The sequence below is a fragment of the Citrobacter tructae genome, from assembly GCF_004684345.1.
GTDB lineage: Bacteria > Pseudomonadota > Gammaproteobacteria > Enterobacterales > Enterobacteriaceae > Citrobacter > Citrobacter tructae.
Genome location: NZ_CP038469.1, coordinates 2,927,900 through 2,985,570 on the forward strand (window position 1 = coordinate 2,927,900; position 57,671 = coordinate 2,985,570).

43 protein-coding genes, 1 tRNA gene, 3 rRNA genes and 2 pseudogenes (2 of these 49 running past the window's edge) are annotated in these 57,671 nt (G+C 50.7%); 31 read left to right on the plus strand and 18 right to left on the minus strand.

The window, feature by feature from the left end; genetic code table 11:
• Positions 1-2,541 carry the 3' portion of a miniconductance mechanosensitive channel MscM gene (gene mscM, locus E4Z61_RS14755; RefSeq protein ID WP_135323428.1) on the plus strand. It extends 774 nt beyond the left edge of the window, so only the last 2,541 of its 3,315 coding nucleotides appear in the window; the start codon falls outside the window, past its left edge; it ends in the stop codon at positions 2,539-2,541.
• Positions 2,542-2,590: 49 nt separating this feature from the next.
• Here the strand turns inward: mscM and yjeM are convergent, their stop codons facing one another.
• Positions 2,591-4,093, minus strand: coding sequence for a glutamate/gamma-aminobutyrate family transporter YjeM (gene yjeM / locus E4Z61_RS14760; protein WP_135323429.1), 1,503 nt, complete (start codon positions 4,091-4,093; stop codon positions 2,591-2,593).
• 212 nt (positions 4,094-4,305) lie between these two features.
• Positions 4,306-5,283: an elongation factor P--(R)-beta-lysine ligase gene (epmA, locus tag E4Z61_RS14765; RefSeq protein WP_135323430.1), complete on the minus strand. Its 978-nt coding sequence runs from the start codon at positions 5,281-5,283 to the stop codon at positions 4,306-4,308.
• A gap of 324 nt (positions 5,284-5,607) precedes the next feature.
• Here epmA and frdA point away from each other — a divergent pair, with 324 nt between their 5' ends.
• The 4 genes from frdA to frdD are packed head-to-tail and all read left to right on the plus strand — an operon-like array spanning position 5,608 to position 8,898.
• Complete coding sequence (gene frdA, locus E4Z61_RS14770; RefSeq protein WP_135323431.1) at positions 5,608-7,398, plus strand: fumarate reductase (quinol) flavoprotein subunit; 1,791 nt, start codon at positions 5,608-5,610, stop codon at positions 7,396-7,398.
• Positions 7,391-8,125 (plus strand): fumarate reductase iron-sulfur protein, encoded by a 735-nt coding sequence (frdB, locus tag E4Z61_RS14775; RefSeq protein ID WP_135323432.1) that lies wholly within the window; start codon positions 7,391-7,393, stop codon positions 8,123-8,125. Before frdA ends, frdB begins: the two co-directional genes overlap by 8 nt.
• A gap of 10 nt (positions 8,126-8,135) precedes the next feature.
• Positions 8,136-8,531: a fumarate reductase subunit FrdC gene (frdC, locus tag E4Z61_RS14780; RefSeq protein ID WP_016151401.1), complete on the plus strand. Its 396-nt coding sequence runs from the start codon at positions 8,136-8,138 to the stop codon at positions 8,529-8,531.
• Positions 8,532-8,541: 10 nt separating this feature from the next.
• Positions 8,542-8,898, plus strand: coding sequence for a fumarate reductase subunit FrdD (gene frdD, locus E4Z61_RS14785; protein WP_135323433.1), 357 nt, complete (start codon positions 8,542-8,544; stop codon positions 8,896-8,898).
• 41 nt (positions 8,899-8,939) lie between these two features.
• On the opposite strand, the gene ampR is transcribed toward frdD, so the two are convergent.
• Positions 8,940-9,815: a LysR family transcriptional regulator AmpR gene (ampR, locus tag E4Z61_RS14790; protein ID WP_135323434.1), complete on the minus strand. Its 876-nt coding sequence runs from the start codon at positions 9,813-9,815 to the stop codon at positions 8,940-8,942.
• A gap of 131 nt (positions 9,816-9,946) precedes the next feature.
• Here ampR and blaCMY point away from each other — a divergent pair, with 131 nt between their 5' ends.
• Complete coding sequence (blaCMY, locus tag E4Z61_RS14795) at positions 9,947-11,092, plus strand: CMY-2 family class C beta-lactamase (protein WP_135323435.1); 1,146 nt, start codon at positions 9,947-9,949, stop codon at positions 11,090-11,092.
• A 92-nt stretch (positions 11,093-11,184) separates the two neighbouring features.
• Complete coding sequence (locus E4Z61_RS14800) at positions 11,185-11,718, plus strand: lipocalin family protein (RefSeq protein WP_135323436.1); 534 nt, start codon at positions 11,185-11,187, stop codon at positions 11,716-11,718.
• On the opposite strand, the gene sugE is transcribed toward E4Z61_RS14800, so the two are convergent.
• Positions 11,715-12,032, minus strand: a complete 318-nt coding sequence (sugE, locus tag E4Z61_RS14805) for a quaternary ammonium compound efflux SMR transporter SugE (RefSeq protein ID WP_135323437.1) — start codon at positions 12,030-12,032, stop codon at positions 11,715-11,717. The genes E4Z61_RS14800 and sugE overlap by 4 nt on opposite strands.
• Positions 12,033-12,291: 259 nt before the next feature.
• Between sugE and E4Z61_RS14810 the strand changes: the two genes are divergently transcribed.
• The gene (locus E4Z61_RS14810; RefSeq protein WP_135323438.1) at positions 12,292-12,891 is read left to right on the plus strand and encodes a LuxR C-terminal-related transcriptional regulator; all 600 of its coding nucleotides are present in this window, start codon (positions 12,292-12,294) and stop codon (positions 12,889-12,891) included.
• Positions 12,892-12,921: 30 nt separating this feature from the next.
• On the opposite strand, the gene ecnB is transcribed toward E4Z61_RS14810, so the two are convergent.
• The 3 genes from ecnB to efp all read right to left on the minus strand — a co-directional run bounded on the left by ecnB (position 12,922) and on the right by efp (position 13,933).
• Complete coding sequence (gene ecnB, locus E4Z61_RS14815) at positions 12,922-13,068, minus strand: lipoprotein toxin entericidin B (RefSeq protein ID WP_003025482.1); 147 nt, start codon at positions 13,066-13,068, stop codon at positions 12,922-12,924.
• A gap of 107 nt (positions 13,069-13,175) precedes the next feature.
• Positions 13,176-13,310, minus strand: coding sequence for a lipoprotein antitoxin entericidin A (gene ecnA, locus E4Z61_RS14820; RefSeq protein ID WP_045438864.1), 135 nt, complete (start codon positions 13,308-13,310; stop codon positions 13,176-13,178).
• Between the two features lie 56 nt (positions 13,311-13,366).
• Positions 13,367-13,933, minus strand: coding sequence for an elongation factor P (efp, locus tag E4Z61_RS14825; RefSeq protein ID WP_135323439.1), 567 nt, complete (start codon positions 13,931-13,933; stop codon positions 13,367-13,369).
• 40 nt (positions 13,934-13,973) lie between these two features.
• Between efp and epmB the strand changes: the two genes are divergently transcribed.
• Together epmB and yjeJ are read left to right on the plus strand one after the other, a co-directional pair.
• Positions 13,974-15,002, plus strand: a complete 1,029-nt coding sequence (gene epmB, locus E4Z61_RS14830) for an EF-P beta-lysylation protein EpmB (RefSeq protein ID WP_135323440.1) — start codon at positions 13,974-13,976, stop codon at positions 15,000-15,002.
• Between the two features lie 181 nt (positions 15,003-15,183).
• A complete protein-coding gene (yjeJ, locus tag E4Z61_RS14835; protein ID WP_135323441.1) occupies positions 15,184-16,047 on the plus strand; it encodes a YjeJ family protein in 864 nt (287 codons plus the stop codon).
• Positions 16,048-16,226: 179 nt separating this feature from the next.
• Here the strand turns inward: yjeJ and E4Z61_RS14840 are convergent, their stop codons facing one another.
• The 3 genes from E4Z61_RS14840 to E4Z61_RS14855 form a co-directional block, all read right to left on the minus strand.
• Entirely contained in the window at positions 16,227-16,580 is a 354-nt protein-coding gene (locus E4Z61_RS14840; RefSeq protein ID WP_135323442.1) for a DUF4156 domain-containing protein, read from the minus strand.
• A 252-nt stretch (positions 16,581-16,832) separates the two neighbouring features.
• Positions 16,833-18,479, minus strand: coding sequence for a chaperonin GroEL (gene groL, locus E4Z61_RS14850; protein ID WP_121585364.1), 1,647 nt, complete (start codon positions 18,477-18,479; stop codon positions 16,833-16,835).
• A gap of 43 nt (positions 18,480-18,522) precedes the next feature.
• Positions 18,523-18,816 (minus strand): co-chaperone GroES, encoded by a 294-nt coding sequence (locus tag E4Z61_RS14855; RefSeq protein ID WP_000027827.1) that lies wholly within the window; start codon positions 18,814-18,816, stop codon positions 18,523-18,525.
• 275 nt (positions 18,817-19,091) lie between these two features.
• On the opposite strand from E4Z61_RS14855, the gene yjeH reads away from it, so the two are divergent.
• Entirely contained in the window at positions 19,092-20,342 is a 1,251-nt protein-coding gene (yjeH, locus tag E4Z61_RS14860; RefSeq protein ID WP_135323443.1) for an L-methionine/branched-chain amino acid transporter, read from the plus strand.
• Between the two features lie 51 nt (positions 20,343-20,393).
• On the opposite strand, the gene E4Z61_RS14865 is transcribed toward yjeH, so the two are convergent.
• Complete coding sequence (locus E4Z61_RS14865; RefSeq protein WP_135323444.1) at positions 20,394-20,873, minus strand: FxsA family protein; 480 nt, start codon at positions 20,871-20,873, stop codon at positions 20,394-20,396.
• Between the two features lie 337 nt (positions 20,874-21,210).
• Here E4Z61_RS14865 and aspA point away from each other — a divergent pair, with 337 nt between their 5' ends.
• The 10 genes and pseudogenes from aspA to E4Z61_RS24295 all read left to right on the plus strand — a co-directional run.
• Positions 21,211-22,647 (plus strand): aspartate ammonia-lyase, encoded by a 1,437-nt coding sequence (gene aspA / locus E4Z61_RS14870; protein ID WP_135323445.1) that lies wholly within the window; start codon positions 21,211-21,213, stop codon positions 22,645-22,647.
• A 114-nt stretch (positions 22,648-22,761) separates the two neighbouring features.
• Positions 22,762-24,063, plus strand: a complete 1,302-nt coding sequence (gene dcuA, locus E4Z61_RS14875) for an anaerobic C4-dicarboxylate transporter DcuA (RefSeq protein ID WP_135323446.1) — start codon at positions 22,762-22,764, stop codon at positions 24,061-24,063.
• A 129-nt stretch (positions 24,064-24,192) separates the two neighbouring features.
• On the plus strand, positions 24,193-24,540 hold the full coding sequence (gene cutA / locus E4Z61_RS14880; protein ID WP_135323447.1) for a divalent cation tolerance protein CutA: 348 nt from the start codon (positions 24,193-24,195) through the stop codon (positions 24,538-24,540).
• Positions 24,516-26,225, plus strand: coding sequence for a protein-disulfide reductase DsbD (locus E4Z61_RS14885; RefSeq protein ID WP_135323448.1), 1,710 nt, complete (start codon positions 24,516-24,518; stop codon positions 26,223-26,225). The genes cutA and E4Z61_RS14885 overlap by 25 nt, the downstream gene beginning before the upstream one ends.
• 35 nt (positions 26,226-26,260) lie before the next feature.
• Positions 26,261-26,836, plus strand: a complete 576-nt coding sequence (locus E4Z61_RS14890; protein WP_135323449.1) for a transcriptional regulator — start codon at positions 26,261-26,263, stop codon at positions 26,834-26,836.
• Positions 26,837-27,070: 234 nt separating this feature from the next.
• Positions 27,071-27,146: transfer RNA gene (locus E4Z61_RS14895), tRNA-Phe, on the plus strand.
• Between the two features lie 424 nt (positions 27,147-27,570).
• Positions 27,571-29,862: a type VI secretion system Vgr family protein gene (locus tag E4Z61_RS14900; RefSeq protein WP_135323450.1), complete on the plus strand. Its 2,292-nt coding sequence runs from the start codon at positions 27,571-27,573 to the stop codon at positions 29,860-29,862.
• A gap of 15 nt (positions 29,863-29,877) precedes the next feature.
• Positions 29,878-31,878, plus strand: a complete 2,001-nt coding sequence (locus E4Z61_RS14905) for a DUF3289 family protein (protein ID WP_135323451.1) — start codon at positions 29,878-29,880, stop codon at positions 31,876-31,878.
• 4 nt (positions 31,879-31,882) lie between these two features.
• Positions 31,883-32,362: a hypothetical protein gene (locus E4Z61_RS14910; protein WP_135323452.1), complete on the plus strand. Its 480-nt coding sequence runs from the start codon at positions 31,883-31,885 to the stop codon at positions 32,360-32,362.
• Between the two features lie 1,295 nt (positions 32,363-33,657).
• Positions 33,658-34,467 (plus strand): annotated as a pseudogene (locus tag E4Z61_RS24295) (tyrosine-type recombinase/integrase); the annotation flags it as partial.
• A gap of 144 nt (positions 34,468-34,611) precedes the next feature.
• Here the strand turns inward: E4Z61_RS24295 and E4Z61_RS14920 are convergent.
• Positions 34,612-34,764, minus strand: a pseudogene (locus tag E4Z61_RS14920) (transposase); the annotation flags it as partial.
• 120 nt (positions 34,765-34,884) lie between these two features.
• Positions 34,885-35,808: a LysR family transcriptional regulator gene (locus E4Z61_RS14925; RefSeq protein ID WP_135323453.1), complete on the minus strand. Its 924-nt coding sequence runs from the start codon at positions 35,806-35,808 to the stop codon at positions 34,885-34,887.
• 126 nt (positions 35,809-35,934) lie between these two features.
• Between E4Z61_RS14925 and E4Z61_RS14930 the strand changes: the two genes are divergently transcribed.
• Complete coding sequence (locus tag E4Z61_RS14930; RefSeq protein ID WP_135323454.1) at positions 35,935-36,786, plus strand: type 1 glutamine amidotransferase domain-containing protein; 852 nt, start codon at positions 35,935-35,937, stop codon at positions 36,784-36,786.
• Positions 36,787-36,946: 160 nt separating this feature from the next.
• Here the strand turns inward: E4Z61_RS14930 and E4Z61_RS14935 are convergent, their stop codons facing one another.
• Positions 36,947-38,512: an MltF family protein gene (locus E4Z61_RS14935; RefSeq protein WP_135323455.1), complete on the minus strand. Its 1,566-nt coding sequence runs from the start codon at positions 38,510-38,512 to the stop codon at positions 36,947-36,949.
• A gap of 323 nt (positions 38,513-38,835) precedes the next feature.
• Between E4Z61_RS14935 and E4Z61_RS14940 the strand changes: the two genes are divergently transcribed.
• The 4 genes from E4Z61_RS14940 to E4Z61_RS14955 all read left to right on the plus strand — a co-directional run bounded on the left by E4Z61_RS14940 (position 38,836) and on the right by E4Z61_RS14955 (position 43,443).
• Positions 38,836-40,323 (plus strand): sugar ABC transporter ATP-binding protein, encoded by a 1,488-nt coding sequence (locus E4Z61_RS14940; protein ID WP_135323456.1) that lies wholly within the window; start codon positions 38,836-38,838, stop codon positions 40,321-40,323.
• Complete coding sequence (locus tag E4Z61_RS14945) at positions 40,304-41,287, plus strand: ABC transporter permease (RefSeq protein ID WP_135323457.1); 984 nt, start codon at positions 40,304-40,306, stop codon at positions 41,285-41,287. The genes E4Z61_RS14940 and E4Z61_RS14945 overlap by 20 nt, the downstream gene beginning before the upstream one ends.
• Before the next feature lie 66 nt (positions 41,288-41,353).
• Positions 41,354-42,307 (plus strand): substrate-binding domain-containing protein, encoded by a 954-nt coding sequence (locus tag E4Z61_RS14950; RefSeq protein WP_135323458.1) that lies wholly within the window; start codon positions 41,354-41,356, stop codon positions 42,305-42,307.
• A gap of 71 nt (positions 42,308-42,378) precedes the next feature.
• A complete protein-coding gene (locus E4Z61_RS14955) occupies positions 42,379-43,443 on the plus strand; it encodes a sugar phosphate isomerase/epimerase family protein (RefSeq protein ID WP_135323459.1) in 1,065 nt (354 codons plus the stop codon).
• A gap of 67 nt (positions 43,444-43,510) precedes the next feature.
• On the opposite strand, the gene E4Z61_RS14960 is transcribed toward E4Z61_RS14955, so the two are convergent.
• The 4 genes from E4Z61_RS14960 to E4Z61_RS14975 form a co-directional block, all read right to left on the minus strand.
• A complete protein-coding gene (locus E4Z61_RS14960) occupies positions 43,511-45,217 on the minus strand; it encodes a SulP family inorganic anion transporter (protein ID WP_135323460.1) in 1,707 nt (568 codons plus the stop codon).
• Between the two features lie 195 nt (positions 45,218-45,412).
• Positions 45,413-45,528, minus strand: a 5S ribosomal RNA gene (gene rrf, locus E4Z61_RS14965).
• Positions 45,529-45,620: 92 nt separating this feature from the next.
• Positions 45,621-48,530, minus strand: a 23S ribosomal RNA gene (locus E4Z61_RS14970).
• Between the two features lie 232 nt (positions 48,531-48,762).
• Positions 48,763-50,302: ribosomal RNA gene (locus E4Z61_RS14975) — 16S ribosomal RNA — on the minus strand.
• Together the 16S, 23S and 5S rRNA genes form the textbook arrangement of a ribosomal RNA operon.
• A gap of 613 nt (positions 50,303-50,915) precedes the next feature.
• Here E4Z61_RS14975 and E4Z61_RS14980 point away from each other — a divergent pair.
• The 5 genes from E4Z61_RS14980 to E4Z61_RS15000 form a co-directional block, all read left to right on the plus strand.
• Positions 50,916-52,547 (plus strand): sensor histidine kinase, encoded by a 1,632-nt coding sequence (locus E4Z61_RS14980; protein ID WP_135323461.1) that lies wholly within the window; start codon positions 50,916-50,918, stop codon positions 52,545-52,547.
• Positions 52,544-53,263: a two-component system response regulator DcuR gene (gene dcuR, locus E4Z61_RS14985; RefSeq protein ID WP_135323462.1), complete on the plus strand. Its 720-nt coding sequence runs from the start codon at positions 52,544-52,546 to the stop codon at positions 53,261-53,263. Before E4Z61_RS14980 ends, dcuR begins: the two co-directional genes overlap by 4 nt.
• A gap of 749 nt (positions 53,264-54,012) precedes the next feature.
• Positions 54,013-55,353, plus strand: a complete 1,341-nt coding sequence (dcuB, locus tag E4Z61_RS14990) for an anaerobic C4-dicarboxylate transporter DcuB (RefSeq protein WP_135323463.1) — start codon at positions 54,013-54,015, stop codon at positions 55,351-55,353.
• 95 nt (positions 55,354-55,448) lie between these two features.
• On the plus strand, positions 55,449-57,095 hold the full coding sequence (gene fumA / locus E4Z61_RS14995; RefSeq protein WP_135323464.1) for a class I fumarate hydratase FumA: 1,647 nt from the start codon (positions 55,449-55,451) through the stop codon (positions 57,093-57,095).
• A gap of 161 nt (positions 57,096-57,256) precedes the next feature.
• Positions 57,257-57,671, plus strand: the 5' portion of a protein-coding gene (locus tag E4Z61_RS15000) for a DUF2238 domain-containing protein (RefSeq protein ID WP_135323465.1). Its footprint extends 218 nt past the window's final position; only the first 415 of its 633 coding nucleotides appear in the window; it begins with the start codon at positions 57,257-57,259; its stop codon lies off the right edge, out of view.

The window sequence follows — 57,671 nt, forward strand, 5'->3', positions numbered from 1 at the left end:
AAGGTCAACCGGGAACTGTCACAGGCTTTAAACCAGCAGGCACAGCGTATGGACCTGGTGGCTTCTCAACAGCGTCAGGCCACCAGCCAAACGCTACAGGTACGCCAGGCGCTGAACACTCTGCGGGAGCAGTCACAGTGGCTGGGTGCGTCGAATATGCTGGGCGAAGCCCTGCGTGCGCAGGTTTCACGTCTGCCAGAAATGCCCAAGCCCCAGCAACTCGATACCGAAATGGCACAGCTTCGCGTGCACCGTATGCGCTATGAAGATCTCCTCAACAAACAGCCGCAGTTGCGTCAAATCCATCAGGTGGATGGGCAGCCGCTGACCGCAGAGCAGACCCGCATTCTCAATGCGCAACTGCGTACCCAGCGTGAGCTGCTGAACTCCCTGCTACAGGGCGGAGATACGCTGATACTTGAGTTGACCAAGCTGAAAGTGTCCAATAGTCAGTTGGAAGATGCGCTGAAAGAGGTTAACGAGGCCACTCACCGCTATCTATTCTGGACCTCTGATGTCAGCCCGCTCTCACTCTCCTGGCCGGTCGATTTGGTTCAGGATCTGCGTCGTCTAATCTCATTAGATACGTTTAATCAGCTCGGTAAAGCCAGCGTCATGATGCTCACCAGTAAAGCCACGCTGCTACCGCTGTTCGGCTCGCTGGTACTGGTTGGCTTTAGTCTCTATTCGCGTAAGCATTTCACCCGTTTTCTTGAGCGCTCGTCTGCGCGAGTCGGTAAAGTCACCCAGGACCACTTCTGGCTGACAATACGCACGGTGTTCTGGTCAATCCTTGTCGCCTCACCGCTGCCAGTGCTGTGGGCAACGCTGGGTTACGGCCTGCAGGAGGCTTGGCCCTACCCACTGGCCGTCGCCATTGGCGATGGCGTAACCGCCACAGTGCCCATGCTATGGGCGGTGATGATTTGCGCCACCTTTGCGCGCCCGAACGGCCTGTTCATCGCGCATTTTGGCTGGCCACGCAACCGTGTCGCTAAGGCCATGCACTATTATCTGATGAGCATCGGATTGATTGTTCCGCTGATCATGGCGGTGATCATGTTTGATAATCTCAATGATCGGGAATTCTCCGCCTCATTGGGGCGTCTGTGCTTTATGTTGATCTGTGGCGCGCTGGCCATTGTCACCCTGAGTCTGAAACGCGCCGGAATCCCGCTGTATCTCGACAAAGAGGGCAACGGCGACAACATGGTCAACAGCATGCTGTGGAATATGCTGATGGGTGCCCCACTGGTTGCCATTCTTGCAGCCGCAGTCGGTTATTTGGCCACGGCACAAGCACTGCTGACCCGCCTGGAGACGTCCGTAGCTATCTGGTTCTTGTTGCTGGTGGTTTATCACGTCATCCGCCGCTGGATGCTGATCCAGCGGCGGCGTCTGGCCTTTGACCGTGCCAAACACCGGCGCGCAGAAATGCTGGCGCAGCGCGCGCGTGGTGAAGAAGAGCCGCCACATTCCACCAGTCTTGAAGGCACGATTGATGTTGATGAAAGCGAAGTGGATCTGGATGCCATCAGCGCGCAGTCGCTGCGTCTGGTGCGTTCTATCCTAATGCTTATCGCCCTGCTTTCGGTCATCGTGCTGTGGTCAGAAATTCATTCTGCTTTCGGCTTTCTTGAAAATATCTCGTTATGGGATGTGACCTCTACGGTGCAGGGCGTAGAAAGCTTAGAGCCAATTACGCTGGGCGCGGTGTTAATTGCCATCCTGGTGTTTATCATCACCACCCAGTTGGTACGTAACCTACCTGCGTTACTGGAACTGGCACTATTGCAGCACCTGGATTTAACGCCCGGTACTGGCTACGCCATCACCACTATTACCAAGTACCTGCTAATGCTGATTGGTGGCCTGGTAGGCTTCTCGATGATCGGTATTGAGTGGTCGAAACTGCAGTGGCTGGTTGCTGCTCTCGGTGTCGGTCTGGGCTTTGGCTTGCAGGAGATCTTCGCCAACTTTATCTCCGGCCTGATCATCCTGTTTGAAAAACCGATTCGTATTGGCGACACGGTGACCATTCGCGACCTCACCGGTAGCGTGACGAAAATTAATACTCGCGCCACCACCATCAGCGACTGGGACCGTAAAGAGATCATCGTGCCCAACAAAGCCTTTATCACCGAGCAGTTTATCAACTGGTCGCTGTCTGATTCGGTTACCCGTGTGGTATTGACCATCCCAGCACCGTCAGAGGCCAACAGCGAGGAGGTCACACAAATTCTGCTTACCGCTGCGCAACGCTGTTCGCTGGTTATCGATAACCCAGCACCTGAAGTCTTCCTGGTCGACCTGCAGCAGGGAATTCAAATATTTGAACTGCGTATCTATGCCGCAGAGATGGGACACCGCATGCCGCTGCGCCATGAGATCCACCAACTGATTCTGGCAGGCTTCCGTGAGCACGGTATTGATATGCCATTCCCACCGTTCCAGATGCGTCTGGAGAGTCTGGGCGGCAAGCAAACGGGGAGAACCTTAAGCTCTGCGGGCAGAGGCAGCCGCCCGGCGGGAAGTTTGTAAGCTTAATCGTACCGGATAAGGCGCTAATGCGCCTTATCCGGTCTACAGGTTACTCCACCGCCCATTCAGGCTCATTGGCCATACGACGGCTGTAGTTTTGATAAATCGCCATCGCCAGCAACGAGAAGAATATCGGGCCACCGGTCATCCATAGCGCGCTGTTCCAGTCTCCGGCCTCAATCACTGGCTGGATAATGGTGAATACGTTGGCGAACGTCACCACCAGCACCACTACGCCTGTAGCCAGTAACGTTGCGGCTCGAGTTTTAAATATCACAAACGGTCTTTCCAGGCCGACGCGAGATTTAAAGAATGGGAATGCCAGCGCAAGGAACAAATACGGCAGCGTCATCGAGACGTTCGCCATCAACGTCAGTTTGTTATAAAACGCTGAAGCCGTATCACCACCAAACGACACCAGCAGAATAAACAGGCTCACCAGCAGACACTGCATCCACATTGCCGTCGTCGGCATGCCCACGGCATTCAGTTTCGTCATCGGCGCAGGCCACAGCGCTTTTGGCGTCCCTTGAATAATCGCTTTCAGTGGTGAGTAGCTGAGCGTGAAGAACGCACCGGTATAGGCGAGGAACATGGACAGTCCGGTGATGCGCGCAAACCATACGCCCATCGTCATCGCCGCATCAGGAGAAAGATGCAGTGCATTACCCAATGTCATTCCAAGGCTTTTCATCAGGATATAAGTAATATTACCCAGGTTAACCGAGCCATTACTTAATACCTGCTGCCAGTTGGTGCTAACACCCCATAAAAAGATGGCCAGTGAATAGCCCACTGAAATCACAATCGCGGCAAAAACAATTCCTTTCGCAAAGTTCTTTTCGGGCTTTTCTGTTTTATCAACCAGTCCTCCTACAGCTTCAATTCCGCCATAAGCAAAAATAGCAAACACCACAAATGACAACATGGCCAGACCGGACTGATATCCTGGGTTCGGTGAGGAGACAAAATTAATATCCTGCGCAAAGTGTCCACCGGTTAATAACAAAATAGCCACACTCACTAACAACAGAACTAAATTAAGACACATAACGGCAATTCCACCAACCGCCGTAATACGAGCAATCTTATTAATACCCCGTGACGCCACACCAGTAACCAATACCATCCAGCCGACGGCGAGCAACCCGACGACCTGCGTTGGCTCAAGCCCCGCGATACGCCAGGTCTGCGTCATATCCGCGCCGAACATAAAGGTGGAAAATGGTACCCAAACTTTCGCTGCAGTACTTACCATCCAGATAACATAGGAAGAGAACCACATAAAGGTGCCGATAAAGGCATAGCGAGGTCCAACACTATTATTCATCCATGAATAGATACCACCCTCTTCTTTCCGATAGGCAGAACCCATTTCAGCCATCATTAAGGCGAATGGAATAAAGAATAATAATGCAGAAAATACATACCATGGAATAGCGCTGTATCCCATTAAATAGAAAGCCGATGGGCTATTGGCGAATCCAAAAACTGACGTAAATATCATCAGGATGAGACCTGTCAGGCTCATCTTTTTTATTGTTTGGGTCATTAAACTATCCCTTACTCTGGAGAGTGTTTATTAAACACCACTCGCCGGTTAGTACTGCCCCCTTGCGGAGGTCAGCAATAAGAAAATCAACACAGGATTGATACCCGAATGCTAACAAAATTCTAGATTTAAATTGTGGCTATTAGAGGGGAAATGAAAAAAGATGCTACAAAGTGACGACTACGCGCCACTTTGCATTGTAGAAACATGTGTTACGCACGATCGACGGTAAAAGCGATGACATCGGCCAGACTATCGGCCCCCAGCGCCAGCATGACCAGGCGATCAACGCCTAGCGCCACGCCAGAGCAATCTGGCATCCCGACTTTCAGCGCTTCAAGCAAGTTGTTATCGATAGGCTGCTGCGGTAAGCCGCGGGCGGCGCGTTTGCGGTTATCTTGCTCGAATCGTTGCTGTTGCTCGCGTGCATCGGTCAGCTCATGGAAACCATTCGCCAGCTCAATACCTTTGTAGTAGACCTCAAAACGTTCGGCAACGCGGTGATCTTCGGTACTGATTTGTGCCAGTGATGCCTGGCTGGCCGGGAAATGATACACAAATGTCGGTTTATCTTTCCCGATATGCGGCTCAACGCCCATCGCAAACAGCAGTTGCAGCAAGGTATCCCGGTCCTCTTCGGTATCCGCGATATTGCTGAGATCCAGTTTAGCCGCCACTTCACGCAACTGAGTTTTATCCGCGGACAGCGGGTCGATTTCCAGATGACGCTGGAAGGCTTGCTGATAGGAGAGGCTTTCCGCAGGTGAGCAGTCCAGCACTTGCTGGAGCAAATCGTCCACTTCATTCATCAGACGATACATGTCGTAATGGGGACGGTACCACTCGAGCATGGTGAACTCAGGGTTATGATGACGGCCCATTTCTTCGTTACGGAAGCTGCGGCACAGCTGGTATACCGGACCACACCCTGCCACCAGCAGGCGCTTCATATGGTATTCCGGGCTGGTCATTAAATAGAGGTTCATGCCCTGAGAATGGCCAGGGCCAACGAAACGTGTTTCGAACGGGAACAGATGAATATCGGTAACCGTCGCCTGACTCATACAAGGTGTCTCAACCTCAAGCACGCCACGATCGGCAAAAAAGCGGCGGATTTCCGCTATAATTGCTGCACGTTTTAACAGATTGGGGATGGACGCGCTCGGCTGCCAGGTTGCCGTTTCGCTCATGGTTGTTTCTCCGATTTAAGACAAGGGCACGAAGTCTACTCGTAACACGCTAGCGAGACAAATTTCAGGAGGGAATCACAAACACGGGCTGATAGCTAAAAAAAGTAATATTAGGTGGTTTAGTAATTAAATTAATCAAAATCAATGATAATTCACCCCTGTGATACGCTAAAAAAATCGAACACGTCAAATTTCCCACCCCTCCCTGAGACTATACTATTGTACCTATAAAGGAGCAGTGGAAACGCGTTCATAACCCGTTTGACTCAGATGAAGCATCTGATTACGGGCGGGGATGAAATAACAACAATCTGGAGGAATGTCGTGCAAACCTTTCAAGCCGATCTTGCCATTATAGGCGCCGGTGGCGCGGGATTACGTGCTGCAATTGCTGCCGCACAAGCAAATCCCAACGCTAAAATCGCACTGATCTCAAAAGTGTACCCAATGCGCAGCCATACCGTTGCTGCCGAAGGCGGCTCTGCTGCTGTCGCGCAGGATCATGACAGCTTTGACTACCATTTTCACGATACGGTAGCTGGCGGAGACTGGCTGTGTGAGCAGGATGTCGTGGATTATTTTGTCCACCACTGCCCAACTGAAATGACGCAACTGGAACAATGGGGTTGCCCGTGGAGCCGTCGTGAAGACGGTAGCGTCAACGTACGTCGCTTCGGCGGTATGAAAATTGAGCGCACCTGGTTTGCCGCGGATAAGACCGGCTTCCACATGCTGCATACACTGTTCCAAACGTCTTTGCAGTTCCCGCAAATTCAGCGTTTCGACGAACACTTCGTCCTGGACATCTTGGTTGATGACGGTCAGGCTCGCGGCCTGGTCGCTATGAACATGATGGAAGGCACGCTGATGCAAATCCGTGCTAACGCTGTTGTCATGGCAACAGGCGGCGCAGGCCGTGTGTACCGTTACAACACCAACGGCGGCATCGTTACCGGTGACGGTATGGGCATGGCCTTGAGCCACGGCGTTCCGCTGCGTGATATGGAATTCGTTCAGTATCACCCGACTGGTCTGCCCGGCTCCGGTATCCTGATGACCGAAGGCTGCCGTGGTGAAGGTGGTATTCTGGTCAACAAAGATGGCTATCGCTATCTGCAGGACTACGGCATGGGCCCGGAAACTCCGCTGGGCGAGCCGAAGAACAAATACATGGAACTGGGTCCGCGTGACAAAGTTTCTCAGGCGTTCTGGCACGAATGGCGCAAAGGCAACACTATTTCCACTCCGCGTGGCGATGTGGTTTACCTCGACCTGCGTCATCTCGGCGAGAAAAAACTGCTTGAGCGCTTACCGTTCATCTGCGAACTGGCAAAAGCCTACGTGGGTGTCGATCCGGTTAAAGAACCGATCCCGGTACGTCCGACCGCTCACTACACCATGGGCGGTATCGAAACCGATCAGCACTGTGAAACCCGCATTAAGGGTCTGTTCGCCGTCGGCGAATGTTCATCTGTTGGTCTGCATGGCGCTAACCGTCTGGGTTCTAACTCTCTGGCAGAACTGGTGGTCTTCGGCCGCATGGCTGGTGAGAAAGCGATGGAGCGAGCTTCAACTGCAGGAGCAGCAAACGGTGCCGCACTCGACGCGCAGGTTGCTGGCGTTGAAAAACGTCTGAAAGATCTGGTTAACCAGGAAGGCAACGAAAACTGGTCCAAAATCCGCGATGAAATGGGTCTGTCTATGGAAGAAGGTTGCGGTATCTACCGTACGCCGGAACTCATGCAGAAAACCGTTGATAAGCTGGCTGAACTGCAGGAACGCTTCAAGCGCGTACGTATCACCGATACTTCCAGCGTCTTCAACACCGACCTGCTGTACACCATCGAACTTGGCCACGGTCTGAACGTTGCTGAATGTATGGCGCACTCTGCTCTGGCACGTAAAGAATCCCGCGGCGCGCATCAGCGTCTGGATGAAGGCTGCACCGAGCGTGACGACGTCAATTTCCTCAAACACACCCTCGCCTTCCGCGATGCTGACGGCACAACTCGCCTGGAATACAGCGACGTGAAAATCACCACTCTGCCGCCAGCTAAACGTATGTATGGTGGCGAAGCGGAAGCAGCCGATAAGAAGGAGAAGGCGAATGGCTGAGATGAAAAACCTGAAAGTTGAGGTGGTGCGCTATAACCCGGAAACCGATACCGCGCCGCACAGTGCTTTCTATGAAGTTCCTTATGATGAAACAACGTCACTGCTGGATGCGTTGGGCTACATCAAAGATAACCTGGCACCGGATCTGAGCTATCGCTGGTCCTGCCGTATGGCGATCTGCGGCTCCTGCGGCATGATGGTCAATAACGTGCCTAAGTTGGCGTGCAAAACCTTCCTGCGTGAATACACCAACGGCATGAAGGTTGAAGCACTGGGCAACTTCCCGATTGAACGCGATCTGGTCGTCGATATGACGCACTTTATCGAAAGCCTGGAAGCGATCAAGCCGTACATCATTGGTAACCCACGTACTCCGGATCAGGGTCCAAACACCCAGACTCCGGCGCAGATGGCGAAGTATCATCAGTTCTCCGGTTGCATCAACTGTGGTCTGTGCTATGCCGCGTGCCCGCAGTTCGGCTTGAATCCTGAGTTCATTGGTCCGGCTGCAATCACCCTGGCGCATCGTTATAACGAAGATAGCCGCGACCACGGTAAGAAGGAGCGTATGGCGCAGTTGAACAGCCCGAACGGCGTTTGGACCTGTACTTTCGTGGGCTACTGCTCCGAAGTCTGCCCAAAACACGTCGATCCGGCTGCGGCCATTCAGCAGGGTAAAGTAGAAAGTTCAAAAGACTTTCTTATCGCAACCCTGAAACCACGCTAAGGAGTGCACAATGACGACTAAACGCAAACCCTATGTGCGTCCAATGACGTCCACCTGGTGGAAAAAGCTGCCATTTTATCGTTTTTACATGCTGCGCGAAGGCACGGCAGTTCCGGCAGTCTGGTTCAGCATTGAACTGATTATCGGCCTGTTTGCACTCAAGCATGGTGCAGAGTCCTGGATGGGCTTTGTCGCCTTTTTACAAAACCCGGTGGTGGTGATCCTTAACATTATCGCCCTGGCAGCAGCGTTGCTGCATACCAAAACCTGGTTTGAGCTGGCGCCAAAAGCCGCCAACATCATCGTAAAAGACGAAAAAATGGGGCCAGAGCCGATCATCAAAGGTCTCTGGGCAGTTACTGTGGTTGCGACAGTAGTAATACTGTTTGTTGCCCTGTTCTGGTAAGGAGTCCGGAATGATTAATCCAAATCCAAAACGCTCTGACGAACCCGTATTCTGGGGCCTGTTTGGTGCAGGCGGTATGTGGAGCGCAATCATTGCGCCAGTGATGATCCTGCTGGTATGCATTATGCTGCCACTGGGCTTTGTTCCTGACGCCTTCACCTATGAACGCGTACTGGCATTCGCTCAGAGCTTCATCGGACGTGCGTTTCTGTTCCTGATGATCGTTCTGCCGCTGTGGTGCGGTTTACACCGTATGCACCACGCGATGCATGACCTGAAAATCCACGTGCCTGCTGGCAAATGGGTATTCTACGGACTGGCAGCGATCCTGACCGTTGTAACGGCGATTGGTATCCTGACCATCTAACCGCATGCGTTAATTATCAGGCCCGCCAATGGCGGGCCTTTTTATTTGTGCAGCACCCCAGTCAACCAACGGGAAAAATCACGCATCACGGGTGTCTCCGGGCGAGATTGCAAACGCGTTATCCAGTAACTCCCCAGATCAATCTGCGTTAAAAATGGCTGAACGATACGTTCACTACTGAGCAAATGCGTGAACATTCTGACCGGTGCAATTGCCACACCGATCCCCGCCTGCGCGGCTTCCAGCATGGTGACGGACGAGTCAAACACCACCACGTGTTGCATCGGTGACGGAGGCGCTTCTCCGGCAGCCTGCATCCAAAGCGTCCATTCATCACGCCGAAACGATCGTAATAACGGAAATTTCAGGATGTCCGCAGGTGCCTGAATCTGTGAGGCCAATGTCGGCGAACAAAGCGGTGACATCAGCGCGCTACACAAATATTGCGCATCGGTATCGTGCCAAGCTCCGCCACCATAGCGAATGGTATAATCCAGCCCTTCGGCGGCGGGATCCACACGGTTATTGTGAGTGGAAATATGCAAATCAATATGCGGATAACTGCGCTTAAAATCAGCCAACAAAGGAAACAGACAACCAACCGCAAAGGTGCCCACCACACCAATTTTAAGTTTTTCTTGGGTCTGTTTCGTGGCAAAACGATCCAGCATTCCCGCCATGCGATCGAAAGAGTCATTAAGTACAGGTAACAGACTTTCCCCTTCTGTCGTCAGCATTAAGCCACGTGAAACACGAACAAAAAGCTGACAATTGAGCTGCTGCTCCAGCGCTTTTACATGCTGGCTGATAGCAGAATGCGTAACGTTCAACTCAACGGCTGCACGAGTAAAACTGAGATGTCGGGCGGCGGCTTCAAAAGCCCGCAGCGAGTTAAGAGGAATATAGCTACGCGTCATCATATTGCCTGTTAGAAAAACTTATATCTGCTGCTAAATTTAACCGTTTGTCAACACGCTGCAAATCAAACAAACTGAGCGCGTCTGATGGGCCCGGACACCCTTTCGCTTTTTATTACGGAACTGATTTCATGATGAAAAAATCGTTATGCTGCGCGCTGCTGCTGACAGCCACTTTCTCAACGTTTGCCGCCTCAAAAACAGAACAACAAATTGCCGATATCGTTAACCGTACCATCACACCGCTGATGCAAGAGCAGGCTATTCCGGGTATGGCCGTTGCGATTATCTACCAGGGGAAACCTTATTACTTTACCTGGGGTAAAGCCGATATCGCCAATAACCGTCCAGTCACGCAGCAAACGCTGTTTGAACTCGGTTCGGTAAGTAAGACTTTCAACGGCGTGCTGGGCGGCGATGCTATCGCCCGCGGTGAAATCAAGCTCAGCGATCCGGTCACCCAATACTGGCCCGAACTGACAGGCAAGCAGTGGCAGGGTATCAGCTTGTTGCACCTGGCCACTTACACCGCAGGCGGCCTGCCACTTCAGATACCCGACGACGTTACTGATACAGCCGCATTGCTGCGCTTTTATCAAAACTGGCAACCACAATGGGCCCCGGGCGCTAAACGTCTCTATGCTAACTCCAGTATTGGTTTGTTTGGCGCACTGGCGGTGAAACCCTCGGGAATGAGTTATGAAGAGGCGATGACCAAGCGCATCCTGCAGCCATTAAAACTGACACATACCTGGATTACGGTTCCGCAGAGTGAACAAAAAGATTATGCCTGGGGCTATCGCGAAGGTAAGCCCGTACATGTATCTCCGGGTCAACTTGATGCTGAAGCGTATGGTGTGAAATCCAGTGTTATGGATATGACTCGCTGGGTTCAGGTCAATATGGATGCCAGCCATGTTCAGGATAAAACGCTTCGGCAGGGTATCGAACTTGCGCAGTCTCGTTACTGGCGTATTGGCGAGATGTACCAGGGGCTAGGCTGGGAGATGCTGAACTGGCCAGTGAAAGCCGACACGATTATCAACGGCAGCGACAGTAAGATTGCTTTGGCGGCGCTCCCAGCCGTTGAGGTAAACCCACCCGCACCAGCCGTAAAAGCCTCGTGGGTACATAAAACGGGTTCAACTGGCGGCTTCGGTAGCTATGTTGCCTTCATCCCGGAAAAAAATCTTGGCATCGTGATGCTGGCAAATAAAAGTTACCCCAACCCTGCCCGAGTTGACGCCGCCTGGCGCATTCTAGAAAAACTGCAATAACTGCCGCTGAGGCCTGAATCGTCAGGCCTCCTTTCTTACTCTTCTTTTCCTGCTGTCATCTACACTTAACAAAAAACAGCAAGGAAAATCTTATGCGCATTCTGCCCGTCGTTGCTGCAGTCACAGCTGCATTTCTGGTAGTCGCTTGCAGTTCCCCCACTCCACCCAAAGGCGTTACCGTTGTTAATAACTTTGATGCTAAACGCTATCTCGGGACCTGGTACGAAATCGCACGCTTCGATCATCGCTTCGAGCGTGGACTGGATAAGGTCACCGCCACCTACAGCTTACGCGACGACGGCGGTATCAACGTGATCAACAAGGGCTACAACCCAGACAGAAGCATGTGGCAAAAAACGCAGGGTAAAGCGTATTTCACCGGTGAACCCACACGCGCGGCAATGAAGGTGTCGTTCTTCGGCCCGTTCTATGGTGGGTATAACGTGATTGCCCTCGACCGAGAGTATCGCCATGCGCTGGTCTGTGGCCCGGACCGCGACTACCTGTGGATCCTCTCACGGACACCCACTATTTCAGATGAAATGAAACAACAGATGTTGGCTGTCGCGGCCCGGGAAGGGTTTGATGTGAATAAACTGATTTGGGTGAAACAACCTGGCGCTTAGTGAGTGCTAAGCTTCAGACCAATAATACCAGCGACAATCAGGCCCAGGCTCAGCAAACGAGCCGGGTTGGCCGATTCACCGAGCAACAGAATACCGGTAATAGCGGCCCCTACCGCGCCAATGCCGGTCCAGACCGCGTAGGCCGTGCCAACCGGCAGCGTTCGCATCGCCCAGGAAAGCATAGCGATACTGACGATCATGGCCGTAATGGTAATAATGCTCGGCGTCAGGCGGGTAAAACCGTGGGTATATTTCAGGCCAATTGCCCATACAACTTCGAGCAGGCCAGCAACTAACAAAACGATCCAGGACATATCAGGCTCCAGAGAAATAATGGGGCCGTCCCCGGTGAGAGAAGCGTCTGCAGGTCGTCCCGCAACGCTGAAGTATGAAAAGGCATTTTTGCCCGAGAGAAAATGAATTTCAACCTTTTTATCAATTGTCTGCTTAAAGCAAGAATTAAGCACAATTAGCAGCGTAGTTCCCGCATTTGGCTGCCATTGGACTTATCTATGATAAATAGCTTTCTGAAGTCAGGAAGCCGTTTGCCCCACTTCTGAATGCGAAAAGTTTATGCATAAAATTTTAGTGATTGACCGGTGCCACTTTACCCGCACGGGGATCGAGGCCTTGCTTAATCATTCTGGTAGGTTCAATTCTTCGTTTCTGGTATCAGGAATCAATAACCTCTTACTGGCAAAAGAGCATATTTCGCAGTGGAAACCGCATCTGGTGATCGCTGATTTATATGGTTTTCTCAGCGATGTGCACTCCAGCCCACCGATTGCCCCTTTTTTTATGAGCTGTGGCCTGATCCCCCTGATTTTACTGCAATCAGGAGACAGAGAGCCTGTACCCGCCCACAATCCGCACTACTCAGTCCATTCGGTATTATCCAAACGCACCATGCTAACTGAACTGTCTGACAGTATTCAGGACGCGCTACACGTTCGTCCCGCGCTGAAGACAACCCAAAACGCGACACCGTTACTTACGCCGCAGGAAGAGAAAGTACTGTCGATGTGGATGGACGGCGTGAGTAACAACGCAATAGCCTCTGCACTCAGCATTCATGGCAAGACGGTCTACACCTATAAACGTAATATTCGTATCAAGCTGCATTTAGGAAACCGCTTTTCACCGTTTTTGTCACTGCCGGCAAAAATGAATTAACGGTACGACGCAACGTCGTACCGTTCATGATTATTGCTGAGCTTTTGTCGCAGCACCAGAGATGGCACTACCACCTTCAGAAATATCCTGCCCGACTCCTCGTGTCGTATTACACGCGGTTAAAACAGAAGAAAGTACCAACACAGAAAAGATCGCAGCAATTGTCTTCTTAACCATAACGTCTTCCTTTTCTAGCCAATATTGTTTGTGTATAGCTACTTAATGATAGACAAGATCCGGAGGGTTGACGGATAAACGCGCGTTTTTAAGACAATATGAGAGGATCAGCTGGCAGCGTGAGAGATTGAATTACCAAGATGTTTGATGTCTTCACCGAAGCCACGCGCGGTATTACAGCCCGTCAGAAGTGTGCTGGTGAACAGGATAAACATTACAAGACCGAGAAGACGTTTCATCATTCCTGCCCTGGAAAAGTATGGCGCAGCGGCCTGCGCCATAGATCAAATAGGATGTATTACTTAACGCGGGAAACGTATTCGCCTGAACGTGTATCCACTTTGATCACTTCGCCGATCTGTACGAACAGCGGAACTTTAACGACAGCACCGGTGGACAGCGTCGCCGGTTTGCCACCCGTACCTGCGGTGTCACCTTTCAGACCCGGGTCTGTTTCAATGATTTCCAGCTCAACGAAGTTCGGCGGGGTCACGGAGATAGGCTGACCGTTCCACAGGGTTACGATGCACTCGGCCTGATCCAGCAGCCATTTAGCGCTATCGCCTACCGCTTTCTCGTCAGCAGCAAGCTGTTCGAAAGTGGAGTTGTTCATGAAATGCCAGAACTCACCGTCGTTGTACAGGTAAGTCAGGTTCATATCTACAACGTCTGCACCTTCAGCGGAGTCGGTGGATTTGAAGGTTTTTTCTACACGCGTACCGGTCAGCAGACGGCGCAGTTTAACGCGCGCGAAAGCCTGGCCTTTACCCGGCTTAACGAATTCACTGGCTTCAACCGCATAAGGTTCGCCGTCCATCATGATTTTAAGACCGGCACGAAAATCGTTGCTATAGTAAGTCGCCATAAGGCCCTCTGAAATTGTTAACTGGTAGCTAAGCCACAAAATGGCGCATATTGTAACCCTAAACACCCCATCCAGAGAAGATTGGTTAGTGCAACTTGCCGATGTTCTCACCGATCCGGATGAACTATTACGTCTTTTGAATATAGACGCTGATGAAAATTTGCTCGCAGGTCGTGAGGCAAAACGTCTTTTTGCCCTGCGCGTCCCGCGTTCGTTTATCGCGCGTATGGAAAAGGGCAACCCCAACGATCCGCTGCTACGCCAGGTTCTCACCTTGCAGGATGAATTCGTCGCGGTCCCTGGATTCTCGACCGACCCGCTGGAAGAACAGCACAGCGTGGTGCCTGGATTGCTACATAAGTATCGCAACCGGGCGTTACTGCTGGTCAAAGGGGGTTGTGCGGTCAACTGCCGCTACTGCTTCCGTCGCCACTTCCCTTATGCCGAAAACCAGGGGAATAAGCGTAACTGGCAGGCTGCGTTAGATTACATCGCGGCACACCCGGAACTGGATGAGATTATCTTCTCCGGAGGCGATCCGTTGATGGCCAAAGACCACGAGCTGGACTGGTTGCTCACACAACTGGAAACCATCCCGCATATTAAACGCCTGCGCATTCACAGCCGTTTGCCGATTGTCATTCCGGCGCGCATTACCGCTAGTCTGGTCGAACGCTTTGCGCACTCTTCCCTGCAGATTTTGCTGGTGAATCACATTAACCACGCCAACGAAGTCGATAAGACATTTCGTGAGGCGATGGCAAAACTGCGTCAGGCTGGCGTCACACTGCTCAACCAAAGCGTGTTGTTGCGTGGTGTGAATGATAACGCTCAGACGCTGGCGAATCTCAGCAACGCACTATTTGATGCTGGAGTGATGCCCTATTACCTGCACGTGCTGGATAAGGTTCAGGGGGCAGCCCACTTTATGGTCAGCGACGACGAAGCCCGTCAAATCATGCGTGAACTACTGACGCTGGTATCAGGTTATATGGTCCCAAAACTGGCGCGTGAAATTGGTGGAGAACCCAGTAAAACACCACTGGATCTACAATTACGTCAACAATAATCCAGATGAGTGTCCGTTTTCGGACACTCACTGCCAAATGATAATTTTCAATTTATTCAACCATACCCTGACTTTTAATTTATGTTATTTTAACGATAGCTATCTTCTCATGTATTTATAATACTATATAAATCAGTCAAATTTTAACTTTCTGTTGAATATTAGGTTAGGGAGAACCGCCGTGGCTATAAATATTAAGGGCATTAATACTGGTGTTATTCGTCAAAAGAATGAATTTATTGCACTGGCATTAAAGATCAAAGAACCCAGAAATAAAGAGTCACTGTTTTTTCTGTCGCCGTTAGGGTTACGAGACCTGCTTATCGCGCTGGAGAGCAGGCTGCATGCGAAGCATCAACTAAACGAGGACGCCCGCTTGCAGTATGAAAAAGCGCGCGACAAAGCCAGTCAGAAAATGCATGAAAACATTCCATTAATTCAGGAAAGTGAACTTAAAAATGCAGATATTAATCGTCGGGTAAACTCACTGACATTAGTGAGTGACGAAAGCGAAAACTTAATGCTATCTCTTACGCTGCATAATGGCCAAACTTGTGAGCTATTAATTCATGAACTGCAAATTACGGTTCTGGCACACGCAATTATTCACGCGATAAATAATGCAGGCATGCGTGAATTAGCACTGCGTATCACATCGTTATTAGATTTCCTGCCTTTGTACGATATTGATTGCCGGGATAGCGACAATATTGAATACGATTCCTATGCGCAACCTGAATGGAAGCATAATCTATTTAACCATTATCTGGCTGTCATCTACCGCTATAAGGATGAAGCAGGGAGCATTCAGTTCTGCGGTTCGGTGGTGAAAACTCGCGCACCTTCGGGTAGCAAAGAGGCGGAGGCGATTTCTCGTCGGCTTCTCGACTTCAGCCCAAGGCTGAAAAAATTAGCAGATGTGCCGTGTCAGGTATTCGTCAGAACGCTGACGGGTGAAAAAACGCAAAAACTCACCCAGGAGCAGTGCCTGCGCGCGCTACATCATTTACGCATTCAGTCTGCCAGTAAAGCGCAAAATGCCTGATGGCGTTGCACTTATCAGGCCTACGAACCCTCGAATTTATGTAGGTACACTCCATTACGCAAAATCATTCAATCTGCATCGCTGCGGCAAGTGAAGAAATCCCCAGGAGCATAGATAACTATGTGACTGGGGCTTCACAGCGCAGCCAACAAAGATGCAGATTGAAGGATGAAATGTAATCAGTTAGGGCACTTATAAACCTGACCAATCATCTCACTGGCGGTCGGGACAAAGCTCGACAGCATACCTTGTGATGGGCTGCTAACACCATAAATCACGTTACCGCCCATTGCCGCGGCCTGATTACGCAGATCGTTTGCCGCACCGCGCATAGAGCCACCTTCTTCGCCGTGCTGACCAGAAAGCCAATTGCTCTGCTTACCGGTTGCGGTGCCAACCAGTTGACACTCTGCGCCAGGCTTGTCTTCAACAAAGCGTACGCTTTGTCCGGCTGAACTCAGTTCGTTGCTGGAGCTACAACCCGCCATCAGTAGCGCGGCACCAACGATCCCTGCTAAGTATTTCACGTGCATGTTATTCCCCATAATCAATGCGCTGGACGTTTTGTCCGTAGCTGAATCATATACTAAAAATATGACCAAAAGAAAAACCCCCGGACATTTCTGCCCGGGGGTTTCTCATTTTTCGCGAGATGCGTATTTAATCAAATAATTCAGGTTGCAGGCAGGTGGCGAGTTCATGAATCCCCAGGAGCTTACATAAGTAAGTGACTGGGGTGAACGAACGCAGCCAACGAACCTGCGGCTTGAAGTATGAAGATTAAATTACATCATGCCGCCCATTCCACCCATGCCGCCCATACCGCCAGCGCCACCTAAATCAGGGGAATCACCTTTTGGCAGGTCAGTTACCATGCACTCGGTGGTGATCATCAGACCCGCAACAGAAGCCGCGTACTGCAGCGCAGAACGGGTTACTTTGGTCGGATCCAGAATACCCATGTCGATCATGTTACCGTATTCTTCAGTTGCTGCGTTGTAACCGTAGTTACCGTCACCCGCTTTCACGGTGTTAGCCACAACAGACGGCTCTTCGCCACAGTTCAGAACGATCTGACGCAGCGGGGATTCCATTGCGCGCAGCGCAACTTTGATACCCACGTTCTGGTCTTCGTTCTGGCCACGCAGTTCACTCAGTTTGGAAGCTACACGGATCAGCGCAACACCACCACCAGCAACCACGCCTTCTTCTACCGCAGCACGGGTCGCGTGCAGGGCATCTTCAACGCGTGCTTTCTTCTCTTTCATTTCAACTTCGGTAGCAGCACCCACTTTGATAACTGCAACGCCGCCTGCCAGTTTCGCTACGCGCTCCTGCAGTTTTTCACGGTCGTAGTCGGAAGTTGCTTCTTCGATCTGCTGACGAATCTGAGTTACACGGCCCTGGATTGCCGCTTCTTCACCCACGCCATCGATGATGGTGGTGGTATCTTTGTTGATCACAACGCGTTTTGCCTGACCCAGATCTTCCAGGGTCGCTTTTTCCAGCTCCATACCGATCTCTTCAGAGATAACGGTACCGCCAGTCAGCGTCGCGATATCCTGCAGCATAGCTTTACGGCGGTCGCCGAAGCCAGGTGCTTTAACCGCAGCCACTTTCACAATGCCACGCATGGTGTTAACAACCAGGGTAGCCAGTGCTTCACCTTCAACATCTTCAGCGATGATCAGCAGCGGTTTGCCTGCTTTCGCAACGGCTTCCAGAACCGGCAGCATTTCACGGATGTTGGAGATTTTCTTATCAGCCAGCAGGATAAACGGAGTTTCCAGTTCTACTGCGCCTGTTTCCGGCTTGTTGATGAAGTAAGGAGACAGGTAGCCACGGTCAAACTGCATACCTTCAACCACGTCCAGTTCGTCCTGCAGACCGGTACCGTCTTCAACGGTGATCACGCCTTCTTTACCGACTTTGTCCATCGCTTCAGCGATCAGTTTACCTACGGTTTCGTCGGAGTTAGCGGAGATGGTACCAACCTGAGCAATCGCTTTAGAGTCGGAGCACGGTACGGACAGTGTTTTCAGTTCTTCAACCGCAGCAGCGACAGCTTTGTCGATACCACGTTTCAGATCCATCGGGTTCATACCCGCAGCAACGGCTTTCAGACCTTCAGTGATGATGGACTGAGCCAGTACGGTTGCAGTGGTAGTACCGTCACCTGCAGCGTCGTTCGCTTTAGAGGCAACTTCTTTTACCATCTGTGCGCCCATGTTTTCGAACTTGTCTTCCAGCTCGATTTCACGTGCTACGGAAACACCATCTTTAGTGATGGTCGGTGCACCGAAAGATTTATCCAGAACCACGTTACGGCCTTTTGGACCGAGGGTAACTTTCACTGCATCTGCCAGTACGTTCACGCCGCGCAGCATTTTCACACGAGCGTCGTTACCGAATTTTACGTCTTTAGCTGCCATTTTCTCTTTCCCTTAAATTCGTATGTTCAGTGTCGTTCGCGGATTAAGCTTCAACAATCGCCAGGATGTCGCTTTCAGACATGATCAACACTTCTTCATTGTCGATCTTCTCAGATTTAACACCGTAGCCATCGTTGAAAATGACGATGTCGCCAACTTTCACGTCCAGCGGCTGTACGGTACCGTTGTCCAGGATGCGGCCCTTACCGACAGCGATGATTTCGCCACGAGTTGATTTACCCGCTGCAGAACCGGTCAGTACGATGCCGCCAGCAGATTTGGATTCAACTTCTTTACGTTTGACGATCACACGATCATGTAACGGACGAATACTCATTGATAGCTCTCCTTTGAGAAAGTCTTTATCAGTTATGGGTGGCGCCGGCCCGTGAACGGTTTCCCGGCTAGTGACCAGAGAAATGGGGATGAGGTTTTACTCCTTCAAGGGGGCAAGCGAAAAAAAAAATTTATCAGGAGAAAATCCCGTCAAAACACCGACACACCTCACATTTCATAACGATTTCAGCCACGTCGTCATAAGCAAATCCGATTGTGATACCATCAAAAATCTGCGCTGTAACCCGATTAACGGGCGTAACCGGATAACAACTTATGAGTGGACTGAAGCAAGAGCTGGGACTGGCTCAGGGCATTGGCCTGTTGTCGACATCACTGTTAGGAACGGGTGTTTTTGCCGTCCCCGCGCTGGCTGCACTGGTAGCAGGTAATAATAGCCTGTGGGCGTGGCCGGTCCTCATCGTTTTAGTCTTTCCCGTGGCGATTGTTTTTGCCGTGCTTGGTCGCCATTTCCCCAGCGCAGGTGGCGTGGCTCATTTTGTCGGCATGGCCTTTGGTCCCCGCCTGGAGCGCGTTACCGGCTGGCTGTTTTTATCAGTGATTCCCGTCGGACTGCCTGCGGCATTACATATTGCCGCCGGATTCGGTCAGGCAATGTTTGGCTGGCATGGCTGGCAGCTTTTGCTGGCAGAACTCGGTACGCTGGCGTTGGTTTGGTACGTTGGCTCCCGTGGCGCCAGTTCCAGCGCTAACCTGCAAACAGCAATAGCCGGACTGATTGTAGCCCTCATTGTCGCCATCTGGTGGGCAGGCAATCTGAAACCCGGTGAAATCCCCTTCCCTTCCGTGACCGATATTGAGCTGCCAGGGTTGTTCGCGGCGCTGTCGGTGATGTTCTGGTGTTTTGTCGGCCTTGAAGCATTCGCCCACCTGGCCTCAGAGTTCAAAAACCCAGAGCGAGACTTCCCGCGCGCACTGATGATTGGCCTGCTGCTGGCTGGCTCAGTCTACTGGGCGTGTACAGTCGTGGTACTACATTTTGGTGCCTATGGCGAACAGATGGCGGCGGCGGCGTCACTGCCCGAAATCGTCGTTCAGTTGTTTGGCGTACAAGCGCTGTGGGTCGCCTGCGTGATTGGCTATCTGGCCTGCTTTGCCAGTCTGAACATTTATATTCAGAGTTTTTCCCGCCTGGTGTGGTCGCAAGCGCAATATAAACCGGAGAGTTATCTGGCTCGCCTGTCCCCTCGCCATCTTCCACGCAATGCGTTGAACGCAGTATTAGGTTGCTGCGTGGTCAGCACATTGTGCATCTATATACTGCAAATCAACCTCGACGCATTAATCATCTATGCCAATGGCATCTTTATCATGATTTATCTGCTGTGCATGCTGGCAGGATGTCGACTTCTGAAAGGGCATTATCGCACGCTGGCGGTGATTGGCTGCCTGCTGTGTCTGCTGTTGTTGGCCATGGTCGGCTGGAAGAGTCTGTACGCACTGACGATGTTGGCTGGATTGTGGCTTTTTTTACCCAAACGAAAAATAGCTACCCACCAAATGTAAGCCAGACAAGACGTTTCGTCGCGATCTGGCTTACATGCCCGGCGGCGCAATTTAATCCCGGCGATCGTCATCTTTATGATCAAGACGGTTGCGATCGTCGTCTTTACGCTGAAACTCACCGTCAAAGGTATCCCCCCCACCGGTTCCGGCACTAAAGCCGCCTCCCGACATGCGCGAAAAGCGCAGGTGCGGCAGCAACTTCATCGTCAGATGCTTCTGCACCGGAGGTAATAAAAGAAGAAGGCCAAGGAAGTCGGTGAAGAAGCCCGGCAGCACCAGCAGCAAACCAGCAATAATCAGCGACACGCTCTTGATCATTTCTGCAGCCGGACTTTCACCTGCCGCCATCTTTTGTTGCATCAATAAAAAGTTCTTAAAACCCTGGTTACGAACCAGAGACATACCGATAACTGAGGTAAAAATAACCAAAATCAGGGTCATCAGGACACCCATCACATGGGCAACCTGGATAAAAATAGATATCTCTATGTAAACATAGAGAAAAATGGCAAGTAATGGTATCCAGCGCAAAGGGTTCTCCTGTTAATAACAGCCGTTTTCGTAACGTCTGTCGAAAAATTATGCTTCTCGCATCGGAAAGATGTGGTGGTGGTTAGCAAAATTTCAAGCTACTTGTACACTTATCTTTGGTGTTAATACTAAAGGGGTGATCTATTTCACAAAATAATAAATAAGGAGTAAATTCCACGTTTTAAGTGATCCAGATTACGGTAGAAATCCTGAACCAGCATATGATCTCGAGTATCAGACCGATGCAGGGGATAATCGTCGGTCGAGAAACAATCGAAATCACATATATCCTGTGTGTTTAGTAAAAATCATTGGCAGCTTGAAAAAGAAGGTTCACATGTTAAACAACATTCGTATCGAAGAAGACTTGTTGGGTACCAGGGAAGTTCCAGCGGACGCCTACTATGGTGTTCATACTCTGAGAGCGATTGAAAACTTCTACATTAGCAACAACAAAATCAGTGATATCCCTGAATTTGTTCGCGGTATGGTAATGGTGAAAAAGGCAGCGGCCCTGGCCAACAAAGAGCTGCAAACCATTCCTAAGAGCGTGGCAAATGCCATCATCGCAGCGTGTGATGAAGTCCTGAATAACGGAAAATGCATGGATCAGTTCCCGGTAGATGTTTACCAGGGTGGTGCGGGTACCTCCGTCAACATGAACACCAACGAAGTGCTGGCCAATATCGGTCTGGAACTGATGGGTCACCAGAAAGGTGAATATCAGTACCTGAACCCGAACGACCACGTGAACAAATGTCAGTCCACCAACGACGCTTACCCGACCGGCTTCCGTATCGCTGTTTACGCATCCATCATCAAACTGATTGATGCCCTGAACCAGCTGCGTGAAGGCTTCGAACAAAAAGCCGTTGAATTCCAGGACATCCTGAAAATGGGTCGTACCCAGCTGCAGGATGCTGTACCGATGACCCTCGGTCAGGAATTCCGTGCTTTCAGCGTTCTGTTGAAAGAAGAAGTGAAAAACATTGGCCGTACTGCTGAGCTGCTGCTGGAAGTAAACCTTGGCGCAACCGCAATCGGTACAGGTCTGAACACCCCGAAAGAGTACTCTCCGCTGGCAGTACAGAAACTGGCTGAAGTAACTGGTTTTGCCTGTGTTCCTGCTGAAGACCTGATTGAAGCGACCTCCGACTGCGGCGCATACGTTATGGTGCACAGTGCACTGAAACGTCTGGCTGTGAAGATGTCCAAAATCTGTAACGACCTGCGTTTGCTCTCCTCTGGCCCACGTGCCGGTCTGAACGAGATCAACCTGCCGGAACTGCAGGCGGGTTCTTCTATCATGCCAGCAAAAGTAAACCCAGTAATCCCGGAAGTCGTCAACCAGGTGTGCTTTAAAGTCATCGGTAACGACATCACCGTCACCATGGCGTCAGAAGCAGGTCAGCTGCAGTTGAACGTAATGGAGCCGGTAATCGGCCAGGCAATGTTCGAATCCATCCATATTCTGAGCAATGCTTGCTACAACCTGCTGGAGAAATGCGTTAACGGTATCACCGCTAACAAAGAAGTGTGTGAAGCATTCGTTTATAACTCCATCGGTATCGTAACTTACCTGAACCCGTTCATCGGTCACCACAACGGCGATATCGTCGGTAAAATCTGTGCCGAAACCGGTAAGAGCGTCCGTGAAGTTGTCCTCGAACGCGGTCTGTTGACCGAAGCAGAACTGGACGATATCTTCTCTGCTCAGAACCTGATGCACCCGGCTTATAAAGCAAAACGTTATACTGATGAAAGCGAACAGTAATCGTGTAGGGTAGTACCAGAGAAGGCACGTCAGATGACGTGCCTTTTTTCTTGCACCAAGTTACTTAAAAACAACAATTTAATATCAACTTGTTAAACAACAAGGAAGGCTAATATGATAGTTTTAGAACTTATCATCGTTTTGCTGGCAATCTTTTTAGGTGCCAGACTTGGGGGTATCGGTATTGGATTTGCAGGTGGGCTGGGTGTTCTGGTTCTCGCCGCTATTGGCGTGAAACCAGGTAATATTCCGTTCGATGTTATTTCCATTATCATGGCAGTTATCGCTGCTATCTCTGCCATGCAGATTGCAGGTGGTCTGGACTACCTGGTTCACCAAACTGAAAAACTGCTGCGTAAGAACCCGAAATACATCACGATCCTTGCACCAATCGTGACCTATTTCCTGACTATCTTTGCAGGTACAGGCAACATCTCTCTGGCAACGCTGCCGGTTATCGCTGAAGTTGCGAAGGAACAAGGGATCAAACCTTGCCGTCCTCTGTCTACTGCGGTGGTTTCTGCACAGATTGCGATTACTGCATCGCCTATCTCCGCAGCAGTGGTTTACATGTCTTCCGTCATGGAAGGTCATGGCATCAGCTACATCCACCTGCTGTCCGTGGTCATCCCGTCCACTCTGCTGGCGGTACTGGTGATGTCCTTCCTGGTCACTATGCTGTTCAACTCCAAGCTGTCTGACGATCCGGTTTACCGTAAACGTCTGGAAGAAGGCCTGGTCGAACTGCGCGGTGAAAGACAAGTTGAAATCAAAGCAGGCGCAAAAACCTCTGTATGGCTGTTCCTGCTGGGCGTGGTTTGCGTGGTGGCTTATGCCATCATCAACAGCCCAAGTCTCGGCCTGGTCGCTAAACCGCTGATGAACACCACCAACGCTATCTTGATCATCATGCTGAGCATCGCGACGCTGACCACGATCATCTGCCGCGTTGAAACAGACTCCATCCTGAACTCCAGCACCTTCAAAGCCGGTATGAGCGCCTGTATTTGTATCCTGGGCGTTGCATGGCTGGGTGATACTTTCGTCTCTCACAACATTGACTGGATCAAAGATACTGCAGGTAGTGTCATTCAGGGTCATCCGTGGTTGCTGGCTGTCATCTTCTTCTTTGCTTCTGCTCTGCTGTACTCTCAGGCAGCAACCGCGAAAGCACTGATGCCGATGGCTCTGGCACTGAACGTTTCTCCGCTGACTGCTGTTGCGTCTTTTGCTGCCGTTTCTGGTCTGTTCATTCTGCCAACTTACCCAACGCTGGTTGCGGCGGTTCAGATGGATGACACTGGTACAACCCGCATCGGTAAATTCGTCTTTAACCATCCGTTCTTCATCCCGGGTACGCTGGGTGTGGTACTGGCTGTCTGCTTCGGCTTCTTGCTGGGCAGCTTCATGCTGTAAGTTTTACCTGCAGGGTGCTTTATGCGCCCTGCAGTTCCTTCCTCCCGCCTCGCTTTGACTAACATCCTTCCCTCGTCCGTTGTATAGTGACCCCTCTCTTGCTGGTTACTCTGTTCTTTCGAGGTGTTTATGCTTGATGTAAAGAGTCAGGATATCCCCATCCCCGATACCGTAGTGGTACTCTGTACCGCTCCGGATGAAGCAACCGCCCAGGATCTTGCAGCTAAAGTACTGGCAGAAAAACTGGCCGCCTGCGTCACACTGCTACCCGGTGCGACCTCCCTTTATTATTGGGAAGGTAAGCTGGAACAAGAATATGAAGTGCAGATGATTTTAAAAACCTCCGTCACGCACCAGCAAGCGCTTCTCGATTGCCTGAAGTCACATCACCCGTACCAAACACCTGAACTTCTGGTTTTACCCGTCACCCACGGAGATTGTAATTACCGCTCATGGCTCAACGCATCCTTACGCTGATCCTGCTGCTCTGCAGCACATCGACTTTTGCTGGCTTATTTGACGCGCCTGGCCGCTCACAGTTTGTCCCTGTCGACCAGGCATTTGTGTTTGATTTTCAGCAAAACCAACACGACCTAAACCTCTCCTGGCAGGTAAAAGACGGCTACTATCTTTATCGTAAACAGATAAGCATAACCCCGTCTCAAGCCGAGACTGCCGAGGTAAAACTGCCGCCAGGGGTCTGGCATGAAGATGAGTTTTACGGCAAGAGCGAAATTTATCGTAAGCAGTTGAACATCCCCATCACGGTCAAGCAAGCTGCCGCGGGAGCTACGCTAACGGTCACCTATCAGGGTTGTGCCGACGCTGGGTTCTGCTATCCGCCAGAAACAAAAACCGTGCCGTTAAGTGAAGTGTCTGCCGATACCAGGGCAACACCTGCGCCAACCCCTGCCACTGTCGCACCGCAAGAGAAACCACAACCCACAGCCCAACTCCCCTTTTCCGCGCTGTGGGCATTACTGATCGGGATTGGCATCGCCTTTACACCTTGCGTACTGCCGATGTACCCGCTGATTTCCGGTATCGTGCTGGGTGGAAAACAACGCTTATCAACCGGGCGAGCATTGCTGCTGACCTTTATCTATGTCCAGGGAATGGCGCTCACCTACACCGCACTAGGTCTGGTCGTTGCCGCAGCCGGATTGCAGTTCCAGGCGGCGCTGCAGCATCCTTATGTGCTGGCAGGCCTTGCAATCGTCTTTACGCTGCTGGCCCTGTCGATGTTTGGCCTGTTCACGCTACAACTGCCCTCTTCACTACAAACGCGCCTCACACTAATGAGTAACCGCCAGCAAGGCGGCTCTCCCGGCAGCGTGTTTGTAATGGGGGCAATTGCCGGTCTGATCTGTTCGCCTTGCACCACCGCCCCACTGAGCGCAATTTTGCTGTATATCACTCAGAGCGGAGACATGTGGCTGGGCGGCGGTACGCTGTATCTGTACGCGCTGGGAATGGGATTACCTCTGATGCTCATTACCGTCTTTGGTAATCGTCTGCTGCCGAAAAGCGGCCCGTGGATGGAACATGTCAAAACCGCCTTTGGTTTTGTCATCCTGGCGCTCCCCGTATTTTTACTGGAGCGTATTATCGGCGACGAATGGGGGATCCGCTTGTGGTCACTACTCGGCGTCGCGTTTTTTGGCTGGGCATTCATTACGAGCCTGCAAGCAAAGCGCCCATGGATGCGCATTATGCAAATTGCCCTGCTAGTCGCCGCACTGGTGAGCGTACGTCCATTGCAGGATTGGGCATTCGGCGCGCCGCATGCTCAAACGCAGGCGCACCTGAATTTCAAACCTATCGCAACGGTTGATGAGTTAAATCAGGCGCTGACGGAGGCAAAAGGCAAACCGGTAATGCTGGATCTGTACGCCGACTGGTGCGTAGCCTGCAAAGAGTTTGAGAAATACACCTTCAGCGATCCACTGGTTCAACGAGCATTAGGCAACACGGTATTATTGCAGGCGGACGTCACGGCAAATAGCGCCCAGGATGTCGCACTGTTGAAGCATCTACAGGTTTTAGGACTGCCAACGATCTTGTTCTTTGATGCCCAGGGTAAAGAACAGCCAAATGCGCGGGTCACAGGCTTTATGGATGCCGCAACCTTTAGCGCACATTTGCACGATCGCCAACCGTGAGCGACACTTGCAAAAGGAAAACGGAGGAGAGTACCGTGCAACGTGAAGATGTCCTGGGAGAAGCCCTGAAACTACTAGAAGTTCAAGGGATAGCCAATACCACGCTCGAAATGGTGGCCAATCACATTGATTATCCGCTTGATGAACTGCAGCGCTTCTGGCCCGATAAAGAGGCTATTCTATACGATGCTCTGCGTTACCTCAGCCAGCGGGTGGATATCTGGCGGCGTCAGCTTTTGCTGGATGATACCTTGAGCGCTGAGCAGAAGTTACTGGCTCGCTATAACGCCCTGGCCGATTGTGTGAACAACAACCGCTATCCCGGCTGCCTGTTCATTGCCGCCTGTACGTTCTACCCCGATCCCGGGCATCCGATCCATCAGTTAGCCGATCAGCAAAAAAAGGCGGCACATCATTTTACCCATGAACTGCTGACCACGCTGGAAGTTGACGACCCGGCGATGGTCGCCAGGCAGATGGAACTGGTGCTTGAAGGCTGCCTGAGCCGAATGCTGGTCAATCGTAGCCAAGCCGACGTAGAAACGGCACACCGCCTGGCAGAAGATATCCTGCGCTTCGCCCAATGTCGTCAGGGCGGCGCGCTGACCTAAGCAAACATATCAGGTCATGTAGCGAGTGAGTCAGTCACCGTGCATCAAGATAAAAGGTGCGATGTAAAACGACCCGCTCGCTGCCAGCATCGCCTGTTTAAATCGCACCAGTCTGGAAGATTTGTGCAAACCTCAGTCATAAACGCACCGATTGCCGTAATATTAAGCGGTTGGACGACTTTTCCTGAAATTTTATTGACTGTCAGGCGTGAATACGGTTTAATGCGCCCCGTTGCCCGGATAGCTCAGTCGGTAGAGCAGGGGATTGAAAATCCCCGTGTCCTTGGTTCGATTCCGAGTCCGGGCACCACTATTTAAAGAACCCGCCTATGGCGGGTTTTTGCTTTTCAAGGTACCGGTAGATTTCTGGTCGAGCTGAACCCAGACGCCACAACCCAACTCTTCCATCCAGTCTCAGCATTGCCCTTTGATGATTTCCTGCCAATCTGGTCTCGCCACCATCCTTTTACAGGCCGCAAACTGACGGTGCCCATTATTCCCGTCATGTATATCTCCCCGGTAGATTCATCACCCCAGGGCAGTATCCGGTCTTTGTCCGGTCCCTCCGCTATCTCACAAGGCTGAAACTCCCCCTGTTGCGTCAAAATTCTGATTCACAGTGTGTTAATCAAAAATTCATTGTCTGAGCTGCTCATACATTAGACAATAACCCCTATTTATTACGTGTGTTAACTGGCTGTGCCCTGCACTCCACCCTGGAAGGTGTCCCGTTAATGGATTTAACTGCAATCCCCCTGAATAAATCGTTATCACTCTACAGGCTGGAGATCAATGCCAGCACGGTTATCCCCGATGTGCTGAGATTCAGAGGCCGGGAAGCCCTGAGCCAGCCTTTCTCATGGCGCATCGAGTTCACCACACCGCAGACCGTTCAGGGTGAAGATGTTCTGATGAAATATGCCAGTTTCGATATGAACGGGCATAAAGCCATTCACGGTATGATTACCGCCTTCGAATGGCTCTCCACCAGTGCCGACCAGTCTCATTACGCCATAACCCTTGAATCCCGTCTCGCCCTGCTCTCCCGCTCCCGCCGTTGTGCTGTGTTCCAGAATCAGTCTGTACCCGAAGTAGTGGAACAGGTGTTGCGGGCTCACGGACTGGAGGGACCGGATTTTGAATTCCGCCTCTCCCTTGAATACCCATGCCGTGAAGTCATTACCCAGTGGCATGAAACTGACCTCGAATTTATCCAGCGACTGCTGGCAGAAGTTGGCATCTGGTTCCGCTTTGAAATGAACGACGCGACAGAACTGGACGTAGTGATTTTTGGCGATACCCAGCTTCAGTATGTATTTGATGTCAGACTGCCCTATCGGGAGCCATCGGGCCTGTCTGCGGAAGAATGTGTCTGGAGTGTGCGTACCAGGCACAACGTGGTGCCGGGTGGGGTACATGCAAATACCTACAACTACCGTACCGCCACCACACCGATGCATGCCAGAGTCTCTGTTCGCAGTGATGCGCTGACAACGGGGGAACATTACCGCTACGGTGAAACCTACCTGAAGGACGGGGATGATACTGACCCGGAGCCCGCCACAGAGAGCGGCGCATTCTGTGCGCGAATTCATCATGAAAGAGAACTGAACAGCTCATCTCGCCTGCATCTCTTCAGCAATGCCCCCCATCTGATGCCCGGGCAGGTGCTGGATCCACAGGGCGAAATTATTACCGCGCTGAAAGAAGGGATGCTAACGACTCTGGTGACGTTTATTGGCTCGCGTGATTCCCGTCTGCACGTCTCGGTGTGGGGGCAGCCTTATACAGAACGCTACTGTTTCCGCCCTGTCTGTCCTGAGCGCCCTGAGATCAATGGGACACTTCCCGCCCGCATCGAGAGCCGTGAGAAACACGATATATATGCCCATCTCGATGAGCACGGACGTTACCGGGTGAAGCTGGATTTTGACCGCAACGACAGTGAACAGGGCTACGGCTATCTGTGGCTGAGAATGGCTAAACCCTATAGTGGTCCGAATTATGGCTGGCATACGCCGCTCACAGACGGGACTGAAGTCGCCATTGCATTCAGCAACGGTGACATTGACCTGCCCTACATTTCCCATGCCATGCACGACTCTGAACATGCCGATATTGTGACCCGCGATAACCGCAGCCAGAACATTCTGCGCACGGCTGGTGGGAATGAACTACGGATGGAAGACCTGCGCGGTGAGGAGCACATTGCACTGACCACGCCTTATGGCGCTTCGCAGTTAAATCAGGGCCATATCACTGACGGCCAAGGTAAACCGCGCGGTTCCGGTTTTGAGCTGCGCACCGATGAACACGGGGTGATCCGGGTGGCGAAAGGGCTGTTCATCACCGCCGAGGGGCAGTCTAAAGCGGCGGGTGACGTCCTGGATATGGATACGGCGTTGCGTGAAATTGAAATCTGCCAGAATCAGTTGCAGGCACTGGCTGCTGCTGCGGAACAGGCTCAGGCGCTGGAAGCCGATATCGCCAGTCAGATAGCCATGTTCGACAAACGCCTGAAACCACTGAACGAGATGATTCACTTGCACGGCCCGGAAGGCGTGGCCTTCACCAGCGGCGAACACATGCAGATGAGCGCCGCGCAGAACGTGGCCTTCAATGTAGGCAGCGATTTCAGCAGCGGATCGATGGGCAACACCGCGATACTGGCTGGGGAAAGCGTCGGGTTGTTTGCCAGAACAGGTTCGCTGAGCCTGAACGCCAGCGAAGGTCCGGTGCAGATACAGGCGCAGAACGGGGAAATGCACCTGAGCGCCGAGCAGAAACTGAGCCTGATAGCGATGGGCGACATGCTATTCGCGGGCAAGAAAAAAGTGACGCTGATTGGTGGTGGGAGCTACCTCATCCTCCATGACGGGAAGATTGAGTACGGGACGAGCTCGACCTATACGCGAAAGATTAAGCGGTCTGTGGTAACAGGAACCGCAACGGTGCCCGTGGATTTACCCTCTCACAACAAAGTGGCAGACTTGCCACCGGTTCTGAACGCGTTTTCATTTTCATAAGCAAGGAATGCACAGATGCACATTTCACCGCCCATCCTGTTTCCCCGCCAGAATAATGAAGAGTATGCCGCCTGGGTCATGCGGACGATGCCTGTCGACCCGCGTCGTGGTTTTCCGGTAAACGCGGTTGAGTCATGGCACGGTGGCATTCATATCCCCCATACCGATACCGGCGCGTTAGCCAATCCGCTGAGAGCCGTTGCTGATGGTGTGGTGGTTTATGCAAATTACCCTACGCCCACGGAGAAACGTGATACAAAACCGCTGAACTACGATGGCGCAACGGATAATGGCTGTGTGCTTATTCGTCATGAAATCCTCACGGGTGAAGACCCTGTGGCGTGCGTGTTTTACTCGCTGACCATGCACATGAAACAGGTACGCCCTGAAATTCAGGATAAACCGGGTGTTATCGTCAGACGGGGCCAGGTCATTGGCACCACCGGTATGGTCAGCGGGCAAAACGCGTACCATTTTCAGCTGTGCTGCTCTTCCGATATGCTGAAGATGCTGTGCGGTCGCGACCACGGGAGTCTGGATGTCAGCGCGCCGGGCAGAACGAAACCTGTTTATGGCCATCGCTATTTCCTTCTTCCGGAAGGGACCGCCATTTATCAGGGGAGCACGCCTTACGGGCTGTCAAAATTCCCTTGCTGCGTTACCGCCGAAGCGCTCTATGTTATCCATGAAGGTGCGAAAACCCGGACGCTGCATAAGGTCGGTGATGATTACCAGCCCGTCGGGGAAACAGCCATCGCCGTGGACTATATCTGCGAACCCACACCGACAGTCAGCGGGCATAAAACCTACAGTGAGTGGGTACGTATGGCCTACCCCGGTGGTGAAGGATGGGTAGATGTTTCGTCTCCGGCGGTGAATACCTGGACGGATGCCGATTTCCCCGACTGGGCGGGCTGGACTCTTGTTGATGACGACACCACGCCAGATGGTCAGTGCAATTCGGCGACAGTAAAGAAAGCGCAGGAAAAGCAGAATACTGATTTTACCCGCTTTATCTGTCAGTTTTCGCTGGAATGGGATTTTGCCTCGTTTGACACCCGCTTTTCCTGGCTGAGGGCACCGAATGCGTCGCTGCCTGAGCCGATGAACGATGAGAGTTACGCAGAACTAAAGGAGCATGCCCGGGCTCTGTCGTTCTTCGATAAACTCCCCGTGGACACCCAGAAAGAGCTAATGGGTCTGGTCTGGCATTTTGACCCGCGTGGTCTGATGATCCAGCTCCAAAAAGCAGAGCGTCGACTCATCTATAGTACAAAAAATAAGATGAATGATTTTACTGCTGACGATATGCGTTACGGTGATTTATCCAAAGAGCAGATACTGGCGCAGGGGAAGCTGAACCGGGTAAACCTGTTTGGTGAGGAGTTTAAGATCAACCTGTTTAATTTTAACAAAACGGTGGATGAGCACTTCGCCAGCATGGACAGCATGGCTTTCTGGACTGCAAGTGGTGAGTATGCCCCCCTTATCCAGATCATGCTTGAGAAATTCAAAAAAAATGAAGGTGGGATAATGCAACACGAGTTGCTGAACAAGGCATTTCTGGAGCACGGGACTACGAAAAAATGCGTCGATACAATAGAAAAAATAATGATAAATATATTTTATAGCAATGAATACAACACCTTTAAAACTAATGATATTAATAAAATCACATCAGACATTGCGGAGCAAGTTACTCTTCCAAAATTTACTGATTTGGATTGGTTCAATGGTTTGGGCATAACCATCCATGATACTTACTCCACGAAGATATATCTTGATGATTTCGAGATTATAGAAAATGAAACTGATAGATTCCGCAGTAAAAGATTTAAAGCACGATTAACATTTCAGATTCAGGACCATTTCGGGTTAGATATTGCTGATTTAAATGGGAAAATATTTGAACTCTCCCCTTGGTTTTGCTCTTGGTTCATTCTTCAGCGATATAGAGGCTATAGCTTTAAACCTTTTATTAATGAATCAAATTTCAGTGTTTGGATAGAAGGGTAACAAAATGAAATACTTGAAAACAATCGTTATTATATTTATTTTTGGTGCATTTTATATCCTCTATGCATTCTATATCCGCCAAGGCCATATAAATAAAATCTATCAGCACACAGAACACAGTGAAATCTGGGATAAGAACTGCAAATCAACTGTTATTTTAGTAGATGATGCACCTCTGTCCCATTATGCTCTGGAAAAACTCTGGAAAAAAAATAGCAAGGAAATTATCGAGAAATGGAATCCCTTCACAGATGAGTGTGATGATGTTCTTTTCGTTAAAAACAATATTGGGTATATCAAACATAGTGGAGATGTTAAGTTTTGGATAGCCGATGATGAAATTTGCTTGAATGACTCCTTAGGAGGGTGCATCTCATGGGAAGATCGTTTATTTTATGTCGGGCTAAGAGCTTCTATTTTAGGTAATGAAACCGTAGGGGAAATTAACGGAAAACCTATCTACATTCGATTCATTGGCCAATAGTCGATAACTTGTTAGCATCACAGTCATATAAAAACCCAAACTAACACAGATGATATCAGGAGTAGCTTACCGTTATGATTACTTTCTTGAGAGTTGTTTTCATGCTTTCTCAGATTTACATTTCTTTAGCGTCAGTGTTTTTTGTGACTGGGCATGTACTTAAAGACCCTATGCAAAATGGTCTTTACCTAATTTATGCTTTAACTTTGCCCATTGTTTCTGTAGTGTTTTTTATTTTATGTTGTTGCATAGCAATGATAAGAAAGGATCTTATATTGGGAATCTTCAACGCAATAAATTTCACAGTACTTTTCATATTGTTTTTATTTAAATTGGTTGTGCGATGAGATACACACTCATAAATATAATTAACTATTGATACGGTCTCAGTTTCTCAAGAAAGCTTCGTATTGTCTCCAACAGTCAAATTCTCCCGTTATTCCCCCGCAATTGCCCCCGTCATTTTCCCGCTCCAGATCACCTCGAATTCCTTATGTACAAACACTTTCACTGAAATCTCCCGTTTCCCCGTTCGATTTTCAATGGGTGGGGTTGGCATTTACCGCTGAACACAACATTTATCTTTACCCTATCATCTGGCTACTTTCATAAAATGAGATCAAATCCATCCTGAATAAACACCATAAGCTGATTGTTAATAACAGACCATACTGAGAGAGTATTCTTTTCATATTACATCCTGAACAGATTTGATAGTTTACCAGGCATAGTTAGCATTATGGATGCTGGTAAATGTGGAGATTCATTATTGATTAAACAATCTCAAAGAAATTTAATTAATCATAAAAAATCACAACCCACAATTAAATCACCATCACACTATTCAAACATCAATGCTTATTGATAAAATGAAACCACATACAGATTCATTTATATATTATTCATATAGGTTATTTATCATCCAATAAATTTATCCTCTTCACTACTGAAAGCCCAACAGTAAACAGCACACCATTGCCTTTCATTCCGTGCCACGCCTGCACCATTTTCACGGGGAAACGGGGAAATACCCGTCAAAACGTTATGCCGCAATGCTTTTTCACCTCCCGTTTTCAGGGATTTCACTGGGAAAACGACGGGGAGGACCAGAGACAGACCGGAGAATGCCGATTCTCCTTGCCCCACAATCCATGACCTTCAATGCCAGAACATTACGATGCTGCCTTTTCTGCCACGGTTTGCATAACGCACTGAGGCACGGGACTCTTCCCTCCCTGTCTCACTTTCTGACCACATTCACGCATTGAATCACCCCTGCATAAGGAGACTTCTGCATGTCCACACCACGCCGTTTTAAGTTTACTCACCGCCTCATTGATGGCCTGCCACCTAATGAATCCAATGCCCCTTCCCGGGAAGCCGAGTATAGCGATACCGAAATCAGCGGGCTCAAATGTCTGGTTGGTAAGGGAGAAGGTAAAAAGAAGTTTCTCCTGCGCTATCTCTGGCAGGGCCGCAAACGCGCCATCAGCATTGGTCACTGGCCAGAGGTTGATGTCATTGTCGCCCGAAAGATTGCCACTGAGATGAAACGCCAGATAGCTACCGGCACTGACCCGCGTTATGAGCGGGACAAATGCCGGGCCATTCCTACTCTTCAGGAAGCCTTCAGCCAGTATTATTTCCAGTGGGCGAAACTGCATAAAAAGAGCAGGAACAAGGATGAGCAGCGCTTTCGTGACCATATTGCCCCTGTCATGGGAAATCTGCTGCTTAATGAAATCACGCCGCGACACGTGACTCGTCTTCAGTCATCGTTGTGCGAAACCTGTCAGCCCGCCACCAATAACCGGGTGATTGCCCTGCTGAAAGCCCTCCTCAGGTGGTCATTGCGTCATGAGATGGTGGCGACTAACCCGGCAGCCAACATCCCCCTGCTGCGTGAAAATAATGCCCATCAGCGCTATTTCTCGGAAACGGAAATCAGGCGCATATTTGATGCAGCCAACGAGGATAAGAGCCGTGTAGCCGGTATTTATGTTCGCTTATTGCTGCTGACCGGCCTGCATCGCGATGAACTCAGGCTGGCAAAATGGGCGCATTACAGTATGCAACAGGGAACACTTTGGCTACCGGAGACCAAGAACGGCTCAGGACGGCTAGTGCATCTCAATGACTGGGCAGTAAAACTCATTAATGAACTGCCTCGCTTCGGCGGCAATATCTGGATGTTTGGTGGCAAAATTCCGGGTAAACCGGTCTGCAATGTGACCAAAGCCTTCAGACGCATTATCGGGGCAGTAGAGATGGGCGACGGCATCGCGGATAAATTCGAAGTCGATGGTGGCATCAATTTTACGCACCAGGTGGTCTTCGGGGACCAGTTCATCAAGGGTGATGGTTTCAAACTGATACTGCTGTGGGGAGGGGGCTCTGAGCATGACGGTCAGTCCATTAGATGTACTGGCCTTATTAGATCAAAGTCCCGGTCTTTCGACCAAGACTTTGTCAGCAGTCTGAAACCAGCCTACGGGCTGGTTTTGTGCTTTCTGGGGTTCCGATCAGCAAGTGCTCTCTCGCACTGCAGAAGCGAGATAATCGACAAAAGCTCTGACTCTCGCTGAAAGATGCCAGTTTTGTGGATAAAGCACGTAAAAAGGACGTGAACATCCGCCAATGTCTTGCAGGACCTCAACTAATTGCCCCTGAGCCACTGCTTCTTTAGCGACAAAATGATAAATCTGAAACAGCCCACCTCCGGCAATCGACCAGCCCACACTGGCAAGGACATCCTCGTGCACCCGTTGTCTGCTGCTGAAATTAAAATCAATATTCCCGGACTGCTCATTTTTGAAAACCCACGGCATCGGACGCCCCGTGCTGGGTAAAATAAACTGAATCAAATCATGTTTGTGTAATGCTTCCAGTGATTGTGGCCGCCCGCGTTTTGCCAGATAGGCAGGAGAACAGAAAACACCCACGCTGGCATCTTCCAGCTTGCGGGCCACCACCCGGGAGTCCTGGGGTTCACCCAGACGTATCGCAAGATCATAACCATCTTCAACAAAGTCGATATTTCGGTTGGAGATATTGAGTTCAAGCTCAACCTCGGGATATTTCGACATAAATGCGGGTAACAATGGTGCCAGGCGATGATGCCCGTATACCGTCCCTACGCTCACCCGCAACAGACCTTTTGGCTGGCTATGTTGCCCCGAGATAATGCGCTCCGCTTCGGCAATCTGCTCAAGTGCCTGCTGACATTGCAGATAATACAATTGCCCGTCACTGGTAAGCCGGACATTGCGCGTCGTCCGGTTAAACAGCCTTACACCCAGCCTAGATTCGAGCCGACTGATAGAACGGCTAACCGAGGCTGGCGTAATACCCAACACTTCTGCCGCACCGGTGAAACTTCCTTGTTCAGCTGCTTTGCAAAACAGTTCAATGCTCCCGAGCTGCACAGATTCAAATGAGCGAGACATTTATTACCTCAGGTAACTAATGAAGTTCAATCAGAGCAGTTTATTCAACCATAAAGAATGAGTAAATTCCCCGCATCAGAAATCGAGTATCGACTCATTAGCAACGCATTCATCAGGAATATCACTATGAAGAAAATAGCCCAGGGCTTACTTGCCACTTTTGCACTGGTGGCTTCTGCTACCGTCTTCGCTGCCCCAAAAGCAGAGGTTCTGATACTTTTATCCAGCGAGACAGAACTGCCATTACAAAACGGGAAAACCTATTCGTCCGGTTTCTATCTTAATGAACTGGGTGTACCGGCTGATGAACTTTTAAAGGCGGGTTACACGCTGACTGTGGTGACACCAAGAGGCAACCAGCCGAAGCCCGATGCTCATTCCATTGATCCACTGTATTTTGGTAATAACCCAGATGAAATGCAGCGGATCGCTAAAGTGGTTGAACAGGTTACGGCTACAAGTAACATCAAATCAGTCAGGGATGTGCTCAATGCTGGCACGGGCAACTATGCAGGTCTGTTTATTCCTGGTGGCCATGCTCCGCTCATTGACTTGTCCACTAATGCTGACGTCGGCAAACTTCTGAGCCATTTCCATGCGGCGGCAAAACCAACGGCCGCCATTTGTCACGGCCCAATAGCGCTGCTGGCCGCTCAGGACAACCCGATGGGATATGAAAAAAGTATGATTGATGGCAAACAAGGTGCGGCAAAGAACTGGATCTATTCCGGCTATAAGATGACGATTTTCTCAGACGCCGAGGAAAAAGTATTTGAACAGTCCCTGAACGGAGAAAAGCTGCGTTATTACCCTGCTCAGGCGATGACTCAGGCGGGAGGAAAAATGAATTTTGCTACTGCGTGGACACCGAATGTCGTGACGGATCGTGAGCTTATCACCGGACAAAACCCGTTCTCGGATAAAGCGCTCGCTAAAACATTCATTGCAGCACTGAATAAACAAGCGGGTGCAAACTAAGAGTCGGGCACAACCAGGCCAGACACGAGTTTTGAAAATCCCCGTGTCCTTGGTTCGATTCCGAGTCCGGCACCACTATTTAAAGAACCCAGCCTATGGCTGGGTTTTTGCTTTTCAAGGTACCGGTAGATTTCTGGTCGTCCTGACATAACCTTGCTCATCACAATTTATCTGCGGTCGATTTTCTCACTCTTTCGGTGGCCTTGTTGGCTTGTGCCGGGGCAGGTTCACTCCGTGATTCCCCCGCGTCTTTCGCTTTACGCGCGACTTCGTCCATGATGAGTCGATAGGCGATGTAGTACTTGTAGATGTTACTCACATAGGTGACGGTCTCGGCGCCGATCCGCTCAGCTGCCAGATATTCTACGTTACCAAACCAGACATCAGGGTCAAAGCCACGCGTCTTTGTTTCGGCGCGTAACCGGGCGATGCGGGCCGCACCCGCGTTGTAAGAGGCGAATGCGAAGAGCGCCTTATCAAGCTGAGTCATTGGCTCATCACCGTAGTAACTGTCTATCATCCATCGCATATATTTCACCCCAGCATGGATATTGGGATCCAGCTTACGGATGTCGCCCACTTTCAGTTCCCTGCCCGTACGCGGCATCACCTGCATCACGCCAATGGCACCGACATGGCTGCGGGCCGACTGGTTGAGCCGCGACTCCTGATAACCTTGAGCAGCCATCAGCAGCCAATCTACATCATAGCGCCCCCCATACTTTCTGAATAAATAAACCATTTTCAGCAGCTTGCGACGCTCTTTCTCAGCCGCTGCACTTTTAACGTATTCTGCGCTCTTCAGGTAACGAAACAAAATGGTGTTACCCAGCTTGCTGCCCTGGCCATTTTCCTTAACGAAGTCATTCAGCAACGCCAGAAGTTCTGGGCTATTTTTGCGTACTGCCCACGCGATATTGGCATCATTACGCAACACAATGTCTTCATGTATCTGAATTTTTGGAAATACTTGTTTCCAGAATTCAGCTTTATGGCGATCGACGACGATCAGCGGAATGAGACCGGCGTTCAGCATCTCGATAAGATCTTCGTCCTCAAGTGACTCAGGTGCGACTTCGAGAACAACAGGGGGAAGCGACGCTTTAGCAAAGCGTACGTTAAGCGCCTTCAGGCTTTCGTAATAGCTTGATGAAAGGCGCACAAATACCGTCTTGCCGGAGAGTTGCTCCAGGGTCTTGACCGTAGGAGAACTGGGGCCCGAGAGCAGCAGTTCCTGGACATTGAGATACAGGGGGATAGTGAAATCCACACGTTTCTGACGGTCCGGAGTGATGGTCAGATTTGCGGCTGCGATATCTCCCCGTCCCTCGTTGAGAGCCGCGAACAGCTGATCACGCGCCACCGGCACAAAGATAATGCGTACTTTAAGGTGGTGTTGTTTTAGCTTCTCCTCCTTCAATAATTTGGCGTTGAATTCGCGTTCAAACGCCATAAACATGTCATGGGTGGCGCCGCGCTGGGTTCCTTTATTGATGAAAAAGAACGTCTTGCTGTAGGTCGTGAGTACCCGGATCACCCGGCGGTCGACCATCCCTGGCAGATCGCCCACCCAGGGTTGCAGCAACTCATCCTTATTAACTTCAAGTGCTTCTCGTGGCTCCTGCTGAGGCTGATTTTGCTCAACTGAAACAGCAAGCAAGGGGAAGCCGAGCAGCAAAGCGGCAATAAGAGCGATGAAAATATGGCGAACAGAGAGGGCATTCATGGCGCGAGACTCCGCATGGTGCATCTATCCATTTTAGCCAACGCCGAAGCTCTCTGTTGCACTTCGTCAGTTTCCTGAAACTGCGTTACGTCATTTCTGACGCGTTTAAAATCCCAAATATTGCGCCGCCCGGCAGAAATCATTGTGCTGACTTGCATTTTTATTCCTTGTGCACTGCACTCAAATTCGGGAGACAAACGACAACATCGGGTGAGAATGATGGGGATAAGCGACACAGCGCGGGAGGGGATGAACCAGGCTCCGGGGGTGGGGAAAAGACCCCGTTATCATGGCATGCACCGAAATACACAAGGAATGTTCTTGTGAGCCTCACCATTGAATTTGTCGATATCTGCAAAGCATTTGGCCCGGTGCGCGTGTTGCATGGGGTGAGTTTTACGCTGGCACCAGGAAAAATATACGGCCTGTTAGGGGAAAACGGTGCCGGTAAATCAACCCTGATGAAAATCCTCGCCGGTTACGAGCAGGCCAGTGAAGGAGAGCTGCGTATTGACGGCACAGCCCGCCACTTTCGTTCTTCTCGTGAGGCAGAGCAAGCCGGTATCGTATTGATCCATCAGGAATTCAATCTAGCCGAACACCTCTCGATTGCCCAGAATATTTTCCTCGGTCATGAATACAAACGAGGCTGGCTACTTGATGAGCGCGCGATGGAAAAAGCGAGCGCGCACTGTCTTACCGAGGTGGGTCTCAGAATCTCACCGAATACGCTGATACGACGGCTGATCGTCGCAGAAAAGCAGTTAGTCGAGATCGCCAAAGCATTATCACGCCAGGCGCGTTTATTGATCATGGACGAACCTACCGCCACGCTGACACCCGCAGAAACAGAGCGATTATTCGCGCTGATAGGCAAGTTTAAGGAAAATGGGGTTACCGTCATCTATATCTCTCACAAACTTGATGAGGTCAAAAGCATCACCGATGAGGTTATCGTGATGCGCGATGGCCGCTTCGTTACCCGTGCCGCCACCGCCGATCTCACGCGCCAACAGATGGCAAACCTGATGGTAGGGCGTGACATGTCCGACATGTTTCCTCCGAAGGTTTCACCTGCCAGCGAGGCTCCCATTGCTCTGGCCGTTGAAGGGTTGTCAGTACCTGACTGGATCGATGAGCTCAGCTTTAACGTGCGCGCGGGTGAGATCCTCGGCTTCGCCGGTCTGGTGGGTGCCGGACGCACTGAGGCCTTTGAAGCGATCATCGGGCTGCGACCACGTAGCGCCGGTACAGTGAAGCTGGGGGGAAAAACAGTGAAGTGCGATAACCCACGCGATGTCATGCGTCAGGGCCTCACCTATTTGCCGGAAGATCGCAAAGGCAAAGGTTTACATATCAACCTCGGGCTAAGCGAAAACTTGACGCTGATGACCTTGGATCGCTACGCCAGGCCTTTACTCAATCAACACGCTGAGCAGGAGGCGCTTAAGCAGGCGGTAACGGTCTTTGGGCTAAAAGTAGGCGATCTTAGCGCCAGGGCACGCATGCTTTCTGGGGGGAATCAGCAAAAACTGGCGCTTGCCAAATACCTGCACCCGGACCCGCACATCATCGTGCTTGATGAACCTACCCGTGGCGTCGATGTAGGGGCCAAAAGGGACATCTATTTTTTGATTCAACAACTCGCAGCAGAAGGACGAGCCGTAATCGTCATCTCCAGCGAGTTGATTGAACTAATCGGTTTGTGCCATCGCGTACTGGTGTTACGTGCGGGGCGGTTGCAGGCAGAGCTTAGTGCAGAGAACCTGAACGAAAAGGAGCTGATCACCTATGCCACCGGTACCTGCTGATCGTTTTCTGGTTTTCCGCCGCACCTGGGCGCATCTTTCGGGAGTTGGCCCGCTGATTGGCTTGATTCTGCTATGTGTCGCTGGCACCCTGCTTAACCCGGATTTTGCCACCTTCGATAACATGATGAATGTGCTGACCCGCACGGCTTTCATCGGCATCATTGCCGTGGGCATGACCTTTGTCATTATGTCCGGTGGCATCGATCTTTCGGTTGGTTCCATGGCGGCACTGATCGCTGGCTGCGTGATCCTGTTTATTAATCACTTCACCGATCACCCTCTGGCTGGCGTCGTGTTGGGGGCGCTGTTTGCTCTGGTGCTGGGCGCACTGTTTGGTACCTTACATGGCGTTTTAATTACCAAAGGACAAATCGAAGCTTTTGTCGTCACTCTGGGCACCCTGGGTATTTTTCGGGCCTGCCTCACCTGGTTGGCCGATGGGGGCGCACTCACTCTCGCTGACACGCAGGCGGATATCTACAGCCCTGTCTATTACGGCAATTTGCTCGGCGTGCCTATTCCGGTATGGGTGTTTGCCATCGTGGCGCTGGCGGGCTGGCTGTTACTCAACCGCACTGCTTTTGGCCGCTACGCTCAGGCCATCGGTTCGAACGAACAAGTCGCTCGTTATGCCGCGATCCGCGTCGATCGTATCAAAATCTTCGCTTATGCGCTGCTCGGTTTCTGTGTAGGGATCGCGACCTTACTCTATGTTCCACGACTGGGCTCCGCCACACCGAGTACCGGCTTGTTGTGGGAGCTGGAAGCGATCGCTGCCGTCGTGGTGGGCGGGACGACCCTCAAGGGAGGCGAAGGCCGCATTGTCGGTACGGTGATCGGCGCCATCCTGCTTTCCGTGATCAGTAACATTCTTAATCTCACCAGCATCATCAGCGTTTATCTCAACGCCGCCGTTCAGGGGGTGGTGATTATTATCGTCGCGTTTCTGCAACGTGGGCGCTGAGGTAGTGGTAACAGAGGAAATCCGCGGGCACGCGGGCAAACCGTTCGATTAACTGGAGATAACTCGATGAATAACGTGCTTCGCATTATTGGTGCCAGTGTCCTTGCGTGTTCGCTCAACACTAGCTGGGCGGCAGAGAGTGTAACTATGGGTGTTTCTATTCCTACAGCTACCCACAGCTTCACCTCCGGTATTGTCTGGTGGGCCAACAAGGCCAAACAAGATTTAGAGAAGGAACATCCTGATCTCAAGGTCATCGTGAAAACGGCCGCCAACGCCCCCGAGCAGGCTAACCAGCTGCAGGATTTGTTGACCGTGAACAAAATGAATACCTTGGTAATTTTCCCGTTTGAATCCGCAACGCTGACCAAGCCAGTGGCTCAGGTTAAAGAAAAAGGCGTGTATGTCACGGTCGTTGACAGAGGGTTGACCGACACCAAAGCCCAGGATGCTTACGTCGCTGGTGACAACACAGCCTTTGGTAAACTGCCTGCCGAATATCTGGCGAAGACCATGGGTGGCAAAGGCGATCTGGTCGTCTTGCGCGGTATTCCGACCACACTGGATAATGAGCGTTTTGAGGCATTCTCTGGGGTGATAAAACAACATCCTGATATGAAAATTCTAGATGCCAAATATGGCAACTGGAACCGGGATGATGCCTTCAAAGTGATGCAAGACTACCTGACACGCTACAAGCATATCGATGCCGTCTGGGCTGCCGATGATGATATGGCGGTAGGCGTGCTCAAGGCCATTAACCAGGCCAAACGTGATGACATCAAAATCGTCTTTGGTGGCGCAGGTGCCAAAGGGGCGATCAAAACGTTAATTGAGGGAAGCGATCCACGCATCCAGGCTAATGTCTCTTATTCACCCAAGTTTATCTACGATGCGATCAAACTGACCGCAGAGGCACGCCTGCAGGGCAAAGAACTGCCCGCCAAAACCATTATTCCTTCGGTGTTAATCACCAAAGAGAATGCCAAAGAGTTCTACTTCCCTGATTCGCCGTTCTGAGTTTGTCTCCCTGCGGGGTGTGTTGAGCACCCTGCAACATCCACTATCACCGCATGATGAAGGAGCAGCACATGAAAACCATTAAAGGACCGGCTGTCTTTCTTGCACAATTTATTGGTGAGCATCCTCCCTTCAATACATTGCAGGGATTAGCTGGCTGGGCCGCTGGTCTGGGGTTCCACGGTGTCCAACTCCCGACGAATCATCCCCATCTGTTTGATTTGAACCAGGCAGCACAGAGTCAAACCTATTGTGACGAGGTCGCCGGACAACTGGCAGAGCATGGGCTCGTCATTACGGAGCTTTCAACACACTTGCAGGGGCAGTTGATGGCAGTGCATCCGGCCTATGATTCTCTGTTTGACCCATTTGCTGCCCCCGAAGTGCAGAAGAACCCAACTGCACGTACCGAGTGGGCGGCTAATCAACTGAAGGCAGCGGCGAAGGCCTCTCAACGTCTCGGGTTAACGGCACATGCGACCTTTAGCGGCGCCCTCGCCTGGCCTTACCTTTACCCCTGGCCCCAACGACCGACAGGGCTTATCGATGAAGCCTTTGCTGAGCTGGCACGCCGTTGGCGCCCTGTCCTGGATGCCTTTGATGAGCAGGGCGTTGACGTTTGTTATGAGCTGCACCCTGGTGAAGATCTGCATGATGGGGTGACGTTCGAACGTTTTCTGGCGGCACTGGATGCGCATCCACGAGCTAATATTCTCTATGACCCCAGCCATTTCTTATTGCAACAAATTGATTATCTGGCATTTATCGACATATACCATCAACGCATTAAAGCGTTTCACGTGAAAGATGCCGAGTTCCGCCCCACCGGACGTCACGGGGTGTATGGAGGGTATCAGGGCTGGCAGGATCGTGCAGGGCGTTTCCGCTCTCTGGGTGATGGTCAGATCGACTTTGGGGCTATTTTCTCGAAGCTGACCCAGTATGACTTTTCAGGCTGGGCCGTGCTCGAGTGGGAGTGCGCCCTTAAGCACCCCGAGAGCGGCGCTGCTGAAGGGGCACAGTTTATTCGCCAGCATATTATTCGGGTGGCGGAACATGCCTTCGATGACTTTGCCGATAGCCACCTCAATCCTGCTCAGTTATCCACTCTGCTGGGGATAGGGGCGAAAACATGAATCGCCGCCCGACGGGATGATCGCTACGAGCTGCGACTACCGCGCATCGGGTTGACTCAATATCCTCTTATACCCCCTCATTCATACTCTCTTTGCTTTGAATGAGTCGTAGCGCCAGATAGAGATCTGGCACCAAAATAAGATCATCATCTTTCATGGTTGGCCGACTGTCCTTAAACCAGCGCGTTAATTCTGTTTTTCTGCCCGCAAGGATTAACTTAATCTGCCGCGCTTTCAGGTCACGCTTTAATTCACTAATTGTGGCTAAGACACTAATATCTGAATAGGTGAAACACGCAACGGCGTCAATAACCACCCATTTCGGTTGTAGCACTGCACCATCGACTAAATTCAATACACGTCGTTTAAAATAGGCCACATTAAAATAGGTCAACGGCGAGTTAAATCGATACATCAGCACGCCGGGGATCATTTTTACATCGGTGGTATTCCCTAATGAGTGGATCATTCCATTTTCATCAGTGCCTAACAGGTGTTCAGTGGGGCGAAAGACGGTACGCAGGAACTGTAACAGGCCAAGTAACACTGCAAGGCCGATACCCTGGATCACGCCGATAATTAAAACACAGACAAAAGTAAAACAGGCCAGGCGAAAAGCTTGCTTATTTCTTCGCCTTAGACTCCAGAGCCCTCGTAAATCAATCAATGACCAGGATGCATAAATTAAAACAACGCCTAATGCAGCGACCGGAATATATTGTAAGGGCTGGGTGAAAAACACCACAACGATGCCAATGATTAACGCGGCAACCACGGAAACCAGTTGGCTTTTTCCCCCACTGGAATCATTAACCGCAGTCCGGGAATCGGCTCCGCTAATAGCAAATCCCTGAGATAAGCCAGACATGATATTCGCGATACCCAACGCTCTGAACTCAGCATCAGCATTAATTTCATACCCATTCCTGGCGGCGAAACTGCGCGCGGTCAGCATCAGGCTAACAAAACTGACTAACGCCAGGTTCAGCGCCGGGATAACTAAATCACGCATCAGAGCAGGCTGGAATGCTCCCCAGTGAACAACGGGCAGACCAGACTGGAAGCCATTACCCCCAATAGTGGCAATACCATATTGTTGCGCAGATGTGCTCCATACCAATGCCGTGGTTATCACAATGGCAATCAAAGGTGCTGGCCAATGGCTACGAAAGGTTTTGATAACCATTAAAATAGCTAATGTTAAGAGTGATATCCCTACGGTTAATAAATGACTCTCTGAAATACGGCCCGGTAGCGCAATAATTTTCTCAATCACTTGTTCTTCATTTAGCGAGATCCCCAAAACCTTGCCGAATTGCCCGACAATAATCGTCACGGCAACACCGTTAAGCAACCCTGTCAGAATGGGATGGGAAAGCAGGTCGGCAAGAGCACCCAGGCGAAATTTACTGGCAAGCAGGCACCATCCTCCCATCATCAATGTCATGACGATCGTCAGTTGCCAGTGAAGTTCGGGATTTCCTGCAGCCAGAGGAACCACAACCGCTGCAATCACCGCGCAGGTGGTAGCATCAGGGCCAACAATTAGCTGACGGGAAGAGCCAAACAGCGCGTAAAATATCATCGGGAGAACACAGGAATACAACCCTACGATAGCCCCTACCCCCGCTAATTCAGCATAAGCAATAGCAACCGGAAGCGCGACAGCAGCAACAGACAATCCAGCTTTAACATCATGTTTTAGCCAGCTTTTTTCATACGCTAATAAATGCTTTAGCCCTGGCATGTAGTTTAATAAAACGTTTCCGAACACGTTATTCTCCGAATATCTCCTCGCTTAGAGATAAAGATACACGGTGGCGTCGCGGTCGAGGCTGATATTTTCACAGTAAAACAGGAAATCTGTGTCGTTCACGGGCAGGATGAAGGGATACTCAGGCCGGACGGGACAAAAAATACAGACGCAAAAAAGCCCATCCGGCAGGATGGGCTTCTTCACTTGTTTGATGCCTGGCAGTTCCCTACTCTCGCATGGGGAGACCCCACACTACCATCGGCGCTACGGCGTTTCACTTCTGAGTTCGGCATGGGGTCAGGTGGGACCACCGCGCTACAGCCGCCAGGCAAATTCTGTCTATCAGACCGCTTTTGCGTTCTGATGTTATCTGTATCAGGCTGAAAATCGTGTCTCTTCACCAAAACACCTTTGGCGTTGTAAGGTTAAGCCTCACGGTTCATTAGTATCGGTTAGCTCAATGTATCGCTACACTTACACACCCGACCTATCAACGTCGTAGTCTTCAACGTTCCTTAAGGACTCTCAAGGAGTCAGGGAGAACTCATCTCGGGGCAAGTTTCGTGCTTAGATGCTTTCAGCACTTATCTTTTCCGCATTTAGCTACCGGGCAATGCCATTGGCATGACAACCCGAACACCAGTGATGCGTCCACTCCGGTCCTCTCGTACTAGGAGCAGCCCCCCTCAATTCTCCAGCGCCCACGGCAGATAGGGACCGAACTGTCTCACGACGTTCTAAACCCAGCTCGCGTACCACTTTAAATGGCGAACAGCCATACCCTTGGGACCTACTTCAGCCCCAGGATGTGATGAGCCGACATCGAGGTGCCAAACACCGCCGTCGATATGAACTCTTGGGCGGTATCAGCCTGTTATCCCCGGAGTACCTTTTATCCGTTGAGCGATGGCCCTTCCATTCAGAACCACCGGATCACTAAGACCTGCTTTCGCACCTGCTCGAGCCGTCACTCTCGCAGTCAAGCTAGCTTATGCCTTTGCACTAACCTCCTGATGTCCGACCAGGATTAGCTAACCTTCGTGCTCCTCCGTTACTCTTTAGGAGGAGACCGCCCCAGTCAAACTACCCACCAGACACTGTCCGCAACCCGGATCACGGGTCTACGTTAGAACACCAGCCATTAAAGGGTGGTATTTCAAGGTTGGCTCCATGCAGACTGGCGTCCACACTTCAAAGCCTCCCACCTATCCTACACATCAAGGACCAGTGTTCAGTGTCAAGCTATAGTAAAGGTTCACGGGGTCTTTCCGTCTTGCCGCGGGTACACTGCATCTTCACAGCGAGTTCAATTTCACTGAGTCTCGGGTGGAGACAGCCTGGCCATCATTACGCCATTCGTGCAGGTCGGAACTTACCCGACAAGGAATTTCGCTACCTTAGGACCGTTATAGTTACGGCCGCCGTTTACCGGGGCTTCGATCAAGAGCTTCTCCTTACGGATAACCCCATCAATTAACCTTCCGGCACCGGGCAGGCGTCACACCGTATACGTCCACTTTCGTGTTTGCACAGTGCTGTGTTTTTAATAAACAGTTGCAGCCAGCTGGTATCTTCGACTGATTTCAGCTCCACGAGCAAGTCGCTTCACCTGGTATCAGCGTGCCTTCTCCCGAAGTTACGGCACCATTTTGCCTAGTTCCTTCACCCGAGTTCTCTCAAGCGCCTTGGTATTCTCTACCTGACCACCTGTGTCGGTTTGGGGTACGATTTTGTGTTACCTGATGCTTAGAGGCTTTTCCTGGAAGCAGGGCATTTGTTACTTCAGCACCGTAGTGCCTCGTCATCACACCTCAGCGTTTAATAAGAGTCCGGATTTACCTAAACTCTCCGCCTACATGCTTAAACCGGGACAACCGTCGCCCGGCTAACATAGCCTTCTCCGTCCCCCCTTCGCAGTAACACCAAGTACAGGAATATTAACCTGTTTCCCATCGACTACGCCTTTCGGCCTCGCCTTAGGGGTCGACTCACCCTGCCCCGATTAACGTTGGACAGGAACCCTTGGTCTTCCGGCGTGCGGGTTTTTCACCCGCATTATCGTTACTTATGTCAGCATTCGCACTTCTGATACCTCCAGCAACCCTCACAGGCCACCTTCAACGGCTTACAGAACGCTCCCCTACCCAACAACACATAGTGTCGCTGCCGCAGCTTCGGTGCACAGTTTAGCCCCGTTACATCTTCCGCGCAGGCCGACTCGACCAGTGAGCTATTACGCTTTCTTTAAATGATGGCTGCTTCTAAGCCAACATCCTGGCTGTCTGTGCCTTCCCACATCGTTTCCCACTTAACTGTGACTTTGGGACCTTAGCTGGCGGTCTGGGTTGTTTCCCTCTTCACGACGGACGTTAGCACCCGCCGTGTGTCTCCCGTGATAACATTCTTCGGTATTCGTAGTTTGCATCGGGTTGGTAAGTCGGGATGACCCCCTAGCCGAAACAGTGCTCTACCCCCGAAGATGAGTTCACGAGGCGCTACCTAAATAGCTTTCGGGGAGAACCAGCTATCTCCCGGTTTGATTGGCCTTTCACCCCCAGCCACAAGTCATCCGCTAATTTTTCAACATTAGTCGGTTCGGTCCTCCAGTTAGTGTTACCCAACCTTCAACCTGCCCATGGCTAGATCACCGGGTTTCGGGTCTATACCCTGCAACTTAACGCCCAGTTAAGACTCGGTTTCCCTTCGGCTCCCCTATACGGTTAACCTTGCTACAGAATATAAGTCGCTGACCCATTATACAAAAGGTACGCAGTCACCCTGATAAATCAAGGCTCCCACTGCTTGTACGTACACGGTTTCAGGTTCTTTTTCACTCCCCTCGCCGGGGTTCTTTTCGCCTTTCCCTCACGGTACTGGTTCACTATCGGTCAGTCAGGAGTATTTAGCCTTGGAGGATGGTCCCCCCATATTCAGACAGGATACCACGTGTCCCGCCCTACTCTTCGAGTTCACAGCATGTGTGATTTTGTGTACGGGACTATCACCCTGTACCGTCGGACTTTCCAGACCGTTCCACTACCACATATGCTGATTCAGACTCTGGGCTGCTCCCCGTTCGCTCGCCGCTACTGGGGGAATCTCGGTTGATTTCTTTTCCTCGGGGTACTTAGATGTTTCAGTTCCCCCGGTTCGCTTCATTACGCTATGTATTCACGTAATGATAGTGTGACGAATCACACTGGGTTTCCCCATTCGGAAATCGCCGGCTATAACGGTTCATATCACCTTACCGACGCTTATCGCAGATTAGCACGTCCTTCATCGCCTCTGACTGCCAGGGCATCCACCGTGTACGCTTAGTCGCTTAACCTCACAACCCGAAGATGTTTCGTAAAACATTCCGCGTTGCGAAAATTTGAGAGACTCGAACACACCGCTTATCTGTTCTTATTACGGAGAACAGACACAGTGTGTCGTTTCAATTTTCAGCTTGATCCAGATTTTTAAAGAGCAAAACTTCTTAATGCACTCGGAAGTACATTTAGAAGTTCATCATTCATCAGACAATCTGTGTGGACACTACAAAGAACGTTTCTTTAAGGTAAGGAGGTGATCCAACCGCAGGTTCCCCTACGGTTACCTTGTTACGACTTCACCCCAGTCATGAATCACAAAGTGGTAAGCGCCCTCCCGAAGGTTAAGCTACCTACTTCTTTTGCAACCCACTCCCATGGTGTGACGGGCGGTGTGTACAAGGCCCGGGAACGTATTCACCGTAGCATTCTGATCTACGATTACTAGCGATTCCGACTTCATGGAGTCGAGTTGCAGACTCCAATCCGGACTACGACATACTTTATGAGGTCCGCTTGCTCTCGCGAGGTCGCTTCTCTTTGTATATGCCATTGTAGCACGTGTGTAGCCCTACTCGTAAGGGCCATGATGACTTGACGTCATCCCCACCTTCCTCCAGTTTATCACTGGCAGTCTCCTTTGAGTTCCCGGCCGAACCGCTGGCAACAAAGGATAAGGGTTGCGCTCGTTGCGGGACTTAACCCAACATTTCACAACACGAGCTGACGACAGCCATGCAGCACCTGTCTCAGAGTTCCCGAAGGCACCAAAGCATCTCTGCTAAGTTCTCTGGATGTCAAGAGTAGGTAAGGTTCTTCGCGTTGCATCGAATTAAACCACATGCTCCACCGCTTGTGCGGGCCCCCGTCAATTCATTTGAGTTTTAACCTTGCGGCCGTACTCCCCAGGCGGTCGACTTAACGCGTTAGCTCCGGAAGCCACTCCTCAAGGGAACAACCTCCAAGTCGACATCGTTTACGGCGTGGACTACCAGGGTATCTAATCCTGTTTGCTCCCCACGCTTTCGCACCTGAGCGTCAGTCTTTGTCCAGGGGGCCGCCTTCGCCACCGGTATTCCTCCAGATCTCTACGCATTTCACCGCTACACCTGGAATTCTACCCCCCTCTACAAGACTCTAGCCTGCCAGTTTCGGATGCAGTTCCCAGGTTGAGCCCGGGGATTTCACATCCGACTTGACAGACCGCCTGCGTGCGCTTTACGCCCAGTAATTCCGATTAACGCTTGCACCCTCCGTATTACCGCGGCTGCTGGCACGGAGTTAGCCGGTGCTTCTTCTGCGAGTAACGTCAATTGCTGCGGTTATTAACCACAACACCTTCCTCCTCGCTGAAAGTACTTTACAACCCGAAGGCCTTCTTCATACACGCGGCATGGCTGCATCAGGCTTGCGCCCATTGTGCAATATTCCCCACTGCTGCCTCCCGTAGGAGTCTGGACCGTGTCTCAGTTCCAGTGTGGCTGGTCATCCTCTCAGACCAGCTAGGGATCGTCGCCTAGGTGAGCCGTTACCCCACCTACTAGCTAATCCCATCTGGGCACATCCGATGGCAAGAGGCCCGAAGGTCCCCCTCTTTGGTCTTGCGACGTTATGCGGTATTAGCTACCGTTTCCAGTAGTTATCCCCCTCCATCGGGCAGTTTCCCAGACATTACTCACCCGTCCGCCACTCGTCACCCAAGAGCAAGCTCTCTGTGCTACCGTTCGACTTGCATGTGTTAGGCCTGCCGCCAGCGTTCAATCTGAGCCATGATCAAACTCTTCAATTTAAGTTTGATGCTCGTGAATTAAACTTCGTAATGAATTACGTATGTTCACTCAGAGACTTGGTATTCATTTTTCGTCTTGCGACGTTAAGAATCCGTATCTTCGAGTGCCCACACAGATTGTCTGATAAATTGTTAAAGAGCAGTTGCGACGCGCTTTAGCGCTCTGTCGCGAGGTGGCGTATATTACGCTTTCCTCTTTCAGAGTCAACCTCTTATTTTCAGGTTTTTCTCTTCAACCGAACCGGCTGTTTGTGTGAAGTGATTCACATCCGCCGTGTCGATGGAGGCGCATTATAGGGAGTTTCCTGACGCCCGCAACCCTTAAATGACAGAAAAATGACTGACTGCTGCATTCCACAGCAAAACCCCGCCTTATACCTATTTACACACAGAGTTATCCACAAAGCCGTCGAAATTCCCAACCTCACATCAAGAAGAAGAGTGCAAATCGCGCCTGGAATTCTCTATATAGGAGGGGAATCAACGCACACCCTTTTTCTACTCTATATATAAGAAGAGCAAACGGCAGTAGCCCCATAATCGCCCTACCACCTTTGAATTACGCATTTCATCAGGCGATAATACCCGTACAATCAGTGATTCCAGGACAGTGATGAGAAACGCTCTGCAACGTACTTCTATACGCAAACGCCCGATGAAACTCGGCACTACCGTGATCCTCATGGTCAGTGCCGTACTCTTCTCCGTACTGCTGGTCGTGCATCTGATTTACTTCTCACAAATTAGCAATATGACGCGTGACGCATTAGCAGACAAAGCCCTGGCGGTGGCGCGAACGCTGGCTGACTCTCCGGAAATCCGTCTGGGCTTACAGAAAGCCCCCAAAGAGAGTGGCATTCAGGCGATTGCTCAGGCGGTGAATCAAAGTAATGACTTTTTGTTCATCGTCGTCACGAACATGCAAAGTATCCGTTATTCTCATCCCGAAGCGCAGCGAATCGGCCAGCCCTTTAAAGGCGACGATATTTTGCTGGCGCTGCAAGGAAAAGAGAACGTTGCAATTAATCGCGGCTTTCTGGCTAAAGCACTGCGCGTGTTTACCCCCATCTATGACGAAAACCACCGCCAAATTGGCGTCGTGGCGATCGGTCTTGAGCTAAGCAGAGTTGCTGAACAAATCAATAACAGTCGCGGCAGCATCATCTGGTCCATCTTATTTGGCGTACTCGTGGGGCTACTCGGTACATGGATATTCGTCAAAGTTCTCAAACGCATTTTGTTTGGCCTCGAGCCCTACGAAATATCCAACCTATTCGAACAGCGCCAGGCGATGCTGCACTCTATAAAGGAAGGCGTTATTGCCGTTGACGACAGTGGCGAAGTGACGCTGATAAACCAGGCGGCACAGGAACTGCTTGATTACCACAAATCACAAGACGATGCACAACTCTCCACGCTCAGTCATGCGTGGTCACGGGTGGTCGATTTGTCTGAGGTATTACGTGATGGAACACCACGGCGCGATGAAGAGATCACCGTAAAAGACAGGCTACTATTGATCAATACCGTGCCGGTACTCAGCAACGGTAAAATCATCGGTGCTATTTCTACGTTCAGAGACAAAACTGAAGTCCGTAAACTGATGCAACGATTGGATGGCATGGTCAACTATGCTGATGCACTTCGTGAACGATCCCACGAATTCATGAATAAGTTACACGTGATTCTGGGATTATTGCACCTGAAAAGTTATAAGCAGCTGGAAACTTATATAATTAAAACAGCCAACAACTATCAGGAAGAAATCGGCTCATTACTGGGAAAAATAAAATCCCCGGTTATCGCGGGATTTTTACTCAGTAAGATTAATCGCACATCCGATTTAGGTCATACCCTTGTCATTAGCAATGAAAGTCAATTGCCGGAAAACAGTAATGAAGATCAAGTGACTGTACTGATTACCGTTCTGGGGAATTTAATTGAAAACGCACTGGAAGCGTTAGGTCAAGAAGTCGGTGGTGAAATCAGCGTATCCTTACATTATCGACACGGCTGGTTGCATTGCGAAGTTAATGACGATGGTCCGGGGATTGCTCCCGATCGCATTGACCACATCTTTGAGAAAGGCGTCTCGTCAAAAGGAAGCGAACGGGGCGTTGGTTTAGCGCTTGTTAAACAGCAGGTTGAAAGCGTTGGCGGCAATATTTCCGTCGAATCTGAACCTGGGATCTTCACCCAATTTTTTGTACAGTTACCGTGGAATGGTGAGAGGGCCAGCAGATGATCAATGTCTTAATTGTCGATGACGACGCAATGGTAGCGGAGCTAAATCGCCGATATGTAGCGCAACTCTCCGGTTTTCATTGCTGTGGGACAGCCTCTACGCTAGAAAAGGCCAAAGAGATACTCTTTCATGGCGAGCATCATATCGACCTGATTTTGCTGGATATTTATATGCAGAAAGAAAACGGTCTGGATCTTCTGCCCGTTTTGCACAGCGAAGGCTGTAAGTGTGATGTCATTGTCATCTCTTCCGCCGCCGACGCCACCACCATCAAAGACTCACTCCACTACGGGGTGGTTGACTACCTGATAAAACCGTTCCAGGCTTCCCGTTTTGAAGAAGCGCTCACCGGCTGGCTGCACAAAAAGACGGAAATGGAAAAGCATCAGTATTATGAACAGTCGGAGCTTGATCAACTGATTCACGGCAGTTCCTCCAGCGAGCAGGAAACGCGGCGCTTACCTAAGGGATTGACGCCTCAAACATTACGTACCCTGTGCCAATGGATTGATGAGCACCAGGATCAGGAGTTCTCGACTGATGAATTGGCAAACGAAGTCAATATCTCGCGCGTCTCTTGCCGCAAGTACCTCATCTGGCTAGTCAATTGTCACATCTTATTTACCAGTATCCATTACGGTGTTACTGGCAGACCGGTTTATCGCTACCGTGTTCAGGCTGAACATTATTCGCTGCTAAAACAATACTGCCAATAATCAGCATTACGGGGATTATTCGTTATATAAAAGTAACAATTATTAAAATAATGAAAAATCCCTTCATTGCTGTCTGACACTGCAAAATACTAAATTTGTGTTAGATCAAATATAATTGTATCCAACATGTTAATGTCCTATTTTATTATTGACAAGCATCACACTGTTTTTAATTTCAAAATCACTAACAAAAGTTAATTAAGTATTATCTAACTCGCAGAATGTGTATTTTTACCCCTAAAGGATTAGTCTGAAATTAACCAGACATAAAAAATCTATATCGGTAGCAATGGAGAACATGCTACGTACTATGGACACCGTACATTTTTGTGAGCAAATAAAAGTATCCGTTCGCCGACCTCATAGCATCATGAATTGGCGTGAGCGTGATCACATAAATAATGCACTCACCCATTCTGACGGTGGTTCACGTAATAGTAGGAAACGTAAAGCTAACGATAAGTTTCCGGAAAGCCGGGACAACGAGCCTACATTACAACGTCAGCCAACGCTCTTCATAACAAGCTCTGCTTCCCATCGCCTGAGGATTCCCTCCTCTGAACAAAGCCACAGAAAAAAGCTAAATATTTCCAATAACGTTTAATTTTTTTAGCCAGACATTTGAATATTAATCGCAAATACGGACATACCGAATATTGACCGCTTTCTGATGCTTATTCCAGCATAAAAGAATGTGGCACAGATCCATTTATCAAAAATTGACTGGTTTTTTCGCGAGGGTAAATAAAATGTTATTTAGTATACAACTTCTTATAATATTAATATGTTTGTTTTATGGTGCCAGAAAGGGCGGTATCGCACTGGGTTTGTTAGGCGGTATCGGTCTGGTCATTCTGGTTTTCGTTTTCCATCTCCAGCCGGGTAAGCCGCCTGTAGACGTTATGCTGGTCATTATTGCCGTGGTGGCGGCCTCCGCAACCTTACAGGCCTCCGGCGGTCTTGACGTTATGCTGCAAATTGCTGAAAAGCTGCTGCGCCGTAACCCAAAATATGTTTCTATTGTTGCGCCATTTGTAACCTGCGTTCTGACCATTCTTTGTGGTACAGGACATGTGGTGTACACCATTCTGCCTATCATCTATGACGTAGCGATTAAGAACAATATCCGCCCGGAACGTCCGATGGCGGCGAGTTCTATCGGTGCGCAGATGGGTATCATTGCCAGCCCAGTTTCCGTGGCCGTGGTATCACTGGTCGCGATGCTGGGTAACGTGACGTTTGAAGGCAAGCACCTCGAATTCCTCGATCTGCTCGCTATCACCATCCCCTCTACCCTGCTGGGTATTCTGGCGATCGGTATCTTCAGTTGGTTCCGTGGTAAAGATCTGGATAAAGACGAAGATTTTCAGAAGTTTATTTCCGTTCCTGAAAACCACCACTATGTCTATGGCGACACCGCCACGCTGTTAGACAAGAAGCTGCCTAAGAGCAACTGGCTGGCAATGTGGATCTTCCTGGCCGCTATCGCTGTCGTTGCCGTGCTCGGCGCAGTATCTGAACTGCGTCCTTCTTTCGGCGGCAAACCGCTGTCAATGGTCCTGGTTATCCAGATGTTCATGCTGCTGACCGGCGCACTGATTATCATCCTGACCAAAACCAACCCCGCATCTATCTCTAAAAATGAAGTCTTCCGTTCAGGTATGATCGCGATTGTAGCGGTGTACGGTATTGCCTGGATGGCGGAAACCATGTTCGGCGCGCATATGTCTGAAATTCAGGGCGTACTGGGCGAGATGGTGAAAGAATATCCGTGGGCCTATGCGGTTATCCTGCTGTTGGTCTCCAAGTTTGTAAACTCCCAGGCTGCGGCGCTGGCGGCTATCGTGCCGGTCGCGCTGGCTATCGGCGTTGATCCAGCGTACATCGTTGCCTCTGCTCCGGCATGCTACGGTTACTACATTCTGCCGACCTACCCGAGCGACCTGGCGGCCATTCAGTTTGACCGTTCCGGCACCACCCGCATTGGCCGCTTCGTCATTAACCACAGCTTCATTCTGCCTGGTTTGATCGGCGTAAGCGTATCCTGCGTATTTGGCTGGGTATTCGCTGCAATGTACGGTTTCCTGTAATCACACTTCGCGTGCCGTTCACTTTTGAACGGCACGCCACTCAAAAGATGCAGAACAATTTACGGTTCTGATAAAAAAGAAAAGGCTGGAAGCAAATGTCAAAAGTTGAATTCACTTACCAGGCGCCTTTCCCGCTAGGGGAAGACAAGACTGAGTACTATCTGCTGACATCCGATCACGTCAGCGTCGGCGAGTTTGAAGGCGAGACGATCCTGAAGGTAGCACCAGAAGCACTGACGCTTCTGGCCCAGCAAGCCTTCCATGATGCCTCCTTCATGCTCCGCCCGGAACACCAGCAGCAAGTCGCCTCCATTCTCCACGATCCTGAAGCCAGCGAAAACGATAAGTACGTAGCGCTGCAATTCCTGAGAAACTCAGAGATCGCCGCCAAAGGCGTACTGCCGACCTGCCAGGATACTGGCACAGCCATTATCATGGGTAAAAAAGGCCAGCGCGTCTGGACCGGCGGTGGTGACGAAGCTGCGCTCTCCAAAGGTGTGTTTAATACCTACATTGAAGACAACCTGCGCTACTCGCAAAACGCCGCACTGGATATGTACAAAGAGGTGAATACCGGTACTAACCTACCCGCGCAAATCGACCTGTACAGCGTTGATGGCGATGAATACAAATTCCTGTGCGTGGCCAAAGGCGGCGGTTCTGCCAACAAAACTTACCTGTATCAGGAAACCAAAGCACTGCTGACTCCCGGCAAGCTGAAAAATTACCTGGTTGATAAAATGCGTACGCTGGGTACAGCGGCTTGCCCGCCTTACCACATCGCGTTTGTCATTGGCGGCACCTCAGCAGAAAGTACCCTCAAAACGGTGAAACTGGCCAGCACGCACTACTACGACGCGCTGCCGACGGAAGGTAATGCCCATGGTCAGGCGTTCCGCGACATCCAGCTGGAACAGGAACTGCTTGAAGAAGCACAGAAACTCGGCCTCGGTGCCCAGTTTGGCGGCAAATACTTCGCGCACGATATTCGCGTGATCCGTCTGCCTCGCCATGGCGCGTCCTGCCCGGTAGGCATGGGCGTCTCCTGCTCTGCTGACCGTAACATCAAGGCCAAGATTAACCGTGACGGCGTCTGGATTGAAAAACTGGAGCATAACCCAGCCCAGTACATTCCAGAATCTCTGCGTCAGGCGGGTGAAGGTGAAGTCGTTAAGGTTGATCTCAACCGTCCAATGAAAGAGATCCTCGCCCAGCTTTCTCAATATCCGGTGTCTACCCGCCTGTCGCTGAGCGGCACCATCATTGTCGGTCGCGACATCGCTCACGCGAAGCTGAAAGAGCGTATTGAGTCCGGTGAAGGCCTGCCACAGTACGTAAAAGATCACCCGATCTACTACGCGGGCCCGGCCAAAACGCCAGCGGGTTATCCGTCCGGCTCTTTAGGGCCAACCACCGCGGGTCGTATGGACTCCTATGTTGATCTGCTGCAATCCCACGGCGGCAGCATGATCATGCTGGCGAAAGGAAACCGCAGCCAGCAGGTGACCGACGCCTGCCACAAACACGGTGGCTTCTACTTAGGCAGCATCGGCGGTCCGGCAGCGGTACTGGCGCAGCAGAGCATTAAGCATCTGGAATGCGTGGAGTACCCGGAGTTGGGTATGGAAGCCATCTGGAAAATCGAAGTTGAAGATTTCCCGGCTTTCATCCTGGTCGATGACAAAGGCAACGATTTCTTCCAGCAAATTATCAGCAAGCAATGCGCTAACTGCGCGAAGTAACGTATCTGGCCCGGCACCGGACTGTTCCCAATAGTTGGACACCCAACCTTTGAGGATAGCCCGGTGATCCCCCCGGGCCACTCTTTCCCCCTCAATAACGGGTATTGAATTTTTAGCACGCCCGGTAAATAGTAGCCTTTTCGACTACTCACAAAATCACCATGATCCGCACACTGAATACTTCGATGCTGAACGCTGGCGCACTGGTGCTGGCGCTAATCCTTGCTTATACCGGCTTTTGCGCCACAGAAAAAATCACCTGGCTGATGGAAGTCACGCCGGTCATCATTGTCGTGCCGCTGCTCCTTACCACGGCCAGTCGCTATCCTCTGACGCCGCTGCTCTACACGCTGATTTTCTTACATGCCATCATTTTGATGGTAGGCGGTATGTATACCTACGCTAAGGTGCCGATTGGCTTTGACGTTCAGGAATGGCTGAATCTAAGCCGCAATCCCTATGACAAACTGGGCCACTTCTTTCAGGGCCTGGTGCCAGCCCTGACGGCCAGAGAGATTTTAGTGCGCGGTAATATTGTCCGTGGACGTAAGATGTTGGCATTTTTAGTCTGCTGCG

Excerpts from the sequence above, each read along its gene's own strand:
- efp (WP_135323439.1), bottom strand. The coding sequence starts at position 13,933 with ATGGCGACTTACTATAGCAACGATTTTCGTGCCGGTCTTAAAATCATG.
- yjeH (WP_135323443.1), top strand. The coding sequence starts at position 19,092 with ATGAGTGGACTGAAGCAAGAGCTGGGACTGGCTCAGGGCATTGGCCTG.
- yjeM (WP_135323429.1), bottom strand. The coding sequence starts at position 4,093 with ATGACCCAAACAATAAAAAAGATGAGCCTGACAGGTCTCATCCTGATG.
- E4Z61_RS14900 (WP_135323450.1), top strand. The coding sequence starts at position 27,571 with ATGGATTTAACTGCAATCCCCCTGAATAAATCGTTATCACTCTACAGG.
- dcuB (WP_135323463.1), top strand. The coding sequence starts at position 54,013 with ATGTTATTTAGTATACAACTTCTTATAATATTAATATGTTTGTTTTAT.
- epmA (WP_135323430.1), bottom strand. The coding sequence starts at position 5,283 with ATGAGCGAAACGGCAACCTGGCAGCCGAGCGCGTCCATCCCCAATCTG.
- ecnB (WP_003025482.1), bottom strand. The coding sequence starts at position 13,068 with ATGGTTAAGAAGACAATTGCTGCGATCTTTTCTGTGTTGGTACTTTCT.
- E4Z61_RS14910 (WP_135323452.1), top strand. The coding sequence starts at position 31,883 with ATGAAATACTTGAAAACAATCGTTATTATATTTATTTTTGGTGCATTT.
- groL (WP_121585364.1), bottom strand. The coding sequence starts at position 18,479 with ATGGCAGCTAAAGACGTAAAATTCGGTAACGACGCTCGTGTGAAAATG.
- cutA (WP_135323447.1), top strand. The coding sequence starts at position 24,193 with ATGCTTGATGTAAAGAGTCAGGATATCCCCATCCCCGATACCGTAGTG.
- E4Z61_RS14945 (WP_135323457.1), top strand. The coding sequence starts at position 40,304 with ATGCCACCGGTACCTGCTGATCGTTTTCTGGTTTTCCGCCGCACCTGG.
- E4Z61_RS14855 (WP_000027827.1), bottom strand. The coding sequence starts at position 18,816 with ATGAGTATTCGTCCGTTACATGATCGTGTGATCGTCAAACGTAAAGAA.
- E4Z61_RS14840 (WP_135323442.1), bottom strand. The coding sequence starts at position 16,580 with ATGCACGTGAAATACTTAGCAGGGATCGTTGGTGCCGCGCTACTGATG.
- E4Z61_RS14930 (WP_135323454.1), top strand. The coding sequence starts at position 35,935 with ATGAAGAAAATAGCCCAGGGCTTACTTGCCACTTTTGCACTGGTGGCT.
- fumA (WP_135323464.1), top strand. The coding sequence starts at position 55,449 with ATGTCAAAAGTTGAATTCACTTACCAGGCGCCTTTCCCGCTAGGGGAA.
- frdD (WP_135323433.1), top strand. The coding sequence starts at position 8,542 with ATGATTAATCCAAATCCAAAACGCTCTGACGAACCCGTATTCTGGGGC.
- E4Z61_RS14810 (WP_135323438.1), top strand. The coding sequence starts at position 12,292 with ATGCATAAAATTTTAGTGATTGACCGGTGCCACTTTACCCGCACGGGG.
- E4Z61_RS14925 (WP_135323453.1), bottom strand. The coding sequence starts at position 35,808 with ATGTCTCGCTCATTTGAATCTGTGCAGCTCGGGAGCATTGAACTGTTT.
- dcuA (WP_135323446.1), top strand. The coding sequence starts at position 22,762 with ATGATAGTTTTAGAACTTATCATCGTTTTGCTGGCAATCTTTTTAGGT.
- frdB (WP_135323432.1), top strand. The coding sequence starts at position 7,391 with ATGGCTGAGATGAAAAACCTGAAAGTTGAGGTGGTGCGCTATAACCCG.
- frdC (WP_016151401.1), top strand. The coding sequence starts at position 8,136 with ATGACGACTAAACGCAAACCCTATGTGCGTCCAATGACGTCCACCTGG.
- E4Z61_RS14885 (WP_135323448.1), top strand. The coding sequence starts at position 24,516 with ATGGCTCAACGCATCCTTACGCTGATCCTGCTGCTCTGCAGCACATCG.
- E4Z61_RS14950 (WP_135323458.1), top strand. The coding sequence starts at position 41,354 with ATGAATAACGTGCTTCGCATTATTGGTGCCAGTGTCCTTGCGTGTTCG.
- sugE (WP_135323437.1), bottom strand. The coding sequence starts at position 12,032 with ATGTCCTGGATCGTTTTGTTAGTTGCTGGCCTGCTCGAAGTTGTATGG.
- dcuR (WP_135323462.1), top strand. The coding sequence starts at position 52,544 with ATGATCAATGTCTTAATTGTCGATGACGACGCAATGGTAGCGGAGCTA.
- aspA (WP_135323445.1), top strand. The coding sequence starts at position 21,211 with ATGTTAAACAACATTCGTATCGAAGAAGACTTGTTGGGTACCAGGGAA.
- blaCMY (WP_135323435.1), top strand. The coding sequence starts at position 9,947 with ATGATGAAAAAATCGTTATGCTGCGCGCTGCTGCTGACAGCCACTTTC.
- E4Z61_RS14905 (WP_135323451.1), top strand. The coding sequence starts at position 29,878 with ATGCACATTTCACCGCCCATCCTGTTTCCCCGCCAGAATAATGAAGAG.
- ecnA (WP_045438864.1), bottom strand. The coding sequence starts at position 13,310 with ATGATGAAACGTCTTCTCGGTCTTGTAATGTTTATCCTGTTCACCAGC.
- ampR (WP_135323434.1), bottom strand. The coding sequence starts at position 9,815 with ATGACGCGTAGCTATATTCCTCTTAACTCGCTGCGGGCTTTTGAAGCC.
- epmB (WP_135323440.1), top strand. The coding sequence starts at position 13,974 with ATGGCGCATATTGTAACCCTAAACACCCCATCCAGAGAAGATTGGTTA.
- E4Z61_RS14955 (WP_135323459.1), top strand. The coding sequence starts at position 42,379 with ATGAAAACCATTAAAGGACCGGCTGTCTTTCTTGCACAATTTATTGGT.
- E4Z61_RS14800 (WP_135323436.1), top strand. The coding sequence starts at position 11,185 with ATGCGCATTCTGCCCGTCGTTGCTGCAGTCACAGCTGCATTTCTGGTA.
- E4Z61_RS14980 (WP_135323461.1), top strand. The coding sequence starts at position 50,916 with ATGAGAAACGCTCTGCAACGTACTTCTATACGCAAACGCCCGATGAAA.
- E4Z61_RS14935 (WP_135323455.1), bottom strand. The coding sequence starts at position 38,512 with ATGAATGCCCTCTCTGTTCGCCATATTTTCATCGCTCTTATTGCCGCT.